Below are 57671 nucleotides of genomic sequence, written 5' to 3'. Positions count from 1 at the left end.
TTGTTTTCACCTGTTGCTGGGTCACGGCTGAAACATACGCCGGTCGCACTGTCATCGCCAGAATTACCGAATACCATCGCCTGGACATTAACAGCGGTACCCCAATCGGCTGGGATATTGTTCAATTTACGGTATGTGATGGCCTTTTTGCTCATCCAAGAACCGAATACGGCGCCGATACCCATTTCCAACTGTTTCCATGGATCTTGGGGGAATACTTTGCCGATTTTAACACCGATTTCTTTGAACTTTTCAACCAAGTCTTTCAAATCATCGGCCGTCAATTCTGTGTCCTGTTTATAACCCTTGTCTTCTTTCATGCGTTCCAGGGTGTGTTCAAACAGGTCAATGTCTGCGCCCATAACAACTTCGCTGAACATCATGATAAAGCGACGATATGAATCATATGCAAAACGTTCGTTGCCAGAAATTTTTGCCAATGCTTTTACCGTTTCGTCGTTCAACCCCAAATTCAAAACAGTGTCCATCATGCCCGGCATAGATACGCGTGCACCAGAACGAACAGATACCAACAATGGATTTTCCAGGTCTGCAAACTTTTTACCCATAATGGATTCAACGTGTGCAATACCGGTGCGCACCTGGTCCATTAAATCAGACGGATATGTCTGGTTGTTCGCATAATAATATGTACAAACATCGGTTGTCACCGTAAAGCCCGCAGGAACAGGCAATCCAACCAAGTTCATTTCTGCTAAATTTGCACCCTTGCCACCCAGCAGATTTTTCATATCTGCCTGACCTTCGGCGGCGCCATTACCAAAGGTATATACCCATTTATTACTCATGGTTTCTCCTTGCGTTTAATTAAAAAATGCCAAAGGATTGTGGGGCATGAACCACACAAAAGCAAGAAAAAAATCGGGTATATTCCCGATTTTTTTTACATTGTGCATGCACACGCAATCGAAAACAGTTTCGATGTGTCTGAATCAGAACGTGAATTTATAATTATCGGTGTGCGCGCACCAACAATCACACCACCAAATATCCAATCACCAAATTGTACCATCGCCTTAATCGTATTATTGCCCGCTTCGATATTATCAAATAATAATATATCGGCATCGCCATGAATTGAACCGGTATAGCCCTTGGCCGCGGCGGCGGATTTAGACACCGCAATATCAAATGATATCGGACCCGATATAATGCAATTGGCGATTTCACCACGCTCGTTCATTTGACGCAAGGCGTCTGCATCAACGGTTGCCGGCATTTTGGGATTTAATGTTTCAACCGCACACAGTGGTGCAACACGTGGCGTATCCACCCCCATATGGCGCGCAAAGGACACCGCGTTATTTATCAATTCTGTCTTTTTCGCCAGGTCTGGATACATAACCATTGCAATGTCGGTTAAGAACAGTCTGCGATTGCGTGACGGAGAATACAAGACCGATACATGCGACAAAATTCCGTCACCACGAATACCCGTTTCGCGGTTAAGTACCGAACGCAAAATATCGGCGGTGTGGATTAGGCCCTTCATCAAAATATCGGCGCGACCATCACGAACCAATTTAACCGCAGCATTTGCCGCCGACAATTCATCATTGCAATGCACAATTTCAAAATCAGATATATCCAGATTGTGTTTGGATGCGATATTTTTTATTTCAGTTTCATCGCCGCATAAAACGGCATCTACAAATCCCATTTTATGCGCAACGCACACAGACGACAACGCGTTTGGGTCGGTGGCGTACGCCAATGCAACCCTGCGCGGTGACGCGGGGCGCATAGATTCCAACAATGTTTTAAATTCGGGTGTCATGAATATATTCCTGGGGCTGGGGCGGGTGTAAAAATCCCCGCGTGGGGGATATTACACCACTATTAATTTATTTACATTCGTGGGCCACGCATGGGGTTCATTTTTTGTTTCGTGTTTGATGAGGCCATACCCATGCGGCCAACAATAACTTTGTCCCCCATTTGGATTTCATCAGATATTATTTCTGTTTCGGTTGCGGTACTTAACCCCTTGGAAAAAGGAATCATAATAACGTTACCATCACGCAATACGGCCAGGTGCGACACAGGCGTTGCACCATTGATTGTTTCTGCGTCCAGAAAGTTTGCAAAACTGCGAACCAAGAATGCGGAATTTGCCGCACGCCATACGTTTTCTTTTTCTGAAATAATGATTGTCACAAATGCGGTCATACCTGGCATCAGACGCAGGTCAGAATTATCGACATCAATCACAACCGTATAAACAACAACATTTGATGTTGTCGTTGGCGACAGGCGGATTTGACGCACCACGCCATCGAATGTTTCGGTTGGATATGCATCAACGGTAAAGGTGACGGGTTGACCTTCTTGGATGACACCAATGTCCGCTTCGGATACGGCGGTTTCAATTTGCATCTTGGTTAAATCTTCGGCGATTTCAAATAAATCAGGCGTCTGGAATGATGCAGCAACGGTTTGGCCAACGTCAACCTTGCGCGAGATGACAGTGCCATCAACCGGCGATACAATGGTCGCATATCCAAGATTTGTTACGGCGCGATCGTATGTGGATTGGGCACGTTTAACGGACTGTTCGGCCTGTTCGTATTGGGTTTGGGACTGTTCCATTTCGGCGCGCGCGATGAAACCTTCGTCATACAGGGTTTTGTTGCGTTCGTATTCACTTTTTGCGAAATTGCGTTGGGAAATAGCACTGTCCAAAGATGCGCGCGATTCATCGACGGACGCCTGTAAAACAGACGGTTCAATGGTCAGCAAAATGTCGCCTTTTTTAACCTTGGTATTAAAATCGACATACAGATTGTCAATTGTACCCGACACCTGGGACCCGACGTTGACGGTGTTTACAGGTTGAATTTCACCGGTCGCAGTCACCACCTGGCGCAGGTCGCCACGCGTGATATTTAATGTGATAAATTCACCAGGTTTCTTAGACGTGCCGCCAAATATCAACCATGCGCCAATTGCAATGGCCGCCAGCAATAAAATCCACCACTTTTTACGCCACAACCATCCAAACACGCGACGGGTAAATGATTTTTTTGGTTGCGCCACTGTGGGTGTCTTAGTTTTCTTCATTTTCAACATCCTTGTCTAATTCCGTTTTGATTTCGCCAACCGCCAATGCCACCGCGGCACGCTTGGTAAACAAATCATATTTGGCGGCGTTGTTTTGTTTTTCAGCACTGACCAATTCAGATTGCGCCGTTTGCCAATCCAGCATTGTGGCACGTCCAACCTTGTACATGCCGGCGGTGACGCGTTCTGATTCGGTTGCAGATTTTAGTAATGTTTCGGTCTGTTTTAACACGGTCTGGGCCGTTTTGTAATTTTGATACGCCGTGAATATATCCAACGTGGCATTATCGTTCGTCTGGCGTTCGATTTCAACCGCACGGTCATAGTTTGCAGATGCGGCACGCGCGTTATACAGATTGGCAAAACCTGCGAACAATGGCATTGATGCACGGACGCCAATACTGCCACTGATTTTATCGTTGCCGGCGTTGAACGCTTCGGATGGTGTATCGTTCCATGACAATGAACCCGATGCAGATATTGACGGCAGATTGCTAAGAAATACACTGTTGCGGCGATGCCATGCGGCATCTTTGTTCGCGGTTGCGCGCAATAAATCAGGGCGCGTTTTTTGCGCCTGGGCAAATAATTCATCCAATGATTTTGTTTCCTGGGGCGTGCCAATTGTCGACGGCAGGTCCGCAATTTCAATATCCTGGTCGGCGGGGAATGACAGTTTGGCCAGTAATGTCCCCTTGGCAATTTCGCGATTATTTTTTGCGCGTTCCAGGTCTAGGTCACGACTGGCCAATGTGGTATCAGCCTTTAACACGTCGGCCTTGGCGACCGAGCCGGCCCGAAATTTTTTATTTGCGGTATCACGTGCGGTCTGGGCAACAGTACGCAACATTTCGGCCGATTTAACGTCCGCATTTGCGTTCAGTAATGCATAGTACGAACCAATTATGCCATATACATAGTTTTGTACGCTTTCATCATAATCAAATCCCGCCGCGCGCCATGCATAGATAGACTGTTTAACATCTGAAAAACGTTTACCAAAATCAAACAGTAAATAAGACGCAGAAACGGATGCACCATACGACCAATCGCCCCACTGTTCATTACGATATGGCAGTGACGCATTGCCCGATAAATTCACAGACGGCAAATAATCGGCATATCCCGCATTTTTAGAAAAACGTGCTGATTCGTATGCTAAATATGCGGCGGCCGTCTGGGGATTGCGACACAGGCCCAATTCAATCACCTGGGGCAGGTTTAATTTCCCGGCCGGAACATCCATGCGCGTCATGCAATCGTCCGTGGTGGCAAACGCACAAAAAGGCATCATAAATAATGTAAAAAATGACAGTTTTCTCATAAAAATTCTCTCTCGGTCCGATAATATTTCAGATTATACAATTTTTCTGTTGAATTACAATTTTTTTTTGCGTAAGATGGGCACACAAAGTTCAGGCCTGGTGGCAGAGTGGTTATGCAGAGGACTGCAAATCCTTGGATGCCGGTTCGATTCCGACCCAGGCCTCCACTGAAAAAAAAGCACCCCTTTTGGGGTGTTTTTTATGGCATGTCCGTTGATTTTATTCGGAATAATGACAATCCGAAGCCCAACGAAATTGACCCGAAGTATCTTTGTATGGATAATAATGATTCGCGGGGATATAACAATCCGTTTTGTCATACGCAACTGCCTTGGCAAGTGGGCCATAATCCATTCCGGGATACACGTTAATATCCAACGATGTAGACGGGTCATAAAACACTTCGCCCGGACAACCCGTGCACGAATATTGGTTACTTGTCCCCGGTTCGGCACTGGCATAATACCCCGTGTTACAGGTATATCCATCTGAATCACACGTCGCATACTGCGGACAGGCAAAACATCCGACATATGATTTGCTGGTATCCCAATTACCAAAATAACCACTGGGACACTCAAATGTTGAACCGTTTCCGCCATTACATATAGCATACGGAGGACATGATTTACATGCCTTGCCAGCACTGGCATCGCCATAGTATGTTGATTTGCAGCGGCAAGAACTAACCGCGGTTGCACCCGCCGAACTGGTCGAACCGGTTGGACAAGACACACAACTGCTGGGTATATATGTAGCATTACCATAATAACCCGCCGCACATTTATACGTGCATTTTGATTGGGTCGTACTGCCAGCGGGCGACGTTGCGATTATATTGGTTGCATTTGCAGCCACACATCGTGTACAACCACTGGTGGCATTACTGGGACTGCCATACCAGTTCGCCGCACAACGATAATCTGTTCCTGTATGATTACTTTGACACAAATTACAGTCGCGCGTATTTGTGTATATCGTACCAGTTTGAATCCCCACGCCGTTGGCTGTACCCCATTGGGTATTTGTTCCCGATGGGCACGAGACAACGCCACACTTGGCACCAAATGTTGCGCGCCATCCCACGCCACTTGTGCTTTGTGTATTTGTTTTCCCTAGGGTGACTGTAAATCCAGAATTTGTTAATTCTATGTACTCTTTTGCACCCTCTGAGTTCACACAATCGGCAAAAACAATTAATTTATACACAGCTGTGGACTTGTGAAAGACCTTGTAACATACAGGACTGCCCGATAGGTTTGAGCTGCCACCACAATACATATTGGCAAAATACGCTAAATCGTCAGCGTAACTTGCGCCACCATACGCGCTGCTGACATTTGTTTTGGCCAATTCGGTATTATAAGCCGTACCACATGTGATGGTGGAATGACTGATGTATGTCGAATTAACAACAGCACCAGTTGCCGCCATCACATCACCCACACAGCACATCATTGCCATAACCAAACCGACGTTTAGATTCGGCAATAAAATGGGGGATAAATTATGCGGAATTCTGGGAATAAATTTTGGGGATTAATGCCGAAAGCAATCGTCCCTTTGGATTCGGCATTGTTTTTCTTGCTCTACGCCATGTATTATACCGCATTGCGCGTTTTTTGGCAATATGTTTTTACCCCAGTTTATTATCTGAACCCATAATGTCGCGAATTTCATCGGTACATATCTGGGTCATTGTCGTTATCGCAGATGATAAAAATTCACGCGGATTAAAGTTTTGGGGATGCGTCGCCAATGCGCGACGCGTCGCCGCAACAAAGCCCAGGCGCAAATCACTGTCTACGTTAATTTTACAGATGTTCATTTGTGTCGCACGACGCAGTTGCGCAACATCAATGCCACGCGCGCCAGATAATTTACCACCAAATTCGTTGATTTGCATCACCAAATTTTGCGGGATGTTTGACGCACCATGTAACACCAATGGAAATCCCGGCAGGCGCGTTGCCACATCTGCCAAAATATCAAATCGTAATTCTTCGTCATCGCGACGACGCTTGTACGCGCCGTGACTGGTTCCAATCGCGATTGCCAGGGAATCAATGGACGTGGCACGGACAAAACGTTCAACATCCGACGGGTTTGTATAACTGGAATTTTCAGAGAATGTATTTTCGTCTTCGATTCCAGCCAGGACGCCCAGTTCCGCTTCGACTGTAACGTCGTGTTTGTGTGCAATTTCTACGACACGCTTGGTTATTTCAACGTTTTGGTCAAATGGTAATTTACTGGCATCAATCATGACAGATGAAAAACCCAATTTAATCGCGCGCACGCACGATTCCACAGAAGAACCATGATCCAGGTGTAATGCAACACCGTCATCAGGCGACAAATTTGCACCCATAATCATGCCGGTTAACATATCTGGGCCCATATACTTTAATGCGGATTCAGATACCGCCAGGATAACCGGACTGCGCATCATGCGCGACGCCTTTAAAATCGCCATCAATGTTTCCATATTGTAAAAATTAAACGCAGGCACAGCATATTTGCGCGCAATCGCGTCTGCAAACATTTCATGGGTATTCACCAAGCCAAGTTCAGTATACTTCATATTTTTATCCCTTTGATATGGATTATAGCACATTTATGCGCCCGCGGTTGATTTTTTTTAATGGGTTTTAATTGACAACGGGGGCATTTGTGCCAAAATTACTACGAATCGGGGGACGGACAGAGATAACCGTTTTATAGACAAGGAAAATAAAATGAAAAAGACTTTGTTTGCATTGTTCGGGTTGCTGGTGTTGGCAGGCTGTTCGTCGTATTATGATTATTACAAGGGTGGCGTACGCTATACCCAGGATGGGGACGATTGTGTGTTCTATGCCGCGGAACGTGGTCGTCGCTATTCCGAAGATATTCGTTCACTGGATTTAGATAAAAAGATTGTTTATCGCAATACAAAATGTCGCGATTTATACCTGCGTGATAATTTTGGCGCCGCACAGCGCACAGAACGCCAGGTAATAGCACCGGCCGCAAATAAACCAACAACATGCGGTTGCCCAAAGAAATGCGGCAAGAAAAAATATGTTTTTGTAAAATAAAAAATCCCCGCCAATCGGCGGGATTTTATTTTTTATACGTCTTTAAGAATCGAACACCAAACAGATAATATTTTGTTTCATTGCAATCCTTGAAAAAAATCCGCTTGAAGCATTTAAACAATAAAAATTTATATGTTGTTGTTTCTATGTTTTGGCTGCGCGCAATAACATGTTGCAAATTATATTGCGCAATAAACTGGTTCAGGTATTCCTGGGCATAATCATATTGCATTTTTCGCAAAGGCGTTTCTGGTCTGTTCAACAATGAATTTTCATTAAACACATAATGATAATTTGCCCCTGGGACTGTTATCACATAATTCGACAACATTATTGCATTTGGGGTAAACAACATATCTTCAAAGATACGCCCAACTGTAAATTTTAATTTATGTTTTTTCAAAAAATCACGGCGAAAAAGATAACGCCAGACGACACAATTCCTTAGCGCATTTGTTTGCAAGAACTTTTCGGTTGGCGAATACAGCGCAACACGGGTTTTATACCTGATGCTATACAGGTTTGAATTCTGTGAAATAACATCACACGCCAGAATATCAGGCATACAGTCACCGCACGCAGACATCATTTTTTCATAAAAATCAATGTCCAAATAATCATCTGAATCAACAAAGTGCACCCAATCACCCGTCGCAAATTTTAACCCAGTATTCCGTGCGACAGAAACACCAGAATTATCCTGCTTAATAATTTTTATGCGGTTATCCGCGGATGCATATTTTTGATAAATTGCACTGGACCTGTCGGTGCAGCCATCATCAACAATCAGAATTTCAAGATTGCGATATGTTTGGCTGGTCAAACTGCCCAGACATTGTGACAGAAATTTTTCTACGTTATACACCGGTACGATTACCGAAATTTTATCCATGTTTTATCCCCTTTGATTAATGCCAACAAAAAACCGTCTATAAAAGACGGTCGGGCATTTTCAAGGTCATAAAGCAAAATGACTCTGTGGGTTTTGGGACGCGCCCTGTTGTATAACCACAGATACCCGACCCAGGGGTCAGGTGATGATTTTTACGCACAACATTTGTACGCATTGCTTTACGGGTCTTGAAAACCCCGAACCTTACATCCATAAAGTTCGATGTTATTATGGAATATAAAAAACAAAAACACAATTGCTTTGATAAATAAAAGTTTATCTAACAAAACTGGTCGTATGGGTGGGTTATTGCAAAATTTGCTTTGCGGATTCTAGTAATCCGATTGCTAAATCCAGATCATTATTGCCGTCTGTTGGCGCGGGCGCGACAACCACATTGGAGGTAACGGCCGATGCACCAGCCAGTAATTCGTCCGCACATGTCGGCAGATTCCCGTCACGCATCAATTTTTTTACCCCCGCGATTGTTAATCCGTGTTTATGCAACAGGTCGCGGATGACAATTAATTTTTCAACCGTTTCGGCACGATAATACCGACGACCGCCCGCCCCCGTTGTTGGGCGAATGGCGACGGGAAATTGCTTTTCCCAATAGCGCAGGGTGTGCGCCGGCACGTTTAAACGTTTGGACACTTCATTTATCGATGAAAAGTATTCATTTGTATTTTCCATGCCGACACCCCCAATTATTCAGATACAACCGCTTCATCCGTTTCCGCAGATTCTTCGTCGGATGCACGTTCAATTGAAATGGCCGATACAACCTTTTCATTATCGGCGGTGCGGAACAAGGTTACACCCGCGGTTGAGCGACCTGCAATGCGAACATCAGACACCGGTGTACGGATGATTTTTCCACCGTCGGTTACCATGATAATATCTTGGTCATCAATGACCGGGAACGAACCTGCAACGGCGGTATTCTTGCCCCCCAGTTTGATGTTTGTAAATCCGCCACCACCACGATGTGTCAGACGATATTCATATGAACTGGTGCGTTTGCCGAATCCGTTTTCAGAAATTGTTAAAATAAATTCTTCGCGGGATGCCATTTCGGCCATTTTCGCATCGTCCAGAACGATTGTTGTTTCTTCTTCGTCGGTGGACGCTTCTTCTTCGATGCCGGTGGCGGCGCGACGGGCGGCGCGCGACTGCTTAATATACGCTGCGCGAACGGCCGAATCAGATTCGCCACGATTCAACATCGCCATGCCGATAATACGGTCGTCTGCGCCCAATGTGATACCGCGAACACCGGTTGAATTACGGCCGGCGAACACACGGATTTCAGGCACAGGGAATCGAATCGCACGGCCACGATATGTTGCCAAGAATACATCCTGGGCATCATTACATGGCAGCACGGAAATCAGACTGTCACCTTCGTCCAGTTTCATCGCAATTTTACCATTCGCGCGGATTGAATCAAAATCAGACATGCGATTGCGACGCACTGTACCAGACGCGGTTGCAAACATCAGGTAATGTTCAACCCCAGATTCAGCGACGCGGGCAACATCTTCTTCGGGGACGGGCAAAATCGCGGTAATCGTTTCGCCATTTTCCAGTGGCAACAGGTTGACCAGTGGACGTCCCTTGGCGGCGGCGGCCGCTTCGGGTAATTTATAGGTTTTTAATTTATAGCACATACCACGCGAACTAAAGAACAACAATGGTGTGTGGGTGTTTGCAACGAACACCTGGACCACATAGTCGTCGTCTTTGGTGGCCATGGCATTGCGACCCTTGCCCCCGCGTTTTTGGGCGCGGTATGTATCCAGCGCAACGCGTTTGATGTAGCCAGTATTCGAAACAGTAATAACCATATCTTCACGCGCAATTAAATCTTCGATATCAATGTCGATTTCTGCGTCAGAAATTTCTGTACGACGTGGGGACGCCCAATTATCGCGCACAGATGTGGTTTCATCGCGAATGATTTGGATGATGCGTTCGTGACTGCCTAAAATTTCCAACAGGTCGCGAATTGTCGCACCCAATGTCGTCAAATCATTATGGATTTTGTCGCGTTCCAATCCGGTCAAACGATGCAGTTGCAATTCCAAGATTGCACGGGCCTGGTCTTCGGACATATAGAACATGCCGTCTTTGTATTCTGTATTCGGGTCGTCAATCAATTGAATATATGATTCAATGTCCGACGCACGCCAACCACGGGAAATCAATGCTTCGCGGGCGACGTCGGGGTTTGGACTGGATTTAATCAATTCGATAACTTCGTCCAGATTGCCAACCGCAACAGACAGCCCCAGTAATGTGTGGGCACGATTGCGCGCCTTGTTCAAATCAAAGATTGTGCGACGGCGGATAACCTCGGCCCGGAATTCAATAAAGGCATCCAGAACACCACGAACATTGAACAACATTGGACGACCACGGTTCAACGCCATCATGTTAACGGGGAAACTGGTCTGCATTTCTGTGTACTGGAACAGATGATTCAAGACCACATCTGCAATTGCGTCGCGCTTTAATTCAATAACGATACGCAGACCTTCTTTGGATGATTCGTCGCGAATTTCCGAGATTCCTTCGATACGTTTATCCTTAATCAATTCGGCGATTTTGATAATCATTTGCGCCTTGTTGACCTGGTACGGGATTTCATCCACAATAATCGCCTGGTGATCGCGGAAATCTTCGATGTGTGTTTTTGAACGGATGATAATTGAACCGCGGCCGGTTGTGTGCGCCTTGTACGCGCCGGCACGCCCCATAATCATCGCACCCGTTGGAAAGTCAGGCCCGGGGATAATCGTAAACAATTCATCATCGGACAAATCGCGATTATCCAATATCGCCAAAATACCATTACAAATTTCACCCAGGTTGTATGTCGGCACATTTGTCGCCATACCAACCGCAATACCCGAACCACCGTTTACCAGGAAATTTGGAAACTTGGTCGGCAAGACAACCGGTTCTTGCAAACTGCCATCAAAGTTCGGCTGCCAGTCAACAGTATCTTTGTCCATGTCATCCATTAACGACGCACCCAGTTTTGACAGGCGCGCTTCGGTATAACGCATGGCAGCCGCCTTGTCCCCGTCGCGCGAACCAAAGTTACCCTGGCCCTGGACCAGCATTTCGCCCATGGAAAAATCCTGACCCATGCGAACCATGGCTTCGTAAATAGAACTGTCACCGTGTGGGTGATATTTACCCATAACATCACCGACAATACGCGCAGATTTAACCGTTGGCTTCGTCGCCGGCGCAACATCGTTCATAACGTACAGTATTCGGCGGTGTACAGGCTTGCACCCGTCGCGAACGTCCGGCAATGCACGATCAACGATAACCGACATCGCATAGTCCAAAAAACTGGTCCGCATTTCGTGTTCCAAAGACGACTGGGGAACACGCGTTTCAATTACTTCGTTAATGTTTTCTGACATACTTACCTTTCCTATGTTTATAACACACAAAACATAGCAGATTTTTGGGCTTTTGGTCAAGAAATAAAGCCCAAAAATTCAATTGACAAAACCAGTATTCGTGATAGCATAAATTACATGGGACAAATCAAAGATATTTTAACTGAAACGCGCAATTGGGCACAGGAAATGCGTGACACATCCGGCCACGATTGCATTGCACGCGCACAATTTACGTGCCAAATATGGAATCTGAACCAGATGATTAAATTAATCAATGGTATTGAACGCATGTGTCATAACGTACACAACAAACAAAGATAAACAGGATTTATGATGGATAATATGTTTTTGCCGTTTTATAAACTGTTTGTAGCGTTGTTTATATATTATTTAACAATGGAAGCGTTGGCAAAGTTCGGTTTAATAAAATCTAAATAAAAAGGTTGCGTTTTTATAAAACGTGTGATTAAATAGGGGCACAAACGGATTTTTTCGGGTGTACGGATGATGCTGCTCGGGTACACTTGAAGCATAAAAGTAAAAGAAATAAACCAAGGGTTTGAAGTCATGGCAACAAAACGTACATATCAACCATCGAAAACACGCCGTGTTCGCACACACGGATTTCGTGCACGTATGGCAACCGCCGGTGGTCGCGATGTTCTGAATCGTCGTCGCGCAGCGGGCCGTAAAAGATTGGCCGCCACAGCGGCAAATTAAAAAAACCGCCGATTGGCGGTTTTTTTATTCCAACGGACGGCGTGTAATCGCAACAAACATTATCTTCTGATACACATCCAAATCAATAGCGCCCAGTTTTACAAGATAGTATTCCGACGCAGTACAAATCGCCAAAATATCACACATATGATAGGACGGGATTCCTAACTCTTGTCTGATTCGTTCTATCTTTTGCCCAGTGTAATAGGATAACATTCCTGGGTCTTGTTCAATCTGTTCTTGGTTGTATTCAACGTGCATCATTGCGCCCCATAAATAAAAAGGTTAAAAAAGAACCGCAATTGATAATCAAAAGCGGTTGGAGGTTAAAGACTATCCAAGAATAGTGTTGCTTATTTATGTATATCACAACCCTCCAACCACTTAGGTTGGAGATGGTTATTGTCATCTCTGACATCTTGGAGAGGTCTTTATACCCCACACTGGAAATTCCCCAGCGCACGGTAATTATATATCGATAAAAATAAAAACACAAATGCTTTGTGCCACACTAATAAAAATCCCCCGGGCGGGGGATTTTTTTAATCCAATGTACGCAGGCTGATTTTATCTTCGTCCACGATAACCAATTTACCTATATTGATATTAAACCGGCGTGCGGAATTAAACGCATCACGCATACCGAATAATTCTGGGCAATAAATTGGGAACACACCACGCGCCAGGCACAACTGGTTCGCAACAACAGATTCATTACATACCGCAATAACCGGGATGTCGGGTTTGCGGCACGAAATCTGGGTTGTGGCAATGGTGTCACGCGCGAACACAACAATTGCAGACGCACGGTTCAAATACGCCATGGACGCAACCGAACGTGACCAATCGTTTTCAGGAATATTTTCAACACGCGACCAATCATAAGGATTGGCAATCGCGTCTGCGTCTGCGTGCGCCAGAATATTGTACATCGTTTCAATTACGTTCACCGGATTAATTCCAATGGTTGTTTCTTCGGATGTCATGGTTGAATCTGCGCGCAGGTATGCAGTGTTCGCGACGTCTGTGATTTCGGCACGGGTTGGAAATTCACTGTTTACCATAGAACCCAACATCTGGGTTGCAACAATCACAGGTTTGTTCATTTTGCGACATTCGCGGATGATATGACGGGAAATTGCGGGAACTTCGGCATATGGCACTTCGACCGCCAGGTCGCCACGCGCAATCATAATGCCATCGGCGGCGGCGGCGATATCTGTGATGCGTTCAACCGCGTTTGGACGTTCGATTTTCGCGATGATTTTAATTGGGTGTGCGCTGCGCGCGGTGATGAAATCACGAACTTCGGCAACGTCTTCGGGCTTTTGCACGAATGAAATCGCAACATAGTCTGGATTCTTGGTGATTGCGTATTCCAGGTCTGCGCGATCCTTGGCCGTCAGGACAGATGTGTTGACTTCGGTATCGGGCAAATTAAAGCCGCGACGCGACCAAATTTCAGTACCGCGAATAACCGTTGCATCAACGCGTTCAGGTGACGCAAAATCAACACGCATTTCAATTTTACCATCGTTTAACAAAATTCTGTCACCAACGTTTAACGACCCCAAAACATCGGCATCGGGCAACTGGACACGCGTTGCATTACCCGGGGTTGGGTCGGTGTCAAATGTGAATTTCTGGCCGATGGTTAGTGGATATTTATCTTCGGTTTCAAAGTTACCAATGCGGTGTTTTGGCCCCTGTAAATCAATCATAATCGCAACAGGTGTATTTAATTCATTTGAAATTTCACGTATCATATCGATTTTATGCCCCTGGACGTCGCCGGTATCATGACTAAAATTCAGGCGGCACATGTTAACACCCGCCGAAATCATACGCGTCAGGGTTTCTTTGTCTTCGCACTTTGGGCCAATCGATGCAGTGATTTTTGTATATTTATTCATTATGTTTCCTTAGATATATCTTAAATTTGTTTTCTTGATTTTTACGATTTATGATATATCATAATTGCCATAAATAAACAAGGGGAAAACAGAAATGAAACAGGCAAATCATGGCGCAATTGATAACCAACAATTGTTAAGCATTATCGAACGTATCGAAAAATTAAATGAAGATACCGCCGCAATCGCAGCAGATATCAAAGAAATTTATTCCGAGGCTAAATCCGCCGGGTTCGACCCAAAATACATTCGCCAGATGATACGCCTGCGCAAGTTGGACCCAGATGAACTGGATGAAGCGGACGAATTAACACAGATGTACCGCAACGCACTGGGTATATAATGAAAGGCTTTACAAAAACAGTCGAAGATTTTAACTGCGCCCATTGTGGCGCAGTTGTACATGGTAATGGATATACAAACCATTGCCCAAAGTGTCTGTGGTCGCGTCATGTGGATAATAATCCGGGCGACCGCGCCGCGACATGTGGCGGTATGATGACGCCAATCGCCGTCGAATCCGACGGGGATAAATTTATCATTACACATAAATGCGAAATTTGCGGCAAAGTCAAACGTCAACGAACATCCGACGATGACAACATGGACGCAATTATCGAAATATCAAAAAATAATTCGTTTATTTTTGGGAAATAAAAAATCCCGCCATTCGGCGGGATCTTTTATTTGCGCCATTTTGGTTTCCAACGACGCGCACGTTCCATTACAAAGAATATCGCCGGCGTCAGGGTGAATGTAAATACAAGACTTGCAAACATACCACCAATCATAACCGCACCCATTGCGACCTTCATACCGTCGATTGACCATAACTGGGGAACCATACCGGCGATAACTGCGATTGATGTCATCAAAACCATGTTCTTTTTATCCATCAATTCAGTCCACAGGGCGGCGTGCATATCTTCACCCGCAGCCACACGATTGATTGTGGGTTCTAATACCAAAATGTTATTGTTAACCACCAAGCCCACCAACATAACAAACGCCAACATCGCACCAACGTTCATTGTCGCACCAGACAAGAACATCAAGATAAATACGCCTGTAAAACTGGTCAAGATTGATGTTGCAATCGTCAGCGGATGCGCAAGCGAATTCAAAATTGCCGCCAACAACATAAATGTCAGAATCGTTGCCAACAAGAAAGCCTGGCCGATTTCACCGGTGGTTTCGCCCTGGATTTCAGACATGCCACCAAATTCGGCAAAATATCCGTATTCCCAATCAATCTTGTTTAATTCAGATTGAATCTTGGCCTGGACTGGGCCCATGGTTGATTTACCGATATTGATGTCAATTTCGGTCAGGCGGTTTTTATCCAGACGACGAATGTCAGGTGTCGCACGCGCCATTTTTACATCACCCAGGTCGGATAATGCAACCATGCCCTTTTGCGAATTTACATAGACGTTATCAAACAAAGATGCGTTCTTGAACGGGCGGGCAAATTCCAGGATGATTGGATATTCTTCGCCATTTTCTTTGTATTTATAATCATCGTTCCCGTACAGCGCGGTACGCAATGTTGTGCCCGCGTATGCATTTTGCACACCCCAGAAATTCATTTTTTCTTGGTCTGGGATGAACTGGGTTTCCATGGCCGGCAACTGTTGTGCGCGGACGGCGGATTGAACCTCGGGTATCTGGTTGATTGTGTCAATAATTTGGGCGGCGTATGCTTCGCGTTTGGCATCGTCCGGTCCAAATACGTTTAACACCAGGTCAGATGACACACCGGCCGATGACGCTTCGCCGGCACGAATCTGAATTTCAGCATCTGCGACATCTGCGATTGCAGGCAATATTTTTTGGGCCAACATTTTGTCCGATATATCGCGATCGGATACATCGACCAATTCAACGATAATATCGATGTTTTGTAAGCCCTGGTCGCCGATTTTTACGGTTGTAGCGGCAACTTCGGGAAATTCGGTCAGACGCTGTTCAATTTGCATTGCAATCGATTCAGATTTTTCAAACGTTGAACCCATTGGGGCGCGCGCTGTGATTGTAATTTCATTCGCGTCCGTCGATGGCGAGAATTCATTACCAACAAATTTCATCAGCATTGTCGATGCAATAAATATCACAACCGCCATACCAATAACGCGCCATGGGTGACGTCCCTGAAATTCAAACCAACGACGCATCCAACCGGTGCTGGTTGGTTTTGGATATTCGGTCTGTTTTTTCTTGGCTGATTTATTGTTTTTATCCGTCAGGCGCAAGAATTTTGCAATCATCATTGGCGTCAATGTGAACGAGAACATCAACGACAATACCGTCAGATACACAACTGTCATACCAAATTGCACCATGAATTGTCCAACGATTCCACCCATAAATGCCAGTGGCAAGAACACCACAACGTTTGTGCCAACACCCGCCAAAACAGATACGGCAACTTTCTTGGTTCCGTCAATTGCGGCGTCTTCGGGATTTTTGCCAGCACGTAATTCTTGCAGGGCAGATTCAATCAAAATAATTGCGTTCGACACCAATGTCCCCAGTGCAGACGAATATGCCAACAACGTCAATGCGTTAATGGTAAAATTACTGTTATCCATAAAGAAGAAGCCCGCAACCAATGACGCTGGAATAACGACGCCTGCGATAACTGTGGAACGCCAGTTGCGCGTAAATGCCAACAATACCAATACAGTTAACAGAACCCCCAGGATAATACCGTTGATGGTGCTGTCTGTTTCATCAGATACCGCGATAGACGAATCCGCCGCAATCAACATTTCAGCATTTGGAAAACGCGCAGACATATCCGCCTGGAATTCAGGCATGCGTTCACGCAGTGCATTTGAAATATTAATGGCGTTACCGTCAGATGCCTTGACCACCGACGCAATCACAACGGATTCACCGTTATAGCGCGCGCCATTTTCAATGTCGCGGGCGGCATCTGTAATCTGGGCAACGTCAGATAATTTGAAGTTGTCGCCTTCGACCGTGGTCAAACGCAAATTAGCAATTTCATCAACAGATGCAAATTCGCCAATAAAACGCACGTTTGATGAATTTGACGACGTTTCAATTTTACCGCCTGGGACATTCAGATTATGCGCCCCCAGTGCAGATACGATATCCATCACCGTAACACCGTGCGCCGCCATTGAATCAGGATTCATCGCAATGCGAATTGCGCGTTCGCGACCACCAAACACAGAAACACTGGCAACGCCTTTAATCCCTGTAATTTTTGTGGACAGAACATCGTCAACATATTCTTCGACATCGCGGGCATCCGCACCACGGATTACAATATCAACCACGGATTCTTGCAGTGGATTTAATTTTTCCACCATTGGTTGTTCCATGTCATCTGGGAATTCTGTTATCAAAGAATCTAATTTATTTTTGATTTCAGATGATTTGTCGTTAACGTTTACACCCAGATTAAATTCTGCCATTACCATGGCACTGTTTTCATAAATGTATGAAGACACCTTTTTCAATTCGGAAACTTCACTGATGGCATCTTCGGCACGTTTGACAACCTGGGATTCCAGTTCGGCGGGTGATGCCCCTGGATAAATAAATGTCGATGTCACCAATGGAAAATCCAACGCAGGTGTGCGTTCAATATTCATATTTGGAAATGATACCAGTCCCAATACAACCCATACTAAGACAAACATTAATGTGGTAATTGGTCTGCGAACAAAAAACTTTAACATATCTTATACCCCCCTGCCCTAATTTTTCATTTGAACTTTATCGCCGGCACGAACAGATGACAAAATAACAATGTCACCGTCACGCAGGCCCGATGCAATATATGCGTTTTCAGAATCCTGACGGGCAACGTTTACATTGCGCGCCGTCGCCACACCATTTTCAATTACAAAAACAGAACCATCGGTAATAGCATATAATGGAACAAAGTGCCCCGTTGTCGTAAATTCCGCCATTTGTAATCCATCAGATACACCCGTTGTGCGAACAATATACATACCCGTGTCATAGTCAATACTGGACGACACAGATGTAATTTTACCAGCCCCAATTTTTTGACCGGCACGCAGTTTCTGGGCGCGGGCGGCCGACACGTATGCACGGTTGTTTTTGACCGCCAACGGTTCATATAATGTGCCAGGTACGCTTGACATTTCAATTGCCAAAACAGGTGCGCCCTTGTCCGCAGCAACACGCGATGCATTAAATACAAAACGCGCATTTTCAGACGCAACCGCCGCAAAGCGGAATATAACCCAACCCGCCAATATCGCAACCAATGAAATGTATGCGATTTTTTTGAATTTTTTTGTTGCCATTGTTCTTTGTATTTTTTCCATTTTATTCACCTAACTTTTTCACCGTTTCCGCAGACATTAAAATATTGTACTTCATTTGCAATACAGATGCGTCCAGTTGATATAAACCCGCCGACACATCCGCCAATTCAACCGCAGATGTTTGACCGGCCGCAAAGCGATTCTGGGACAATTCATATGTCTTTGCCGCCAGGTCGCGTGCTTTTTCCAGGGACGCCAGATTATCGCGCAACATATCATAACGATTTATCGCGTTGTTGTATTCTTCGGTTGTGACTTTTTTGGCCTGGGCCAGGTCTTCGCGCGCCGCGGCGGCATTCATCGCTTCGACTGTTGCGTTGGCACGATTTAAACCACCATTGAAAATCGGCATTTGCAAGGCCAATCCCCAATACGCAGACTGCCCACCCCGTTTATCGAACAGATGACCGATATCGCCTGCCATTGAAGAATATGTATAAGACGCCGTTGCCGCCAATGTCGGATAATTGTTTGCACGTTTGGAACGCGCCGCGCGTTCGTACATGTTTACCTGTTCGTCCAAAATTTCCCACTGGGGCGTTGACGTCAATTCGCCGGCGTCCAGTGCCGAAAATTCATTCGGGAAATTGTCTGTCAAAACTAATTCTTCGTTCACATCAATTCCCGCCATAATTTTTAACATACGGTGGGCAGTATCACGATTGAATTTTGTCTGCGCCAGGTTTACTTCCTTGGAAATAATATCTGATTCAATTTTTAATAGATTGCTGCGGTTGGCACGACCAGCGGATGTCAATTTGCTTTTCGCGGTGCGCGCGTTTTTCAAATCCGTTTCAGACAAGCGCACCATTTCGTCGGTCATTTTCGCCGTCCAATACAGGTCAGTCGCAGCATAGCGAACCGAACGACGGGTTAATTCCCGCGAAGATTCAGCCATTTTAATCGCAGACTTAACAGACTTTACCGCATTGCCGATTTTGCCAAATGTATAAATAGGCTGGGTAAATGTCAGGCCCGCCTGGAAAATATTATCAGGAATTTCGATAAATACAGACTGGTTTTCCAGGGATTCGGAAATTAAGCCCCCCATTTCAGGTGGTAATTCAATCCCCATGGATTCTGATGGATTTTCAATATTCACCATGTTCATATATGACGCCGTTCCATCAATTGAAAACCAACGTGATGCATTGGCTGCATCCAGGGATGCTTCGGCCTTGGATACATTGGCCTGGGCTTTTTTCAAATCGTGTGATTCATGTTCGATTTTCGCAATCGCATCATTCAAGGACAAGTCCAAAGAATACGCCGGCGAAACACAAATGCCGGCGCATAAACATGCGACCATCGATATGGTTTTACATTTATTCATTATCTAACTCCACCTTTTTGATAATATCGTGCATTGTACGCAGCGCATCGGTCAGACGTGCCTCATCATCGCGTGAAATATTCGCAAAAACACGTTCAACACCCGCACGAAACAAATTCATCGCAACAACCGCCAATTCTGCACCACGTTCAGACACACAATACCATGTGTTACGACGGTCGGCGTCATCAATCGTACGAATGACCAGGCCATCAGCCTCTAAGCGTCTGAATGCGGCACATAAATTTGGCGCGGACACATGTTCGCGGCGGGCGATGTCTTTTAATTTTGCACGCCCACCATTGTGCAAACGCACCAAAATTGACATCAACTGACGCGGATAGCCGGTTGTATCAACACGATCAAGACGCAGTTTGTCTGCGATTTTATCCAACGTCCAAATATTTTCTTCCATTAAACGAACAAATTCCTTGCGCGCCATTTTTATCCCCTGTATAATAGGTTTGATTTGCAATTTTGTTAAAAATCTTAATTATTATATGTTTTAATGATTAAATTGCAAGTGTTTTGTGAAAAAAATCTAAAAAATATTTTCATTTGATATAATTTTAATTATGTGCAACATTTGTTCGGCCGAGATTTATGGAAGGGTATCATGAAGCAAGACAAAGCATATTATTACAAACTGTATTTTAATCAAATTTTGCCGCAAATCACAGAAATCACAACACAATCAAAATATGGATATCATGGACTGAGCCACACAAATCAAGTCGCACTGTTTGGTATTGATTTGGCATACAGTATTAACCAGGATGTTTTGCCAGTAATTCTGGCGGCGGGGTTGCACGACTGTGCGCGCACCAATGACGAATGGTGCACAGAACATGGGCCGCGGGCGGTCCTGGTGGGGCGGGATTTTTTATCAAAAAACTATAAAAATTTATCGGAATCAACAATTCGACAAATTTTATATGCGGTTGGAAATCATACAATTGGACGCGTCGCACCCGATGGGGTGTCTGCGTGTTTATGGGACGCGGACAGAATACGCCTGTCGTGGGAATATGGATTCAGACCAGAATTCTTTAATACCACGCGGGGCCATGACATAGCAGGACTGGGCATTGATGGACAACGCAAATATATCGAAGAACAGGATGCATTTTTAATCAAAAATCGAATCAAATCGTACGAACAAATTCAATTTGAACGCGAACAGGATAAAATCCAAAACACAATGGGTACTGTGTTTTCGTGCAGACAATAATAAAAAACCGCCAAGTGGCGGTTCTTTTATTTTGTTATTTCATCGCAGATTAAATTTACCGCATTATTTTCAACCCGTGATTTTGCCGCCATTTTGTCCAAACGCGATGGGTTATCAAATAATTCTGATAATGTGGACGCCAACCAACGGGGGGTGAATTTAGATTGCTCAACGGCAAAGCCACCACCGGTCTTGGCAAAGGATGCGGCGTTGGCGGCCTGGTCTGGGTTAATATTTAATGGCACAAATATCGCGGGACGACCAATTGTCTGAATTTCAACAACAGTGCTGGCCCCGCTGCGACCGATTATCAAATCAGCACCCGCAATCGCAGATGACATATCATGAATAAACGACAGTACATTTGCGCGAATTTTATTTTCTGCGTAAAAACGCTGTAATTTTTCAACGTTTTCAGGACGCGTTTGATGCGTGATAAAAATCTTTTTATTTTTCATTGATGCCATGGCCGCAGGTACAACTTCGTCTAAAATCTGCGCCCCCAGTGAACCACCCGTCACCAATAATTTTCCGTCATGCGTTAATGGTGCACCCGCCAAATTTATAAAATCACGACGAACGGGCAGCCCCGTATACACAACACGCGTTGTGGAATTTGGAATACCGGATACGGTTGGAAAACTGGTCATCAATGTTTTGACCCAGCGCATCGCAAATTTATTTGCGCGCCCGATTGCTGCATTTTGTTCATGCAAAAATGTTGGAACACGCCATACGTGCGCTGCAAAGACCGCCGGCACAGACGCATAACCACCGAACGCCACAACACGATCAGGACGAAAAATCATAAAACGCATGGTCAACGCAAACGCAGACACAGCAATCTTGGACAATGCCCAGATTTGTTTCAGGCGACTTTTTGCGCCAACGCCAGACGCCCAAACATGCGCAAAGCGCGCGCCAGACGGCGCACCACGACGCACCATATCACGCACACGACCATCACATGAAATTGTTATCCTATGACCACGCGCAGACAAACATTCGGCAACGCTTAGTGCCGGATACACATGTCCGCCCGTACCGCCCGTTGCAATCCATACTTTCATAATATACCCCCGTATTACTGTTTCCATTTATCTTCGCGGACAATTGCCAAAATCATACCAAACAACAGGCAATAGGCCAACAGCGAACTGCCCCCATATGATATGAATGGTAATGTCATACCCTTGGGCGCGAACAGATTTAATGTTGTTAACATATTAAAACAGATTTGTGTTCCAAACAGCGCCGCTGTACCGCCTGTCGCGTATAATACAAACAAATCACGCGCATTGGTCGCATTGGTTATTAAACGGCGAAAAACAAAGAATAACAGCAACAACAATCCACATGCCATGATTGCCCCAAGATCTTCGGCAATGGCGGCAAAGATAAAGTCCGTGTGTACGTCGGGCAAATACTGTTTAACAAATGCGTCATCACCCGACCCAAGCAGCCCACCATGGCGAATAGAATCAACGGAATTATCAACCTGGTACGTGTCGCCGGTGCCGGTAAAGAACGCAATTATACGACGATGCACGTGCCCCAGGGTAAAAAAGGCAACTGTTAACATCAACGCACCAATACACGCAAACACAGGAATTAATACCAGTGGCAGGCCCGCAATAAACACCATTGCGCAAAAAACCAACAAATACAAAACCGCCGTACCAAAGTCAGGATGATTAAATACAATTAAAACAGTCAATCCAAACAACGCCAAGTAATATACCCAACTGAGCCAGGTATCAAACCGCCATGCGTCGCGATTAAAAAATATGTTTGCGCCATAGCGTTCCTTCATACGTGATAGAAAATACGCCGTCATTATGATAAAGCCGGGTTTCATAATATCTGCCGGCATGATATTAAAAAATCCAAACGATACAAAACGTGCGGAATTGTTAATGATATGTGGCGCAACAACCGTTAATGGCAACAACGCCAAACCAAACAGTAAATTTGCCGCAGATACGCGCAGTACCCATTTTGTACTTAAAAAACTGGATGAAAATAAGAATACCAAGCCGACGCAATAAAATGGGATTGCCTTGACCAAATAAAAGTACCACGGCATGCCGATGCGTTCGGCCGCAACCGACCCAGCCGACACAACAAATATCGCAGACAGCGCAATCAGTAATAAAACACACCCCAGCAGGCGTCTGTCTATTTCAAAGTACCAACTGGTTAATTTACTGTCATCGTTTCGCGTCAGTTTGAACATCACCACCCCATCACATATTTTATGCGAATTTCAACAAAACCAACGCAAGTCCTGAAAACAATATCGATATAATGAAAAATCGTTCAACTATCTTGGTTTCTGGCCAGCCCAGTTCTTCGAAATGATGATGCAGGGGGGCGCGCAAAAACACACGACGACCCGTACCGGTTATTTTGCGTGTTGTTTTAAAATACATAGTCTGGATAAATGACGACAACAGTATTAACACCATCATACCCGCCGCAATGCCCATGATAATTTCAGACTTTAACAGCATCGCAACCGTACCCATAAAACCACCCAGTGCCAACGATCCAACATCGCCCATAAATATTGACGCCGGTTTTGAATTATACCATAAAAATCCCAAAATCGCACCAAATGCCGCCCCCAGTACTGCGTACAGGCCACTGGCCATTGGTAAAAACATAACTGTATCCATAAATCCAATACGGGTCGCACCGTACAGTGCAACAACCAACACAACCAGAACCGGTATGTACAATTTTGCCAACATACCATCCAGGCCGTCTGTGATATTTGTCGCGTTTGCACCACCACAAATCACAAAATACGCAAACACATAATACAACAACCCTATTGGCAAAATTATACCCGCGCCAATCGCCAATGAATATTCTGGGATATATGGTGGCATTGTTTTATTGATTAAATATGCCAGGATTACGACAAACACACCTTCGACCAGCAGGCGCGTCAACGGCGACAGACCGTTTGAAGCCTTGCGCGATTGGGATGTAACCTTTTTATAATCATCAACAAAGCCCAACGCACCAAACATTACCAATGCAGACAACGCAATCCAACCTGTTGGATTCGACAGTGGCATAAACATCAAGGACGCAACCAATATAGCAACAACAACCAAGATTCCGCCCATTGTTGGTGTGCCAGCCTTTTGCCGGTGGGTTTCGGGGACATTTTCACTGATTGGTTGACCCTTTTTCTGGGCGGCGCGCATGGCACGAATAAAGCCACGCCCAAACAACAGTATTATCATAAACGATATAAAAAATCCGCCTGCAAATTGTGTCCAGCCACTGGCAAAAAATGAAAATCCATGATTCAAAAAATAGTCTGTCAGCATAAAAAATCCTTTCCTTATGCCAATATTCTATCACAAAAGATTGGATAAACAAATGTTATTGTAGGAATTACTTACATTCTATGCCAACGCCATCGTCAACAAACATTGTCCAAGTGTTGCTGTGATGCCACAAAACAATATTATGCGAACCCAAGACACCATCGTATTTCGCACCGGATGCCGACACCACCAGATTCAAATCAACCGGCACATCATTCACAACCGCACGCAATACCGCACCATCTGCATCAAATACCATACTAGAAATACTATAATCGCCACAGCGAATATCGGAATTTTTATCACCACACGCACACAGAGATACCGCTAATATAATTGACAAGATTATTTTCTTCATACCTTCCTCTTTTTTTTACTTTGTCTTAGAAAACGCCACCAACAACCGCGTTGGATTTTGCCGATGTTTTGCGTGGCGCGGGGTTTGGCGATTGACCGGGTTTGAACACTTCTTGAATAATCATGCCGTCGGGGTCGGCGGTGGCGGCCGCGCCACTGCGACGATTTACGCGCATAAACGTCATGCCGTCAGGGACGGGAAAAGGCTGGTTCTTTTCATTGGCCAAGGCAACACGCATAAAGTCCGCAAAAACACGCGCCGCCATGTGTGAACCTGCACCGCGCCCCAATGGCCGTGGCGTATCAAATCCCAAGTACACACCCGCAATTAAATTTTTTGAAAAACCAATAAACCACACATCTTTGACATCGTTGGATGTGCCAGTTTTGCCCGCGATTGTGTGACCGGGTACGCGTGCCTGTTTACCTGTGCCGCGTTCAACCGCACCTTGCAGTATGGATACCATTTGATACAGACTTTGTGGGTCAGACAATGGTTCTGTGTCAGACACAACCGTTGGTGGCAATAACTCAGACGACCATTCAACAATTTCGGTTGGCGTACCATCAATCAGACGACCATATCTGTCTTCGATATAATCCACCAGTTTGGGCTTTATTACACGGCCACCGTTGATAAATGCAGAATACCCCAGCACCAATTTTTCCAATGTCGTTTCACCCGACCCCAATGCCATGGACAGGTTTATATTTTTCATATCAGGTGGATAGACACCAAAACGTTGTGCAGCCTCAATCGCATTTTTTGTGCCAATTTGTTCAACCAATCGCACGGTTGGAACATTGCGTGACGTTTCCAACGACAGGCGCAGCGGCACATCGCCCAGGAATTTCTTATCGTAATTTTCAGGTTTCCACAACGTGTCGTCTTCGCGCCAGCCAACAATCGGCGCATCCAGTATCATTGTCTGGGGGGTGTAACCACGTTCCAATGCCGCCAAATACACAAATGGTTTTATAGTCGAACCAATTTGACGATATGCCTGGGTTGCACGGTTGAATGAACTTTCGCTAAATGAACGCCCGCCCGTCATTGCAACAATGCGCCCCGTGTGCGGATTCATTGCAATTATTGCACCCTGTAATTTTTCGTCACGACCTGTGTTATACGCATCAAGTTCTTTGTTCAATGCGGCGGCGGCGGCGCGTTGCAATTCGGGCACAATTGTTGTTTTTATATATAAACCCTGGTTATACAACGTTTCACGCCCCAACGTGCCCAGCAATTGACGGCGGACATCTTCGGCAAAGTACTGAAAGTCCGCTTCCATCTGGGCGGTAAATCCACTGTTGATATTTAATTCTTCGGCAGCGGCGGCGGCCGCTTCGGATTGGGAAACAAATCCTTCTTCGACCATGCGACGCAGAACATAATTGCGACGTTCAACCGCACGGGTGCGATTATTTGGTGCCTTGGGCAGGGATGCCAAAAACGCACATTCCGCCAATGTTAATTCAGATACAGGTTTATTAAAATACATCAATGCCGCCGAACCAACACCGTATGCGCGTGCGCCCAAGAATATCTGGTTCATGTAAAGCGTTAAGATATGCTGTTTGGAAAAACTGCGTTCCAGGCGCAGGGCAAGTATAGCCTCTTTGATTTTACGCGATATGGTGCGTTCGGATGTAAGAAAGAAATTCTTGGCAACCTGTTGTGTAATTGTTGACGCACCAGACAATGTTGTGTCACGCCCCATCGCACGCAATGCATTGTTTGCCAATGCACGGACGATACCCTGGACATCAATACCGGGGTGCGTCCAGAAATTTTGATCTTCGGCAGCGATAAAGGCATTGACCAGCATTGGTGGCATATCTGCATAATCAATGAATACGCGACGTTCTTCGGCGTATTCCTGTAACAGCGAACCATCAGACGCATACAGGCGTGTTGCAACCGGTGGGGCATACGTTGCCAGTTTTTTATAATCAGGTAAATCATTGCCGTATATTAGTATCAGCACGGCCAATGACGCGATACCCGCGACAAATGCCCAAAAGAAAATGTTTAATAATATACGCAAAAATTTCTTGAATTTCATAACAGGTAAATTCTAAGATAAAATGACACGCTTTGCAATTATTTAGTTTTGGATGTTTTTGATTTGCGTTTTGGGCTATCTTTTTTCCCCAGAATTTCCATTTGCATTTGCAAAATTAAATTTTCTTTGTCCTGGATACGTTGCAACAGTTGTTGGTTTTCCAATTTTATTTTATCCAATGATTGACGACTGACGACCAGTTGGGTTGCCATTTTCTGGTTGCGTTTGCGATTTAGAAAAAACGCAAATACCGCACCACATATCGCGCCGGCAGATGCACTGATTAAATCAAAAAGTGTTTCCATTATCATCATGGAAACACCTTAACACTGGTGTATAAAAAATTCATTGGGTTTATTTTCGCATGCCTGTTTTTTTATCAATCCAAACCTGCTCGTCTGCGATTTCCATCATCGGCATGTCGGATTTGCTGTCTGAATATGCACGAACAACATGCGGAATAATTTTGTTTTCACGCGCCCATTCATCCATGGCCAAAACCTTGTTTTTACCCCAGCACAAAAAATCATATTTCCATGGTTTCTTTTTATCCATCTTGGAACAAAATACCGCGTCAAATTTCATATCGCGCACCAGTGGTGGCAACAGGTAATCAGGACTGGCCGAAATCATTAATACTTTGCGGCCGGCATCACGTTCGGCCTGGACGCGTTCCTTGGCCCAACCAAAGCGTTCACGTTTATGCTGTTTAATAAATCCGGGGGCAAATTTTTTCACCATTTGTGGCGTCATAAAACGGCGGATGTTTTCACGCCACCAAACACCGTCTGGGCGTACCCAACGCGCAATCCCACAAATCCCCATCAATGGCAAAAATAACCATGGACGAATACTGCGACGAAAACAATAGCGCGCAAAAGCAACGTTGGAATCCAGACCAGATAAAGTTCCATCAAAATCAAATAAAACAACTTCTGTTTTTTTCAGCATATAAATTTACCCTTTATTTTGTTATTCGTCGTCGATTATAAACAATCATTTGTTTTTATGCAAGGTATTGTCGTTAAAACAATATTTTCCACTTGCGTGCGATTCGGCATTTGTTCTATGATTGAAACGGAAGGAAAGGAAATCATGCGTCATTTTACAATCAGTGTATTGTCAATGTTTGTTATATTGCCCGCTGTGGCGTCTGCGCGGTTACCGGTTGTGAACATCGCGTCGGGTGCGGTTTCTGCGCGGGATGCGTTTGGCGAAGACGTTGCAAAACCAACAAAAAAACAGGCTGCATCAACACGCAAAAAAACCGTTGTTGCACGTACTGCGAAAAAACAAACGTCGGTTGATATGGGCGAACAATTGGTCGCTGCAAATGATGTACTGATGCCACGGCGGCCCAGCAATGACCTGTGGGCAAAAAGCGATGGCGTAACATCAAATGAATTTGCGTTGCGTATGCCAATGGCAAGTGAATTTTCTGTAATCCGTTCCGACAGTTTATTACCCGAAGAAAGCATTGATAAAAAAATTGCGGTGGCGGAAACAAAAACAGAATTCAAACCCGTCGCCGAACCGATGGCACAAATTGACAACCAGATTGCAAGGCTGAACGAATTACAAAAACGCGCCGATGACAGTGTACGCAATGTGTCAAACCGTGTTATTGCCGCACCGATTGCAGAAACAAAAACAACCCAACCGGTACAAATCGCAAAGGCAGAGCCATCAATCAAACCCGAAAATGTATCACTGCGCCGTATGGTTGTTCCGATGACTGATGACGTGGTTGTACGTAGTGTGGAAAAGAATACTTCGCCACGAATCGTTGCGGTGCGCGATGATATGACAAAAATGACCCCCGCGCAACTGCGCCAGGCGTTCAGGAAAACATTCCTGTCGGAAAACAAACATTTGTCGACATACGCAGTCGATGACCGTTTTGACGTGGCCAGCGATATGTCGTCGTCCATCGAAGGATTCACCGCCCAGCGCGACATTTCCGAAGGTGGTGGCATTCGCCCACTGGAAATCAAAATCAAATTCCGTAACGAAGATTCGGCATTGTCACGTGAAAACTATAATCTGTTGACCGAATACGCCGGCATTGTTGTCAGCAAGCCAACACGTGCAATTCAATTGGCGATTCCAGAACACATGACCAAGACCAAGGATGGACGTAAACTGGCGGCACGCAGATTGGCAATTGTCGAACAGGTTTTGACAGATAATGGTGTGTCACAGCAAAGAATCGTTCCAGTTTTATCAAATCGCGATGAGTCTGGATTTGTTCTGCGTATTATTTCCAGCGATCAATATGAAACGCTGACCCAGCAAAAGCGCGATATATTTGGCGACACAGTTGGCAGCAAAACATATAAAAGTATGTCGTGGTAAAAATTATCAATAAAATATTAGAGTTTCTGTTTCCGCCGGCGTGTCCATTATGTGATACGCCGGTATCAACACATGGCGAACTGTGTGCGACATGTTGGACGTCAATAAACTGGATTGACAATCCAAAATGCGCACGATGCGGATATCCGTTTCCGGCCGATTTAGATCTGGGCGGCATGCCACTGTGCCCGGTATGCGCAGCGGGAAAATCTGAACTGGATTGGATACGTTCGGCATGTGTATATGATAACGCATCCAAGGTGGCAATGCTGCCATTCAAACATGCAGGCAAAATACAATATGCGCGATTTATGTCACGCGCCATGATTTGGGCATTGCGCGATATTGATATGGACGCAGATATAATTATGCCTGTGCCACTGGCGCGTCGCCGTCTGTTCAAGCGTGGGTATAACCAGGCGACATTACTGGCACGGCCAATCGCACATGCATATGGGTTAAAGATGGATTTGGATTCAGTACGACGCAAATATCGCGACGACATGGGACACAAGAATGCACGCGAACGTGCAGAAAATATTCGTGGTGTGTTTTCTGTGGTGCAACCAGACAAAATCCGTGGCAAAAAGATTTTATTGGTTGATGACGTTATGACCAGTGGCGCAACATTTTCAGAAATGCGTCGCGTGTTAATCCGCGCGGGCGCGACGGCCGTTTATGGTGTTACATTTTGTCGCGTTGTGCGCGCGATTTAGGAATAAGACTTATATTTCTGACCCAAGGCGGGTAATTTTAAAGCACGGTTTATTTCCTGCCATATTACCTTGGCAGAACATTGATTGAACAAATTTAAAACCTGTTCCGTATGTGGCGACAAAACTTTATTCGCCACAGAAATTGTAAAATAACATATTTCTTCTTCGTCGATGCTTATCACATACTCATATTCATTATCTATTACATCAGATGTCAGGGTTAAATAGCGCCCATCTGGCATAGCAACACTGTATTCGCGCATCTGGCCCGTCGGGTCAATATAAGACGATACCCAGTTGTTGCTGATGGCATTGCGAATACGCTGCAACAGATTTGGCGAAATATATGCATTTGTTTTCATTGTATGTACCTTGTACAACACATTATCACAAACATGCCATTTGTCAACACTGCATTGAGACGAATTGATTTTTATGTATTTTTTGATTAAATTGCCGATGTCCATATATGTATAACTGTACGGAGATTATAGATATGAATATGAAAATTTTATTCACAATGATGGCAACAATGTTGCCGATTTACCGGCGGAATTACAAAACCTGGACACAGGTTCGTGGATACCGGTTGTGCATAAGTAAAAAATCCCCCGAACGGGGGATTTTTTATTCGTTTGCAGATGATTGCATACTCTTCCACTCGGTTTCCAGCCAGGTGCGGATTGCAACATTGCCAGAATCGTCTGTACCAATCGCTTCTTGCAAGCATTGTTCACGGATGGCCGCGGAATTGGTGCTGGTACGTGCATCAAAGTTCGCTTCCACAGTTGCACCCGTACCATTCAGGATTTCGTTCAATGTCACAATGTTGCGACATGTGTTTGTGGTGTAATCCTGGGTATTGACACATTCTGTGCTGTCCGCTTTGTCGATAACCGCCTTGAACTGGGATGTAGATGGATTACATACCATTTCTTCGTAGCACGATGGTACGTTGGCAACCTGGGAACAATATGTGCGGATACGCGATGCCGTCCATACAGAATTCTTGCCAGGGCCATGTGTATTCAATTGCGCATCATAACATTCGTACAGTTCGCTGATACACGCGTCAAAGTTTGTGCTGGCCTGGATTGCATTCGCCAAGATGGTTTCGCGTTCTTCGTTCGCAAATTCCAGACGTTTTTGTTGCAGGGCCTGTTGGGCGGCAACCTTTTGATAGCCAATGTTTTGGGCCGTGGTGCGCAACTGTTCACCATAGGCGTCACAGTCTGCGTTCGCATCCAGGGCGTATTTCTGCATAATACTGCGACGCGCATCCGCAACCGGACCACGCAGATTTGAATACGGATCACCAGATGTAGAGGTATAGCCAAAGCATGTCGCAGAATTTGATGCGGAATATCCGCTGTTGGCCTTGACAAAATTCAATTCGTATGTGCCAGAATTGTTTACAGAAATAACACTGTTGTAATTATATGGACATTGGCCCGCGCCGTTGGAACATTTTGTGCCAGATGGTGGGGTGCCGCACGCCTCGTAAATGCCGTTAAAGCACGAATCCAGAACACGCGCACAAACATTATTGTGTGCATATTCAAACAATTCATAACCCCATGTTTCAGCCAGGCTGCCCTTTTGCGTTTCGGCGGAATCCAATGCGCCACCAAAGCCACCCAGACCACTGACCACAGATGACAGATTGTTAAACGCACCCAACAGACCATCTTCGTCGTCGTCAAGGATTGTTATGGTCTGTTCCTTGGCATCGGCCCATGCCTGCAGGGATGCCAGGATGTCAGAACCAGTGCCATCCAGATTTTGTATATCAAAACCAAATGTATTACCTTCGCCACCGGGCGTGCAATAACTTGGGGCTGTCTTTGGACCACATTTTCCGTCGTAAATACCATGTTTTGCACACCAGTCACCAAATTCTGTATCGGTGGCGGTGCCATACTTGCTGGCATCGCGCCATGAAACACAATTCATAACCTTTTCGGCGTCGGTTAACTGAAACGCTTCGGATACATCTTTGCCCTTGTTCGCGATTAACAGTGCCAATTCACCCGAAACCTTAATCAATTCTTCGTTCGCGGTTTCCAGGGCGGTTTCCGCTTCGGCAAATGCTTTGACACGGCCAGCGCAGGCACAGCGACGTTGGGCCGCATTACGCGCCGTACAAATTTCATCCATACAGGTATAGTATGATTCCATACAATTGTTAAATGCGTCCGATGAAATCAAACCAGTCGTTGAATCGATAATATTCGAATAGTTACCCGTGTACAGTTTGCTGTTCAAATATGAATATGCGGTTGATGTGGTTGTTTTTGAACCGCGGATTGCACTGCCCTGTAATGATACGCGTGAATTATTTACAGCATCTGTTGTCGCGGTACGCGCACGAACCGTACGGGTATTACGGGCATTTGCACGGGTTGTCGCCGCCGTTTGACGTGACACAACATTGCGTGACGCAACCCCATTTGCGCGATTTGCAGTTGTGCGTGATGCGACCGCACGGGATTGCACCGTACTGCGCGGATTTGCAGTGCGCGCAACCGTTGTACGTGACGCGGTTGCATTGCCACGTGGACTGGCACGCCCCGAACGCGCGTTGGTCGCACGTCCAGATTGACCAGAATATACCGTATCCATTGGCGCAATTGGATCTGCAAAAACCGAACGAATTGACAACATCGTAGAACATACAAAAAATGCACCGGCCAATAAAAAGACCGTACTGACCGCATTCTTGACGGAATTTGCAACTGTTTGACTTTTCATAAAAACTCTCCTTGTGTTCTGGATGTCCCAGAAACCCAACCTTTCTGTACATAAACACCACGCATAATGCATGTATGTTTATTTCGATTATAACAATTTTTTTTGGGTCTGTAAATAGTTTAGTCGCGCATTTCACGCCATATTTTAAGATTTTTATCAAATGGATATTATGGCCGACGTGTGGCATAATTTTTTGTATGAAATCTGTACTGATTCTTGGCTTAATTTTGATTCCATGTGCGACAATTGCAAACCCTATGTTTGAAAACGGCACACGCAACAGCATAGGCGTTTACATAGGCCAAAGCACAGGACACGGCGATTTAGGGCATTTGGTGTGGCCATGGGATTGGGAATTTAATCCTATGACAATTGCAATGGTTCAATACAGCCAGCCGATTAATTTCCTGCGTTTGCCGGGACGAATAAATGTTCACCTGCTGCAAAATTTTGCATACAGGCACAATGACGGCGCATCGTTTGGCGCAATTGGAATATCGTGGGATTTAGCACTGGCATCAATTTGCGGGTGGTATTTTGGTGTGGGAATTGGCCCATACATGCGCGACAGTGGCGATAAATACGTGGAAAGCAGACTGGTATTCGGGGAACGCGTGTTCATCGGCAAAAACATTGGCGAACGTATTCGTGCCGAGTTTTTTACCCAACACTTTTCAAACGGCGATTTTACTAACCTGAACCGCGGATTTAATTTTCTGGGGCTGGGTATAAATTACAGTTTTTAACATACAAAAAAACCGCCACGTGGCGGTTTGCTTAATCGTATGGATTGTCGGATTTTTCGTATTCAATCACAATTGGCAGATGTTCCCAATGCAACGCGGTTGCAATGCCACGGCGCAAATACCGCGTATAGGATTCGGGGATATCCGACGCACCACCAACATTGATTGTAATACGCATTGGATGACGACCGGTTTGACGGGCAAATTTGATTTTCATCGGACGTTTCAGGCGCGACAAGGGTGGCTGGCGGTCGGCGACCAGTTTTTCAACGATGCGGTTTACCAGGCTGGTTGGGGCCTGGGCCGATGAAATATCCCACTGTTCATAAATACGGCGGAACATATTCTGGACCCCCGTGCCAGTTTCAGCCGACACCGCCAGAATCATGGGCTTGATAATCTGGTGAAATGAATTTGAAAACTGATGCTTTAATTTCAGCAATTTTTCATCACGGATTTCAGGTTCAACCAAATCCCATTTGTTCAGGGCAACACATAAAATTTTACCCGCATTATAAACACGCGCCGCAATCCCCAGGGCCTGGTTTTCAATATTGCGCGTGGCGTCAACCATCAGGATTACAACGTCTGCTTTGTCAATCGCATCCAGGGATTTTAACGCAGACAGCGTTTCGACATCGTCGGTGACGCCCGCCTTGCGACGTAGGCCGGCAGTATCCATTAACACAATATCACGACCATAGAATTTTGTTGGGATTTTTACTGTATCGCGTGTAATTCCGGGTGCATCCATTACGATTTGTCGCCGTTCCCCCAGTACACGATTTACAAAAGTCGATTTACCAACATTGGGTTGCCCCAGAATAGCAATTTTAATGCGGTTATCAGATTGTTTTTCAGGCACAGGGGCGTCCGCCGCAGAACCCGCAATTTTATCCAAGAATGCATAAATATCTTCGAACCCGCGTTTATGTTCGGCCGACACCAAAACAGGTTCACCAAACCCCAGTTTATAGAAATCGTGGATATTGTTCAGACGCTTTTCCGATTCGCTTTTGTTCACAAGCAACAGTACCGGCGCACGTGTTTTGCGACGCACCAGTTTGGCCCAATCCAAGTCTTCGTTAGTCAGCCCCACGCGACCATCAACTACAAACAAAACCGCGTCTGATGTTGCCACCGCATCAATTGCCATGTTGGTCGAATCCAGCGCAATACCAGAATTCGCGCGTTCCAGGCCCGCCGTGTCATACAGCGTGTATGGACGGTCGCGAAAAACGCCCGAAATTGTGTCACGCGTAACACCCGGACGGTCGTGTACCAGCGCATCACGCGTTCCAGTCAGTGCATTAAAAAGTGTCGATTTGCCCGTGTTTGGGCGGCCCGCTATGGTTATCTTTAACATTGTTTTTTTCCGTTGATTTTTTGTAATTATAAAGCAAAAATATAAATAATCAAATGGGGGCGTAAATATGAAAAAGAAATTTAAAAACGCGTTTAAACGTATTCGTAATTTAATTGTTAATCCAAAACGCTATTTCACGAAAATTGTCGCCGACGGTAATATGGAAGAAGCGATGCTAAAAGCGTTTCTGTATGGGCTGTTGGGTGGATGTTTGGTTTTGTTAATCCGTCTGTTGGGGGGCGCAACAATTACAATTGGTGCAATATTTACGGCGATTATTATCGTGCCAGTATTGGCGGTGGCATTGCTGTTTGTGATGGGGGGGCTGATGATGCTGGTGTCAGAAATCACAGGCGGTGAACGCGACTGGGAAATTGCGATTAAGGGCCTGGCGTCGGTATTCTTTATTTACCCTGTGATATTGGTATTGAATGCAATGGCGTTTAATTGCACATCAATTTGGGTTATTAGTATGTTGGTCGATATTTATGTGTTGTTCTTGTTTTACAATATATCGTTGTACTGTATGCGCGGAAAACGCGGTAATGTTTTGTTGGTTATTGGGGTGCTGGCTTTGTTTATGTTAACAGTGTATGCGACCGATTATCGTATTGGGTGGTTTATGCTGAAAAACACCAGTGCAACACTGGCATGTTTGTTATAACACACATATAGAACCGCAAGCGAGAGAGAATATGAGAAAAAAATCCGCACAAGATGCGATTATTTCGCTGAAAAATATTAATAAAAGTTTCCCACTGGAACTGGGGGGCGAACAACAGGTTTTGTTCGATATAAACTTTACGGTTAAAAGTGGTGAATTTGTCGCAATTATGGGACCGTCGGGGTCGGGCAAATCAACATGCATGAACATAATTGGCGCGTTGGACACACCGTCATCGGGGGTCTATGAATTATATGGGCGCGATGTGACAGGATTAACACCGGACGAATTGGCGACCGTGCGAAACGAACATATCGGGTTTGTATTTCAACAGTTTAATTTGTTGCCAAAACGCAGTGTGCTGGACAATGTGATGTTGCCACTGATGTACCGCGGATTGCCAATGGACGAACGCGTGCGTCGGGCGCGCGAAATGCTGAGACGCGTGGGATTAGAAAATTTTGAATCTTATCTGCCAACGCAATTATCAGGCGGAATGAAGCAAAGGGTCGCAATTGCACGTGCGTTGGCAGGCGAACCAAAGTTAATTCTGGCGGACGAACCGACAGGGGCGTTGGACAGTAAAATGGGAAATGAAATCTTGCAATTCTTTAAAGAACTGAACAAAGATTTAGGTATCACAATTGTAATGATTACGCATGAATTTGATATTGCAAAATATGCCGACCGGCTGATTCATATTCGTGATGGAAAAATAAACTATGACGGGCCAGTCCCGAAAAATGATAATAATTTATAAATATATGGGGCACAATTATGACCATTAATGATATTTTAAAAGAATCGTGGCTGTCCATCAGTGGAAATAAAATTCGGTCGTTTCTGACGGTGTTGGGGATTATCATCGGTGTTATGGCGGTGGTAATTATGGTGGCAGTCGGCGAAACAGTGCAAAAGGAAATTACAGACCAGTTTTCATCGCTGGGGACAAATACAATTATGATTCGTGCAGGCGCGGCACAAAGCGCAGGTGTACGAACTGGAAACCGGCAGACGCTGACCATCCAAGACGCAGAATTTATCGCAAAATTGCCAGATGTTATGGCAATATCACCGGTACAGCCAGGTTCGGCCCAGGTTATTTATGGAAACAAAAACTGGGGCACATCTATGATGGGGGTGTACCCGGACTATACAATCGTTCAAAACATAGAAATGGAACATGGAACATTCTTTGACATGTCGGCCGTTCGTAATGCATCAACGTATGCCGTTATTGGGCCAGAAACCGCCGAAGAATTAGGATTGCCAGAAAACCCTGTTGGCGAAGTTATTCGTGTTCAAAATACACCGTTCGTTGTTATTGGCGTCACACGCGCCAAAGGTGATTCTGCGATGGGCAGCCAGGACGATATGATTATCGTACCAATCACCACACTGAAAAAACGTGTCCAGGGTTCAAGATTCCCAAATTCGGTTAATATGATTGCACTGAAATTGTTTGCGGATTCTGACAATAATATGGCAATTGAACAGATGACCGCCCTGTTGCGACAAAGACACAGATTGAAAGACGATGTGGTTGATGACTTTCAAATCATGGATATGAAACAGATTATGGAAACAATGACAACCGTTACAGGCTATATGAAATTGTTGCTGATTGCGATTGCGGCGGTGTCACTGTTGGTTGGGGCAATTGGTATTATGAATATGATGTTGGTATCGGTTGCAGAACGCACACGTGAAATCGGCATTCGCAAGGCAATCGGCGCGCGCGAACGTATGATTATCATTCAGTTTTTATCTGAATCTGTTCTGATTTCGTTTATTGGTTCTATGATTGGTTTGGTTATCGGTGTGGGATTAAGCCAGGGGGTCGGACGTTTTATACTGGGGTATAATGTGCCATTCAGTATTTGGCCGGTTGTATTATCTGTGTCGGTCGCAGTTATTGTCGGATTGTCGTCGGGTGTTATGCCCGCAATGAAGGCCGCAAAATTAAACCCAATTGACAGTTTACGATACGAGTAAAGCAACGTATCTATGCCTTGAAAACTGGGAATTTATGATTTATACTGACAATCATGAAGATTTTAAACCGGTATTTTTTGCGACAACTGATTGCAATTTTCATTATGCTGTTGCTGATTTTAACAGGATTGGCATGGATGATGCAGATTATGTCCATGATGAAATTCTTGCTGAAATACGGTATTGATGTGGGCAGTTTTTTAGGCCTGACGGCGTTGATGATACCATTTATCGCATCGATTATTGTGCCGTTTGTTTGCTTTATCGCGGTTATATTTGTGTACAACAAAATGATTGCAGATAACGAAGTTACCGTTATGGCGGCAACCGGTATGTCACCAAAACAAATTGCACGACCGGCATTGGTGTTGGGAATGGTGCTGATGCTGTTGAACCTGATGCTGAATGTATGGGTCGTGCCACGAACCCAGGCAATGTTTTATGACATGCAATGGAATCTGAAATACGGTATGGCGCATATGAAATTACAGGAAAGCGCGTTTACAGAAATTTCAGATGGTTTGGTTGTTTATGTCGACCGTGTTAATGGGCACGATTTGGCCCAGGTTATGCTGTCAGATATGCGGGATGCAGATGCGCCGTCTATGATTTTTGCAGAAAAAGGAAAACTGGTATCAACTGTGCGTGGATTATCATTGGTGATGACAAATGGTTCATTACAGGCATCTGGCGAAACCATGGTAACAGGAACATTTGAAACATTTGATATGGATTTAAACCTGGACGACAGGGGTGGAAACAACACGTTCCGCGTACGCAGAATCCCAACCCGCGATTTGATAAAAATTGTATTTGATGCAGAAACAGAAAAACAACACAAAACCATTCTGACGGAAATGTGCAACCGTTTTTTAAGCCCGCTGATGAATTTAGTACTGGCGGCACTGTGTGCGGTGATATTGTTGCGTTCTTCGTTACTGCGACGCCGTGCCAGTTTTGCCCCCATGGTTGCAGTTGGGGCAATGGCAGGGACGATGGCGTTGTATATGTCGCTGTCTAATATGGTGGCCAGTTTGACCGGGTTTGGGATATTGACAATCGGTCTGGTAATATTTTTGGGTGTAATTTTGGCGATATTGGCAAAAAAATGAAGAAATGGATTTATTCTTGTTTTGCATTTATGTTTATGTCGACCGTGGCCGACGCGATGTCGGTTAATATGGACGAACCACGCACCATTGTCGCCGATAAAATCGAATATGATGTAAAATCTGATACAATCAAGACGGTTGGCAATACTGAAATTGTTAACCAGTCGGGACAACGTATGACCCTGATGGATTCGTATATAACACAACAGGGGGGTGAATTATCAGGCGATAATATAAAACTGTGGCTGGGGAATCATGTATATGTAGAATCTGATAATATAACACGGCGGGGGGATTTAACAATTGCACGTCGTGCCACATTTACGGCATGTGATGATTGTGATGCGTATGGGGATGCGTGGGAAATTTCAACATATAAAATCATTCACGACATGGAATCGCGCATGCTGAAATTTTACAGTCCTGTGTTGCGCACATATGATATTCCGGTGTTATGGTGGCCGTACTTTGAAATGCCCGATCCAGGCGTGAAGTATAAAACAGGATTTTTAATGCCTGATTTTGAATCCACAAACAAAATGGGGACGCAGATTAATGTGCCACTGTACATATCGTTGTCTGACACACATGATATGACGGTAACATTTTCATACCTGACCCAGGAAAACCCGCTGTTTCAGATTGAACACAGATTAAATGCAGACCATTCTGAATATCGCACCAGGGGGTCATTTACACACAACCGTGATGGCGAAAGTCGTTGGCATATATTCAACGACGATGTAATTGAACTGGGCGAGTATGCGCGGGCAACAATATTTTTGGAACGCGCATCTGATAAAACATATTTGCAGAAATATGGATTCTATGAAGATCAACCGTATTTGGATTCAGGGGCAAAAATTGAACTGTTTGGGCAAAGCAGTTATGTCGTTGCTGACGCGCATATATTCCAGGAACTGCGTGATAGTACCGGTCGTTGGTCTGCACCCGATGGAAATATTTTGCCAAATATTCGCGCAGTTCATCAGACCGCACCACTGTTCGGTGAAACATACGCAACGTTTGGGGCAGATATTCTGGGGATATCTGGGGATGGAACATCGGCACAACGTATGATTGGGGACGCACGTTTGACAACACCGTGGACACTGTGGGGTGGCAACCGATTAACCGCCAGTGTATCTGCACGATATGATGTTTATCATTTCAATAATACTGAAATGATTGGCGGGGATATTTATTCAGGATTTAAAAACAGATTTTTACCCAGTGGGTATCTGGAATGGGGATTGCCACTGTTTAAGCCAACAAATAATTGGACACAGATAATCGAACCACGCGCGCGTATAACTGTGATGCGTGATATGGATGCGGAAACATTTGCATTAAACAACGATTCGGCGGGGACGATTTTGACGGATTCAACACTGTTTTCAGACAATCGATTCGCAGGATTAGATTTGTGGGAAAATGGAACATACGCAGACTATGGCGTGCGGTGGGCGGCATTTAACGATGACGGACACAATGTTGAAATTTTCCTGGGGCAATCATATGATTTTACAAAACGTCCTGATACAGATTTAGATACAGGTTTTCGCAAAGGGTTGTCAGACTATGTTGGGCGTGTCAGTTATAATAATATGAAGTGGCTGAACCTGGCGTCGCGTTTCAGACTGAACCAGGATACATTGGCACTGCGACATGTTGAAACATCGGCAAATATTGGGACAGCACGCAACTTTTTAAACGTTGGACATATTTGGTCGCAACATTTAAATACAGAACTGGGTGAAAATGTCGATATTAACGAGGCTATTATTGGCGCAGGCATTCAATTGACAAACAGATGGTCAATGCGGTGGAATGCAATTTATAATATCGAAATGGAACAGTTCCAACGCCATACAGGTGGATTTTTCTATAACCATCCGTGTTATTATCTGTCGGTGGAATATCGTCGCGATAACGCGATTAAAGAAGACTATGTCGGAACGACAACGTTCCAGTTCAGATTCGGTATGGCAATTAATGGTCAGCAATATTAAGGAAAGGAAATCATAATGAATTTAGCAAAATGTTTTGGTGCGTTATTGTCTGTGTTTTTTATAATGCCGGCATTTGGGGCAACGGTTGTGGCGTCTGTTAATGGCACGCCAATCACGGATACGGATATAACTGCACGTACTAAATTAATGGCGCGCCAGGGTCAGACATCAACCGATAATCGTCGCGTCGCGCTGCAAAGTATTATTGATGACAGTGTCAAATTAGCATATGCGCAAAACTTTAATGCAGTGCCAGATGATAAAACAGTGGATGCAGAACTGAAAAAAATGAATCTGGGTGATGATTTAAGCGCAACAGAACGTGAAATGGCACGTAATGCATTGCGGTCGGAAATCGCATGGCAGATTATCGTCGCACGGACCGTTATGCCAACAATTGACGTATCAGCCGAAGATATTGCAAATGAACGGGCAAACCTGGCACGGGAACATGGATTGCCAATTGAAATGACGATTGTGCGTCTGACTGATATTCCAGCGGATATTGCACAAAAATTAACAAAACCAAAATCATGTGACGCAGCGGTTAAAATGGCCGAATCATTTGGTGGCGCGCCACAGAAATTTACTGCACTGCAATATGAACTGGCCCCGGAATTGCGTGAACGGGTTGCAAATTTACCCAATATGACATGGTCCACGCGCGCAGATGATGGAACGGTTTTGTTGGTATGCGCAACAAAAAAAACAGATGAATATAAAAACCTGGACGATGTTATTAAACAGAATACTTTGTATAAACAGGCAATGTTTATGGCAGATCAACAGTTAAAACAACTGCGTCGCAAAGCGGTCGTAGTTATCAACGATGAACGGTATAAGTTATGAAAAAAATCCTTTTTAACCTGACGGATGGGGAACTGGAAAAATTTATAGTCGATATGGGGCAACCGCGTTTTCGTGCAAAGCAAATTCGTGAATGGCTGAATCGTGGTGCGCCAGATTTTATGTCTATGAAAAACATACCGGAAAATTTGCGGCGGGAACTGGATGCGGTGGCGCAGACATTGCCGGTTAAAATTGTGACTAAGTTAGAATCAGCCGATGGTGAAACGACTAAGTTTTTGTTGGAACTAAACGACGGCGAACAAATTGAGTGCGTATTGATGCGTACAACATATGGCAACAGTGTATGTGTCAGTTCCCAGGCCGGATGCGCAATGGGATGCAAGTTCTGTGCCAGTACACTGTTGGGGTTAAAACGTAATTTAACCGCAAATGAAATATTTGCCCAGATTTTGGTTGCGCAATGGGAACTGCGCGCGGATAAATTCGCCGACAAACCAATTCGGCCAAATGGTGATGCAAACAATGGCGATGTGTCGCACATCGTTATTATGGGAACAGGTGAACCATTACAAAACACAGAAAACGTTATCGATTTTATCGAACGTGCAAATCGCGATATGGGGATTGGGTGGCGACGTATTACGGTTTCAACATGTGGAATTGTGCCGGGAATTGACCGCTTGATTGAATGGGGGCGACCGATTAACCTGGCGATTTCTTTACACGCACCGACGGATGAATTGCGGTCACAGATTATGCCGATTAATAATCGATATAAATTAAGCGAGGTTCTGGATGCGGCATGGCGATTTACCGACAATCATAATCGTCAGTTGATGATTGAATATATCCTGTTGGGGCGGCGCGATGAAAATGGTGAAACGGTTTTATACAACGCGACACCTGAATACGCGGAAAAATTGTCTGAATTATTAAAGGGCAAAAACTGTATGGTGAATTTAATCCCATGGAATGCGGTTGATGAACGCGACTTTGCGTCGCCATCGGGTAATGCGGTACATCGTTTCCAAGATATACTGATAAAAAACGGTATTCACACGCGCATCAGACGTGAACGTGGAACAGATATTGGTTCGGCGTGCGGGCAGTTGCGATTAAATAATGCCAAGCGTTAAGTACAACAAAAAAACCGCCGTATGGCGGTTCTGTTTTTTTTTAGATTTTATCCCACTGGCAAATAACCGCCGCATGAACGGTATCACCAACGCAAATTTTATGACGCGTGGTCAGGCCATCAATCGCGACATCAACACGAATTTCGGGTGTGTCGGGACTGATTTCCTTTTTAAAATTAATATCGATTTTGCGCAGTTTGTGTTGCGTGCGATATTGATAACCAACACTTTCGGTTGCCCATACTGCATAGACCGCGTTGTTAATATGCTGGTTCACGTCAATGTCATCAAAGCGACATTTCATAACGTGCGTTTTGTTTGTGTCAAAATCTGGGAATTTTTCAAATGCACATCCGTATGCACGATGTGGCACAACCACATCCGGCGACAGGTGATTTGCCAACGGCAACGGACGACGCGTTGCCATATCAATCAAAATCCACTGGGATGTTGCACGCACCATCAGACGACCGTCTGCGCCGTGGATTTCAAAATCACGCGTGGCACGCAGGGCGTCTTGGCATGATGGCCATGTGGAAAAGGTCAATTCTTCGCCTTCGGTTGGTAATTCGATGATATCAACCAGATAGTACATCACAACCCAACCAACATTGTTTTCCAGGCAATATGTGCGACCGCACCCCAAAACTTCGGCGTGACGGTCGGCAATTGATTGTAATTCGTTCATCAAAATTAATGGACGAACGTTACTAAAACGATCACACTGATATGCCTGCAATGTGCGTTTTTCAATCAATTTTTCAGACATAAAATCCCCCCAATGATTTTACTGTTTCTGTTCGGCCACAACAAAGTCCAACGCGTCGCCCGTTTGAATATCATTCGCGCGCGCCGCAGATTTTATCAGACCGTGTAATACATCCGGTGTGTTGGATGGAATTGTTAACATTTCCAGTTTCGCACCGTTGCCGATTTTACGTTCACTGCGCAGGCCACGAATATTTTTCAACAGTTCCAGCGCAATGTCCATGGTTGACACATCGGTGTCATATTCAGCCGTAACATCAGGATATGACGTCAGGTGCAGTGTTTTGCCACCTTCGGTTGGTTGATAGATTTTCTGCCACAACTCTTCGGTCAGGAATGGGATAAATGGCGCATACAGGCCAATTATCGCACGCAGGACAGTGTACAATGTCCACTGGGCCGACAGTTTGGATTCGGCACTGTATTTTTCCGGTGTCCAGAAGCGGTCCTTGATGAATTCCAAATACTGGTCACAGAAGATGTCCCAGAAAAACGTATCAATCGCTGCACGCGAATTATAATTATCATATTTATCCAGGTGTTTGCGGGTTTCTGCAATCGCCCGGTTCAATTCAGATAATACCCAACGATCTTCGATAAAGCGGTCAGACACAGGAATCTGTGGCGCAGTTGCCGGTTCAAAATCAGACAGGTTCATCAAAACGTATTTTGACGCGTTCCATAATTTGGTCAGAAGTTTTGAACCACGCTTAACCTCGTCATCGGAATAGCGGATGTCTGTACCAATTGGGGCGGTCGAAATCCAATAGCGTAATGCATCCACACCAAATTTATCAACCGCAGTTAATGGGTCGGTGCCGTTGCCCTTGGTCTTGGACATTTTTTGCCCCTTGGAATCGCGAACCAGGCCATGGAAATTCACAGTCCGGAATGGTACATCGCCCATAACGTACATGCCCATCATAATCATACGCGCAACCCAGAAAAAGATAATGTCTGCGCCGGTGTATAACAGGTCGGTTGGATAATATTTTTTCAATTCCAATGTGTCATCGGGCCAGCCTAATGTTGAAAATGGCCACAGACCAGATGAAAACCATGTGTCCAGAACGTCTGGGTCACGGGTTAATGTTTTGCCGCCAGATTGCGCGATGGCGTCTGCCTCGGTTTCGGCGACATAGACGTTACCCGCTTCGTCGTACCAGGCCGGGATATGATGCCCCCACCACAGTTGACGTGAAATTGTCCATGGGCGAATACCACGCATCCATGACATAAACAGGTTATAACGATGTTCCGGCAGGAATTTAATCCGGCCGCTTTCGACGGCATCAATCGCAGGGATTGCCAATTTTTCGGCGTCAACAAACCACTGGTCCGTCAGGTATGGTTCAACCGGCACACCGCCGCGTTCGGAATATGGCGTTGGGATAATCTTGTCTTCGATTTTTACCAACAGACCCGCCGCCTGAATATCTTCGACAACGGCGGCACGGGCCGCGTATCTGTCCATGCCACGATATTTTTCCGGTACAACCGGATTGTCGTTCAATTTCGCATCAGGTGTTAAAATACACACCGGTGTCAAGTTATGACGGACGCCAACTTCCCAGTCGTCAAAGTCATGGGCCGGGGTAATCTTTACCGCGCCGGTCCCCTTGTCTGGGTCGGCATGTTCGTCCCCTATAATTGGAATTTCAATATCCGTTAATGGAATAATCGCACGTGCCCCAATCAAGTGTTTTAACTTTTCATTTTCGGGGTGGACGGCAATTGCCTGGTCGCCGAATAATGTTTCAGGGCGCGTTGTCGCAATTTCAATTACACCGCCGCCGACCAATGGATAATTAAAGTAATAGAATTTGCCATGCTCGTCACGGGTTTCAACCTCTAAATCCGAAACGGATGTTTGCTGTTTCGGACACCAGTTAACCAGGCGCTTTTCACGATAGATTAAGCCTTCGTTATACATTTTAACGAACAGTTTTGTGACCGCGTTCGACAAACCTTCGTCCATGGTAAAGCGTTCACGCGACCAGGCGGGTGTAACACCCAGGACGTGCAACTGGTTCATAATCTGGCCGCCTTTGTCAGCCTTCCAGGTCCAGGCGGCGTTTAATTTTTCATCCAGTGATAATGCGTGTGGATTAATGCCACGCTTGGACAAATCGCGTTCAACCAATAACTGGGTTGCGATTGACGCGTGGTCAGTCCCAGGTTGCCACAAAACATCAAAACCACACATACGTTTGTAACGGCAAACAATGTCCGTCAGAACGTTATCCAACGCATGCCCCATATGCAGATTACCCGTCACGTTTGGTGGCGGCATCATAATACAAAATGATGGTTTGTTGGATGTAACATCGTTGTTCCAAAATGTGTTATTGTCCCAAAATTCTTGGATTTTGGTTTCGATTTCACGTGGATTTATATTTTTGCCCAATTCTATGTTCATTTTTATCGTCCTGAGTTATAAAAAATAATCTGGTTCAAATCGTACCAGATTAAATTCAAATTTCAAGATATTAGACAATTATTAAAAATCCCGCCATGTGGCGGGGATTTCTTATAACTGTGCGCGAACTTCTTCGACTTCGTAGCATTCGACGCGGTCGCCTTCTTTCAGGTCATTGTACTTGTCAAAAGACATACCGAATTCAACGCCACCAGATACTTCTTTGACTTCGTTCTTTTCACGACGCAGTTGTCCAATTTTGCCGTCATAAATAACGACATTGTTGCGCAACAGACGTACGAACGCGTCTTTTTTAATCGTACCTTCGGTCATGCGACAGCCTGCAACGCGGATGCCCTTGCCCACGGTGAACAGGGCGATAACATCTGCATAGCCGATAAATGTTTCGTGTTTTTCAGGTGCTAATTTACCCGACAGGATTTCTTTGATTTCGTCTGTGATGCGGTATACAACACTGTGATAGCGAATATCAACACCGTTGTTGCGCGCCATATCACGAACCGCAGAATCTGCACGGACATTAAACGCAATAATTACTGCGCCCGATGCCGTTGCCAGGCGGATGTCACCTTCGGTAATCTGGCCAACGCCAGACGACAAGATTTCAACACCAACCTTGTCTGTGGTGATTTCTTTGACCATGTCCGAAATCGCTTCGACAGAACCCTGAACGTCCGCACGCAGGATAATGGGCAGGATTAACTTCTTAGACTCATCACGTTTGGCAAACAATTCTTCTAGGGATGAACGTTTGACTGCGTTTGCTTTGTCCTTGGCCTGTTGCGTGCGATATGCGGCAACTTCGCGGGTTTGGGATTCGTTTTCCATAACGCGCAGTTCATCACCAGCACCTGGGACAGAATTTAATCCTAAAACAACCGCAGGCTGGCCCGGCTTAACCGATTTTACACGTTCGCCGGCCGAATTAATCAGACCACGTACGCGGCCAAATGTTTCGCCAACGACGAACACATCGCCAATTTTTAATGTTCCTTGGCGCATCAAAATTGTCGCGACCGCGCCCAGACCTTTTTCCATTTTTGCTTCGACAACATATGCGACCGCAGACATATCGGCATCCGCCGTCAGTTCCATCATTTCGGCCTGTAATAAAATCGCTTCTTCTAATTTATCAAGGCCGATTTTCTTGGTTGCGGAAATTTCCACACATTGGACATCGCCACCCATTTCTTCGACCTGGACTTCCTGTTGCAACAGGTCGGTTTTGACGCGCATGGCGTTTGCCTCAGGCAGGTCAATTTTATTAATCGCAACAATAAATGGTACGTTCGCGGCACGGATGTGATTAATGGCTTCGATTGTCTGTGGCATAATAGAATCGTTTGCCGCAACAACCAATACAACAATATCCGCCATTTGAGCACCACGCGCACGCATAGCGGTAAATGTTTCGTGTCCTGGTGTATCCAGGAATGTAATCATCTGGCCTGATTTTGTTTTAACTTCATAGGATGACACGTGCTGGGTAATACCGCCCGCTTCGCCGGCGGCAACGTTCGCATTACGGAACGCATCCAACAGGGATGTTTTACCATGGTCAACGTGACCCACAACCGTCACAACCGGCGCGCGTGGCGTCATGCGTTCTGGGTTTGGTTCGCGTTCCAGGATTTCCGCGTATGGTTTGACAACAACGCGTTTAACGGTCGCACCAAATTCAGACGCAATCAATTCAGCAGTGTCGGCATCAATAGACTGATTCACAGAAACCATCATGCCCATTTCCATCAGTTTTTTGATAACATTGCCGGCCTTTTCTGCCATGGCCGCCGCCAGGTCTTTGACCGTGATGGTGTCGCCCAGGTTAACAACATGTTCAACCTTTTGTGGGGCGGCAAATACGGCGCGCGCCTTTTCACGGAAACGTTTCAGGGACGCTTCGGAACGGCGGCGGTTTGCACCACGGATTCCAATTTCATCGTCGTCATCATCGCCACCACCCATAACGATATCATTCAGGTGAATCTTGCCTGTTTTTTTGAAATCTTTTTTAGAGTTGTTAAATTTGCCCGGACGCGTGTCTTCGTCGTCCGCATTACGGCCACGACGCGACGCGCCGGCGGTGGCGTTGTTTGTGAACACCTTGGGCGTCGTGGGGGCGGATTTTGCACGTGGCGCGGCGGGCGCATCTTCGGCAACATCAGATGTATCCGCAACATTTGCATTTTCACGGGCGGCCAACTGTTCGCGAACCTGTTCGTATTCGCGATTTTCGCGTTCTATTTCCGCATCACGGGCGGCGCGGGCTGCGGCCTCTTCGGCGGCACGTTGTTTGCGTTCTTCTTCGCGTGCCTTGGCCGCAGCCAGGACGGCACGCAATTTTTCATCGGCCGCATTTTTTGATGCAACGGGCGCGACGGGTTCGTCACGCAATTCCTTGCTGCCGGGGGCAACAACGCGACGACGTCGTTCGACAAAAACTGCGTCACCCTTTTTGCTGCGCACTGCATCAGTTGTTACAGATTTTCCAAGTGTCAATGTTGCCATGTTTTAACAACTCCGTCTGTTTTTTATTCGTTATCTTTTGTTATGCCGTATGCCAGTTCACGTGCCTTCATAATCACGCGACCCGCCAAACGGGACGACATTGTATCTTCGCCCAGGATTTCAACCAATTCATCGGTCGCCAAATCCGCCAAATCATCCAATGATTTAATGCCAGATTCGCCCAATTTCATGATTGTTGGACGTTTGATAAAGTCAAATGTCAACAGGTCATCGGACATGCCTAATTTATGGCCTGCATCCATGTAATCATTTTCGATTTTTGCCAGGTAATCTTTGGCACGTTTCTGTAATTCAGCCGCCAATTCTTGGTTAAAGCCTTCGATGCTTTCCAGTTCGGATGCGTCAACGAATGCAATTTCTTCGATTGTGCGGAACCCTTCGGTAATCAGCAGTTGTGCAATCATTTCATCAACGTCCAAGCCACCGATAAACAATTCTGTCTTTTCTTTGAATTCCTTGGCACGGCGTTCTTGTTCTTCGGCTTCGTTCATAACGTCAATGTTCCAGCCGGTCAACTGGGACGCCAGGCGAACATTCTGGCCGCGACGACCAATTGCCAATGATTGTTGGTCTTCGTTTACAACAACGGCTGCGCTGCGTGTATCTTCGTCGACGATGATTTTTGCAACTTTGGCGGGTTGCATTGCGTTAACAATGAATACAGCAGGGTCTTCGGAATACAGAATAACATCAATCTTTTCGCCATGACATTCGTTGATAACAGGCTGGATACGTGTACCCTTAATTCCAACCGTCATACCAACCGCGTCAATTGATGGATCAGCCGTTTCAACCGCGATTTTCGCATGTGACCCCGGTGCACGCGCAACAGATTTGATTTTAATAATACCTTCGTAGATTTCGGGCACTTCTTGGACAAACAGTTTTTCCATAAACATTGGATGTGTACGTGTCAAGAAAATCTGGGGACCGGTATTTGAACGCGCAACGTCCATAATCAATGCACGAACACGGTCGCCAACGTTCAGGCGTTCGCCTGGGATTAATTCTGTGCCTTTGATATAACCTTCGGCCTTGCCATTAATATCAACATATACACTGCCAAATTCAATACGTTTAACAATACCACTGACGATGTCGCCGATGTTGTCTTTGAATTCTTCGAACTGGCGGCCCTTTTCTGCGTCGCGGACGCGGGTTGTCATAATCTGTTTCGCAGTCTGGAATGCCATACGGCCAAATTCAGGTTCAGGCAGCGCGTCTTCGACCACGTCACCAACAACAGGGTTCTTGGCATACTTTTTTGCCTGGGATACCGTCAGCATGGTGTTTGGATCATATTCTTCGCCCGCAGATTCCGGTGATTCAATAACATTGAACAAACGTTTTACATGTATCGCACCGTTCTTGCGATCAATATCGGCAACAATATTAAATTCTTCGCCATATTTGTGCTTTGCAATCTTGGCAACGGCAATTTCCAGTGATTCAAAAACAATTTCACGGTCAATTTGCTTTTCCTGGGCCAAAGATTCAATTGCCAACAATAAATCCTGACGGGGCATCGATACAAAAGACATTTGGTACACTCCTTTGCGTTATAACATGTCTTAGTGAAAGGGCGGGGTTTTCTTGACCCCGCCCTTAAATTATTATTTAAGAACACTGGTTATTATAAAGGCGAAATCTGAAAACGCAAGTAAAAATATAATCTTTTATAAAAATGTGGAATGTGAGATTTTTTTTATCTATAATCGGTTCACTATGATGAAAGCAATAAAATCTTTGTTTATGCCGGCGGCAAATAAAACAACAGCCGGCGCGTTGGCGGCCAAATTTGGTCTGGAATTGCGCGGGGACGCGAATGCACTGGTGCGGGGGGTCGCACCAATCGCAGATGCGCGCGCGGGACAGTTGGCGTTCTATTCAACTGAACAAAACAGTAATGCGTTTAAAATACTGCCAATCAGTGTGTTGGAAAACACGCGTGCGACCGTTATTCTGGTTCAGCCTGAAATGGCAAAACATGCACCAGATGGGGCAACACTGTTGATTACAGACAGTCCACGCGGAAATATTGTAAAAATCCTGGGGGAAATTTATCGCGAAAAGCCACGATTTGGCGTCAGCAAACATGCATTCATCGAACGTGGGGTATTCTTTCGTAAAAAAAGAACAACCTATGTCGGGCAATTTGCAACCATTGAACGGGGCGCGGTAATTGAACCGGGCGTCAAAATTTATCCAGGTGCGTATATTGGGCGCGGGGTTGTACTGGGGCGTGGGACGATTGTGCACAGTGGGGCGCATATTGAAAACGCAACAATTGGCGCAGATTGCGTGATTAACGCAAACGCCGTTATCGGCAAAGACGGTTTTGGTTACACACGTCAAAACGGTAAAAATATATTTATTCCACACGTGGGACGCGTGGTGATTGGCGAACGCGTTTCCGTTGGGGCAAATACTTGCATTGACCGGGGCGCAATGACAGATACGCGTGTCGGGGATGGCACAAAAATCGACAACCTGTGCCAGATTGCGCACGGGGTTGTTGTGGGATGCGAATGTTTCTTGGCCAGTGGGGTTGGAATTGCCGGTGGCGTGGTTGTGGGTGATCGCGTATTACTGGGGGGACATGTGGGCGTGGCAAACGGTGTCAAAATCGGAAACGATGCATCCGTTGGCGCAAACAGTGGTGTTTTCCGCAATATTCCAGATGGGGAATCGTATATGGGATATCCAGCGGGACCGGGGACTGAATTTATGCGTCATTATGCATGGCTAAGGAAACAGATGAAAAATTAAGCGCAGGGGGAATATAAAAATGATTGACGCAAAACAGATTGAAACAATAATTCCACATCGTGGAAACATGCGATTGGTTGATGAAATTCGTGAATACAGCGATACCAGTGCGGTTGGTGTGAAATATGTGCGCGATGATGAGTTCTGGTGTGATGGGCATTTCCCAGGCAATCCGATTATGCCCGGTGTGTTACAGGTTGAAGCGTTGGCCCAAACCGCATGCTTTGTTGCGTTCAGCAGATTATCAGACGCGGAACGTGAAAATATGTTGGGGTACTTTACCACAATGGAAAAGATTAAGTTTTCGCATATGGTGCGTCCAGGCGATAAACTGGAATTACATGTGGAATTGTTGCTGAGCAAGATGAGTTTGTATAAATTCCACGGTATCGCGTTGGTTGGTGGGAAAAAGGTCGCAGAATCGACATTTACCGCCGTCCTGCAAAAGGTAAAAGAAGAACAATAAAAAAGAACCGCCAAACGGCGGTTTTATTTTTTTGCCACTGGACACCATTTGGCGACGGGGCATGTTTCACACGCGGGGCGCAATGCCTTGCACACGTATCGACCGTGCAGAACCATCACATGGTTTACAATTGGGTGATATTTGCGCGGAATTATTTTTAATAATTTTGACTCGACTTTTTCGGGCGTGTTGTCCGCGTCATCGACCCAGCCATATCGGTGTGCGTTTCGAAACACATGTGTATCAACACCAATGTTTGGCGCCCCCCACAGAACATTACAGACGACATTTGCAGTTTTCTGGCCAATGCCGGGTAATTTCATCAATTCATCGCGGTTGTGATATTTATCCGGAAATGTGTCGGTCATATTTTCGGCGACCAGACGTTCCGCCAGCGCGATTATGTTTTTCGCCTTGTTATTAAAGAAAGAAATAACGCGGATATGTTCTTTTAACCCATCAATACCCAATGCCAACATTTTTTGTGGTGTTGGTGCAACGCGAAATAATTCGGGCGTAACCTCGTTCACCTTTTTATCCGTTGCCTGGGCCGATAAAATAACCGCCACCGCAAAGTTAAATTCATTTGTATGGTACAGTTCCGACCGTATTGTCATATCAACGGTCGGGGGTACTAATTCAAAATATCTTTGCGGGGTCAGTTTCATTTTTATGCTTTCTTTACGGAAATATTCAGGTTGTAGCCTTCGATTTCGGTTTCGTATTCACCGTCGCCCGCAACCATTTCAACAATCAGGGCTTCGTGCATGATGCGCTTTTTATGGTTTTCCAACGCGTTTGCCAGGGCCGGGTCCGCCGAATATGTCAAAACGATACGGTCAGATACGTCCAGACCGGCGGCCTTGCGCGTGTCTTGGATAAAGCGCAGGGCATCGTTCGCCAACCCTTCGGCGACCAGTTCAGAATTAACATCTGTGTCCAGGACAACAACGGCCGTATTATCCGGCAATGCGGCGCCCGTCACACCATCACGCATATTCAGGCGCATTTCAAATTCGTCCGCGTTCAATTCGTGTCCTGCGGCAATCAATTTGTCACCCGACAATTCGTATTCACCACGTTTTACCGCTGGAATAATTTCCTTTAACGCACCACCCAGGCGCGCGCCGATTTTTGGTGTAATCAGATACACAAACGAATCTGCGACATCGTCAAATGTTTCACGGAACACAACCGATTTTACGTTCAGTTCGTCCTGGATAATATCAGCGTATTCGGGCATATTCGCACCCGCAACCGTCAGTGAATTTAACGGCAGGCGGTTGCGCAACTTGTACGCTTCGCGCAGTTGTTTGCCGGTTGACACAATCATTTGTACACGGCGCATGTCATTTACAATCGCACTGTCAACAGATTCAGATTCAGGGAACGACGTCAAATGCACAGATTCGTCGCCCGTCAGATTCGTATAGATATATTCAGATACAAATGGCGCGAACGATGCCAAAACACGACAGAAACGTGTCAGCACTGTGTACAGCGTGTCAAATGCCGCCTGTTCTTCGTCCCAGAAACGCGCGCGACCACGACGGATATACCAATTGTTCAAGATATCCAAGAATCGAACAAATTCTTTGACGGCAACGTCTGGTTTATATTCGTTCAATGCATCGCGCACAATATCGGTCAGAATATTCAATTCTGCCAGGATATATTTATCCAACGGATTTGTCGGATTCGTCATTTCATGCGCGGTGATATTGCCGGCGTTCGCGTACAATGTAAAGAAATGATATGCGTTCCACAGTGGCGTTTGGATTGTCTTGGTTGATTCAACAAAGACCTTGCCTTCTTTATCCACGGGAACAGGTTCAGCCTTCATAAAATTAGAGCCCAAGATAAACAGACGTACTGCGTCCGCACCATACTGTTCAATCTGTTGTTCTGGGTTCACAAAGTTGCGCAGTGATTTCGAGAATTTCTTTTTATTTTCATCCACCACCATACCGTTGGCCGATACCGCCATGAACGCAGGTTTATCAAATAACGCCGTCGCCAACACCATCAACGCATAGAACCAACCACGGGTTTGATCTTGGCCTTCGATAATATAGTCGGCGGGGAATGTCGCATTGAATTTATCCACGTTTTCAAACGGATAATGCAGGGACGCCCACGGCATAGAACCAGATTCAACCCAGCAATCCAAAACATCTGGTATGCGTGTCCAACCGTCTTTGGTCAATTTATCCAATGTTGGACGGTGCAGGTCGTTGATTTCAACGCCAAAGAATTCTTCCAATTCTGCGATTGAACCAAATACCATATATTCGCCGTCGCGTTCCCAAATTGGCAATGGCATACCCCAGAAACGATTGCGCGATATTGACCATGGACGCGCATTTTCAATCCATGAACGGAAACGTTCGCCGGCCGATGTCCAGTTAACACGTGCATTATTTGCCAATAATTTGTCTTTGATTTTTGGTACGTCGATATACCAAGAATCAGTTGCGCGATAGATTAACTTTTCTTTGCAGCGATCGCCAAATGGGTACGAATGTTTATATTGTTCTTTCTTAACCAAGCGACCATTGTTTTTCAGCCAATCCATTATCGCAGGTGTTGCCGCAAAGATGTTTTTTCCGGCAAAATCAACAACCGTTTCATCAAAATTACCGTATGCGTCAACATTTAACAAAACTGGGAATTTTGGGTCGATATTTTTTGCCGCCCAAAAGTCGTCAGCCCCATATGCCGGCGCAATATGAACAATGCCTGTGCCGTCGCCGTCAGACACATAGTCCGCCGGGATGATTTGATACAGCAAATCAGATGTCCCTGCATAGTATGGAAACAGTGGCGTGTAATGCATGCCCGCCAGTTCTGCCCCCGTCACGCGACCAATTTCAGTTGCGTTAGCGAACTGTTTTTCATATGCGCGCAGGCGACTTTCTGCAATAACATAAACCGCACCATCGGCGTCACGCATGCGCAGGTATGTCATGTTTGGATTTACAGCCAGCGCACTGTTTGCCGGCAGTGTCCATGGCGTTGTTGTCCATGCAATCGCACGGTCGCCATTTTCCAGTTCGAACCAAACCGTCACCGCATCATCAACAATTTCACGATAGTCCTGGGACGCTTCGGAATTTGATACAACCGTACCGTTGACCCAGTCATATGGATTAACACTGTAATCTTTGTATAACAGGCCGCGGTTATATAATTCTTTTAATGTCCACAGCATGGATTCCATATAGTTTTTATCCATGGTTTTATAACCATAGCCATCACCAATATCAACCCAGCGACCCATGCGGGTGATAAAGTGATTCCATTCATTTGTATATGTCATAACGTCGGTGCGACACATATCACAAAATGCCGTGATGCCGTCGGTGGCAACGATATCTTTGGCGGCGCGATTTTGCTTTTTTTCAACAGAATTTTCCGCCGGCAGACCATGACAATCCCACCCCAATTCGCGCGACACATAACGGCCAGACATTGTCTGGAAACGCGCAACCATGTCTTTGACAACCGATACGCCCAAATGCCCCCAGTGTGGCATGCCATTTGCAAACGGTGGCCCATCATAAAATGAAAATGGACGACCAGACTTGGTTTTATCCAGTGATTTATGAAATGTGTTTTCAGATGCCCATTTGGACAGCATTTGTTTTTCGACCGCTGTAAAATCTGGACGTGGGTCTGTTTTTGTGTATGCCATGTTTTTTAGTCCTGTTTTTTATATTAAAAAAGGGCGCACATGCGCCCCAGCCACCGCAGAAGCGCAGTTGCCGTTTATTTAATAATAATTATTGTTGTTTGTTTCATCGCAATACAGATTACAATGGATTTATACAAAATGCAAGTTTATATAATAAAAATCCCCAGACGGGGATTTTTTTAGAAACCTTTTGGTGTTTCCATCTTGACCTTGGATACTTTTTTATCCAATGCCTTAATCACTTCGTCTGTGATGTCCAGATTCGCGACATCTGCACCTGTGCGTGCCATACGGCCATCAATTACCAGGGACAAATTCTTTTTGGCAATAATACCTTCGATAACCGGGTCTAGGTGCTTGGACTGCAATTCATTCAAGGCCTTTTGATACGACATTTCAATTGACTGGGCACGTTCCGTCAAATCACGTTGCAGTTTGGTAACCTTGTTTTGATAGTCAACAACGCGGCGCTGTAATGCTTCGCGGGATAAAACATCCTGGGACTTTTCAATTTCGGCCTTTTCTTTTTCTAATGCCTTTTGATCACGGGTCAATTCATCGCGCAATTCATTTTCATATTTTTCCTTTTGCGTGCGCAGGTCTTTTAGTGCGGTGGCATCTGTCTGGATTGCATCCATGCGAACAACCGCAATGCGCAGATTTGCACCGTTTGCGGCATCTTCGCTGACAACTGCGACCGCGTCAGATACAGATGCGCCCGAATTAGAATTCAGCGCCGACACCGCCCAAACGCCCAAAACCGCCACAGCAATCACAATTGCCGCAATAATGCCTGTTTTTTTATAGTTTTTTACAGATTGATTTTCTGATGTTTTCTTGACCATTTTTCCATCCTTTGATTTTGTTATACGTGTATAATAACAACAATTATTTGAAAGTAAAACAGAAAGTTGTCTGGTAATAAAAATCCCCCCGAACGGGGGATTTTTTATTTTTGGTTTGCGCCATATTTTTTCAAAATTTCCGTCTGGACCGCGGTCGGTTTGATTGATTTTTTAATACGGCCATATGTTTCAGACGTTGGTTCAACCGCAAAATCACGCACCAATTGTTGTTCACGATCAATGACAACAACCCCGGATATATTGTCACCGGCCGCAATACGTTTGGCGGCGTCGGTTAATTTTGCGCGCGCTTTGTCTTTGTTCGGTTTTGGTGCATCTTTCAGGCCAAACGTTTCCGCCATATGTGTGGCCAGGCGGGCATCCTTGGCATAAAAATGCAAGCGACCGATGAATTCTGTGACCTTTTTATTATGCTTGAATTTGTTATAGTGTGGCGACAATGTATCGAACATTATGCGAATAATATCCTGGTTTACATAGCCATCGCCCAGCACTTTGTTCAGTTCTGTCACAAATGGGGTGATGTCGCGTTCGGCGGCTATGATCTGTTTCATACGACGCGCAACTTGCAGGGCACTGCCATAATTTTGCATTGCGTTCCAACCGACTGCTTCTAATAACCCCTTGTCAGACAGGGCATCTACAATCTTTTGCCCGCCGGCACCAACAAATATCCCCATATTGCCGGTACGCAGATAATATTTATATTCCAGTGCATCACGCAATAAATCATCAACCGCGCGGGCGATGATTAAATCAACACGTTTGGGCGAATGATCAATCTTTGGGTAATTGCGCGCCACGGAATCGATGTAATCGTGGGCCTCGGTATTACAGGCGTCAAAAGACAGGATATAATTGCGTTGGGATGCAAATTCACGCAAACGCTTTACCACCGGGGCGGGTAATTTTGCAATATCCTGTTTAATCTGTTTGTGTGAAATGCCGGATGCAAAATCATGCATTGATGCAGAAAATGGATATTTTGTACCTGTTAATATGGCCTGGACACCTGCGGGTTCAAATCTGGACAGGGCCATCAGTGCACGCTTGTAATATTCGGCGTTAACCAGTTGCTGGTGATATTCTTCGCGCGCGTTGATATCATTGGCGATTGTCGCATCAAACGCCAAATATTGATTTTTAGGATCAATAAATTTGCTTATTTTTTCACGTGCGGATGCAATACTTTCATCTGGACGGAACGAAACACGCGCAACGCGTTCCGCAATATATTCTTCGGCCTGGGCCAATTCATTGGCCCTGTTTTGATAATCACGGGGTGTGCCGCGTGACTGGTCATAACTGTATGCATAGCGGCCACGGGTTGAGTCCGCATGAACAGTTATCAGTTCGCGTTCTTTGTATTCTTTGCCAGCGC

General features: G+C 45.4%; 51 protein-coding genes and 1 tRNA gene (2 of these 52 running past the window's edge). 19 read left to right on the top strand and 33 right to left on the bottom strand.

The features are described from left to right. From E7008_04280 to E7008_04265, 4 genes are all read right to left on the bottom strand, one after another. Positions 1–809: the start of a pyruvate, phosphate dikinase gene (locus E7008_04280; GenBank protein ID MBE6457130.1), read on the bottom strand. 1852 nt of this gene lie to the left of the window's left edge; the window shows 809 of its 2661 coding nt (coding positions 1–809); it begins with the start codon at positions 807–809; its stop codon lies beyond the left edge, outside the window. Positions 810–904: 95 nt separating this feature from the next. Beyond that, positions 905–1798, bottom strand: coding sequence for a bifunctional enoyl-CoA hydratase/phosphate acetyltransferase (locus tag E7008_04275; GenBank protein MBE6457129.1), 894 nt, complete (start codon positions 1796–1798; stop codon positions 905–907). A 71-nt stretch (positions 1799–1869) separates the two neighbouring features. Beyond that, complete coding sequence (locus E7008_04270) at positions 1870–3090, bottom strand: efflux RND transporter periplasmic adaptor subunit (protein ID MBE6457128.1); 1221 nt, start codon at positions 3088–3090, stop codon at positions 1870–1872. Further along, positions 3068–4405: a TolC family protein gene (locus E7008_04265; protein ID MBE6457127.1), complete on the bottom strand. Its 1338-nt coding sequence runs from the start codon at positions 4403–4405 to the stop codon at positions 3068–3070. The genes E7008_04270 and E7008_04265 overlap by 23 nt, the downstream gene beginning before the upstream one ends. Before the next feature lie 94 nt (positions 4406–4499). Between E7008_04265 and E7008_04260 the strand changes: the two genes are divergently transcribed. Then, positions 4500–4573: transfer RNA gene (locus E7008_04260), tRNA-Cys, on the top strand. Between the two features lie 52 nt (positions 4574–4625). Here the strand turns inward: E7008_04260 and E7008_04255 are convergent. Both E7008_04255 and E7008_04250 read right to left on the bottom strand, forming a co-directional pair. Beyond that, positions 4626–5870 (bottom strand): hypothetical protein, encoded by a 1245-nt coding sequence (locus E7008_04255; protein MBE6457126.1) that lies wholly within the window; start codon positions 5868–5870, stop codon positions 4626–4628. A gap of 172 nt (positions 5871–6042) precedes the next feature. Then, entirely contained in the window at positions 6043–6990 is a 948-nt protein-coding gene (locus E7008_04250; GenBank protein ID MBE6457125.1) for a ketose-bisphosphate aldolase, read from the bottom strand. 154 nt (positions 6991–7144) lie between these two features. Here E7008_04250 and E7008_04245 point away from each other — a divergent pair, with 154 nt between their 5' ends. Then, positions 7145–7486 carry a hypothetical protein gene (locus E7008_04245; GenBank protein MBE6457124.1) on the top strand — a complete coding sequence of 114 codons (342 nt, stop codon included), beginning with the start codon at positions 7145–7147 and terminating at the stop codon, positions 7484–7486. A 25-nt stretch (positions 7487–7511) separates the two neighbouring features. Here the strand turns inward: E7008_04245 and E7008_04240 are convergent, their stop codons facing one another. From E7008_04240 to gyrA, 3 genes are all read right to left on the bottom strand, one after another. After that, entirely contained in the window at positions 7512–8378 is an 867-nt protein-coding gene (locus tag E7008_04240; GenBank protein MBE6457123.1) for a glycosyltransferase, read from the bottom strand. A gap of 306 nt (positions 8379–8684) precedes the next feature. Next, positions 8685–9071: a MerR family transcriptional regulator gene (locus E7008_04235; protein MBE6457122.1), complete on the bottom strand. Its 387-nt coding sequence runs from the start codon at positions 9069–9071 to the stop codon at positions 8685–8687. A 14-nt stretch (positions 9072–9085) separates the two neighbouring features. Further along, on the bottom strand, positions 9086–11818 hold the full coding sequence (gyrA, locus tag E7008_04230; protein MBE6457121.1) for a DNA gyrase subunit A: 2733 nt from the start codon (positions 11816–11818) through the stop codon (positions 9086–9088). 117 nt (positions 11819–11935) lie between these two features. Between gyrA and E7008_04225 the strand changes: the two genes are divergently transcribed. Beyond that, on the top strand, positions 11936–12121 hold the full coding sequence (locus E7008_04225) for a hypothetical protein (protein ID MBE6457120.1): 186 nt from the start codon (positions 11936–11938) through the stop codon (positions 12119–12121). Between the two features lie 246 nt (positions 12122–12367). Then, positions 12368–12520, top strand: coding sequence for a 50S ribosomal protein L34 (locus E7008_04220; protein ID MBE6457119.1), 153 nt, complete (start codon positions 12368–12370; stop codon positions 12518–12520). A gap of 24 nt (positions 12521–12544) precedes the next feature. Here the strand turns inward: E7008_04220 and E7008_04215 are convergent, their stop codons facing one another. Both E7008_04215 and pyk read right to left on the bottom strand, forming a co-directional pair. After that, positions 12545–12784, bottom strand: a complete 240-nt coding sequence (locus E7008_04215) for a hypothetical protein (protein MBE6457118.1) — start codon at positions 12782–12784, stop codon at positions 12545–12547. Between the two features lie 278 nt (positions 12785–13062). Continuing rightward, entirely contained in the window at positions 13063–14433 is a 1371-nt protein-coding gene (gene pyk / locus E7008_04210) for a pyruvate kinase (GenBank protein ID MBE6457117.1), read from the bottom strand. 94 nt (positions 14434–14527) lie between these two features. On the opposite strand from pyk, the gene E7008_04205 reads away from it, so the two are divergent. Together E7008_04205 and E7008_04200 are read left to right on the top strand one after the other, a co-directional pair. Then, complete coding sequence (locus E7008_04205) at positions 14528–14776, top strand: DUF2312 domain-containing protein (protein ID MBE6457116.1); 249 nt, start codon at positions 14528–14530, stop codon at positions 14774–14776. After that, positions 14776–15090 (top strand): RNHCP domain-containing protein, encoded by a 315-nt coding sequence (locus E7008_04200; protein MBE6457115.1) that lies wholly within the window; start codon positions 14776–14778, stop codon positions 15088–15090. Before E7008_04205 ends, E7008_04200 begins: the two co-directional genes overlap by 1 nt. 26 nt (positions 15091–15116) lie before the next feature. On the opposite strand, the gene E7008_04195 is transcribed toward E7008_04200, so the two are convergent. From E7008_04195 to E7008_04180, 4 genes are read right to left on the bottom strand one after another with little or no spacing between them, the layout of a single operon-like run. Next, a complete protein-coding gene (locus E7008_04195) occupies positions 15117–18146 on the bottom strand; it encodes an efflux RND transporter permease subunit (GenBank protein ID MBE6457114.1) in 3030 nt (1009 codons plus the stop codon). Positions 18147–18164: 18 nt separating this feature from the next. Next, complete coding sequence (locus E7008_04190; GenBank protein MBE6457113.1) at positions 18165–18764, bottom strand: hypothetical protein; 600 nt, start codon at positions 18762–18764, stop codon at positions 18165–18167. A 1-nt stretch (position 18765) separates the two neighbouring features. Continuing rightward, positions 18766–20097 (bottom strand): TolC family protein, encoded by a 1332-nt coding sequence (locus tag E7008_04185; protein ID MBE6457112.1) that lies wholly within the window; start codon positions 20095–20097, stop codon positions 18766–18768. Next, positions 20090–20539: a MarR family transcriptional regulator gene (locus tag E7008_04180; GenBank protein MBE6457111.1), complete on the bottom strand. Its 450-nt coding sequence runs from the start codon at positions 20537–20539 to the stop codon at positions 20090–20092. Before E7008_04180 ends, E7008_04185 begins: the two co-directional genes overlap by 8 nt. A 174-nt stretch (positions 20540–20713) precedes the next feature. Between E7008_04180 and E7008_04175 the strand changes: the two genes are divergently transcribed. Beyond that, entirely contained in the window at positions 20714–21328 is a 615-nt protein-coding gene (locus E7008_04175) for a hypothetical protein (protein ID MBE6457110.1), read from the top strand. A gap of 26 nt (positions 21329–21354) precedes the next feature. Here E7008_04175 and E7008_04170 read toward each other — a convergent pair whose 3' ends face one another. The 7 genes from E7008_04170 to E7008_04140 form a co-directional block, all read right to left on the bottom strand. Then, the gene (locus E7008_04170) at positions 21355–22425 is read right to left on the bottom strand and encodes a UDP-N-acetylglucosamine--N-acetylmuramyl-(pentapeptide) pyrophosphoryl-undecaprenol N-acetylglucosamine transferase (GenBank protein ID MBE6457109.1); all 1071 of its coding nucleotides are present in this window, start codon (positions 22423–22425) and stop codon (positions 21355–21357) included. After that, on the bottom strand, positions 22413–23564 hold the full coding sequence (locus E7008_04165; GenBank protein ID MBE6457108.1) for a hypothetical protein: 1152 nt from the start codon (positions 23562–23564) through the stop codon (positions 22413–22415). The genes E7008_04170 and E7008_04165 overlap by 13 nt, the downstream gene beginning before the upstream one ends. Before the next feature lie 19 nt (positions 23565–23583). After that, on the bottom strand, positions 23584–24672 hold the full coding sequence (gene mraY / locus E7008_04160) for a phospho-N-acetylmuramoyl-pentapeptide-transferase (GenBank protein MBE6457107.1): 1089 nt from the start codon (positions 24670–24672) through the stop codon (positions 23584–23586). A gap of 67 nt (positions 24673–24739) precedes the next feature. Then, positions 24740–25030 carry a hypothetical protein gene (locus tag E7008_04155; protein ID MBE6457106.1) on the bottom strand — a complete coding sequence of 97 codons (291 nt, stop codon included), beginning with the start codon at positions 25028–25030 and terminating at the stop codon, positions 24740–24742. Between the two features lie 25 nt (positions 25031–25055). After that, complete coding sequence (locus tag E7008_04150; GenBank protein MBE6457105.1) at positions 25056–27095, bottom strand: PBP1A family penicillin-binding protein; 2040 nt, start codon at positions 27093–27095, stop codon at positions 25056–25058. A gap of 38 nt (positions 27096–27133) precedes the next feature. Further along, positions 27134–27409, bottom strand: a complete 276-nt coding sequence (locus E7008_04145; protein MBE6457104.1) for a hypothetical protein — start codon at positions 27407–27409, stop codon at positions 27134–27136. Positions 27410–27449: 40 nt separating this feature from the next. Continuing rightward, on the bottom strand, positions 27450–28046 hold the full coding sequence (locus E7008_04140) for a hypothetical protein (GenBank protein MBE6457103.1): 597 nt from the start codon (positions 28044–28046) through the stop codon (positions 27450–27452). Between the two features lie 144 nt (positions 28047–28190). On the opposite strand from E7008_04140, the gene E7008_04135 reads away from it, so the two are divergent. Further along, the gene (locus E7008_04135) at positions 28191–29450 is read left to right on the top strand and encodes a hypothetical protein (protein ID MBE6457102.1); all 1260 of its coding nucleotides are present in this window, start codon (positions 28191–28193) and stop codon (positions 29448–29450) included. Next, the gene (locus tag E7008_04130; GenBank protein ID MBE6457101.1) at positions 29444–30166 is read left to right on the top strand and encodes a ComF family protein; all 723 of its coding nucleotides are present in this window, start codon (positions 29444–29446) and stop codon (positions 30164–30166) included. The genes E7008_04135 and E7008_04130 overlap by 7 nt, the downstream gene beginning before the upstream one ends. Here the strand turns inward: E7008_04130 and E7008_04125 are convergent. Next, positions 30163–30528, bottom strand: coding sequence for a hypothetical protein (locus tag E7008_04125; GenBank protein MBE6457100.1), 366 nt, complete (start codon positions 30526–30528; stop codon positions 30163–30165). The genes E7008_04130 and E7008_04125 overlap by 4 nt on opposite strands. Positions 30529–30793: 265 nt before the next feature. Continuing rightward, complete coding sequence (locus E7008_04120) at positions 30794–32917, bottom strand: hypothetical protein (protein ID MBE6457099.1); 2124 nt, start codon at positions 32915–32917, stop codon at positions 30794–30796. 74 nt (positions 32918–32991) lie between these two features. Here E7008_04120 and E7008_04115 point away from each other — a divergent pair, with 74 nt between their 5' ends. After that, on the top strand, positions 32992–33663 hold the full coding sequence (locus E7008_04115; GenBank protein ID MBE6457098.1) for an acyloxyacyl hydrolase: 672 nt from the start codon (positions 32992–32994) through the stop codon (positions 33661–33663). Between the two features lie 31 nt (positions 33664–33694). On the opposite strand, the gene der is transcribed toward E7008_04115, so the two are convergent. Beyond that, the gene (gene der, locus E7008_04110) at positions 33695–35029 is read right to left on the bottom strand and encodes a ribosome biogenesis GTPase Der (GenBank protein ID MBE6457097.1); all 1335 of its coding nucleotides are present in this window, start codon (positions 35027–35029) and stop codon (positions 33695–33697) included. Between the two features lie 67 nt (positions 35030–35096). Here der and E7008_04105 point away from each other — a divergent pair, with 67 nt between their 5' ends. Genes E7008_04105 through rlmN form a run of 7 tightly spaced genes read left to right on the top strand, consistent with a single transcriptional unit; the run spans position 35097 to position 42758 of the window. Beyond that, positions 35097–35693, top strand: coding sequence for a hypothetical protein (locus tag E7008_04105; protein MBE6457096.1), 597 nt, complete (start codon positions 35097–35099; stop codon positions 35691–35693). 31 nt (positions 35694–35724) lie between these two features. After that, positions 35725–36453, top strand: coding sequence for an ABC transporter ATP-binding protein (locus tag E7008_04100; GenBank protein ID MBE6457095.1), 729 nt, complete (start codon positions 35725–35727; stop codon positions 36451–36453). Positions 36454–36470: 17 nt separating this feature from the next. Continuing rightward, complete coding sequence (locus tag E7008_04095; GenBank protein MBE6457094.1) at positions 36471–37688, top strand: FtsX-like permease family protein; 1218 nt, start codon at positions 36471–36473, stop codon at positions 37686–37688. A 53-nt stretch (positions 37689–37741) separates the two neighbouring features. Continuing rightward, on the top strand, positions 37742–38800 hold the full coding sequence (locus E7008_04090) for a YjgP/YjgQ family permease (protein ID MBE6457093.1): 1059 nt from the start codon (positions 37742–37744) through the stop codon (positions 38798–38800). Then, the gene (locus E7008_04085; protein ID MBE6457092.1) at positions 38797–40812 is read left to right on the top strand and encodes an LPS-assembly protein LptD; all 2016 of its coding nucleotides are present in this window, start codon (positions 38797–38799) and stop codon (positions 40810–40812) included. Before E7008_04090 ends, E7008_04085 begins: the two co-directional genes overlap by 4 nt. Before the next feature lie 15 nt (positions 40813–40827). Beyond that, complete coding sequence (locus E7008_04080) at positions 40828–41661, top strand: hypothetical protein (GenBank protein MBE6457091.1); 834 nt, start codon at positions 40828–40830, stop codon at positions 41659–41661. Next, entirely contained in the window at positions 41658–42758 is a 1101-nt protein-coding gene (rlmN, locus tag E7008_04075) for a 23S rRNA (adenine(2503)-C(2))-methyltransferase RlmN (GenBank protein MBE6457090.1), read from the top strand. The genes E7008_04080 and rlmN overlap by 4 nt, the downstream gene beginning before the upstream one ends. 40 nt (positions 42759–42798) lie before the next feature. Here rlmN and E7008_04070 read toward each other — a convergent pair whose 3' ends face one another. The 4 genes from E7008_04070 to nusA form a co-directional block, all read right to left on the bottom strand. Beyond that, positions 42799–43527, bottom strand: a complete 729-nt coding sequence (locus E7008_04070) for a hypothetical protein (protein MBE6457089.1) — start codon at positions 43525–43527, stop codon at positions 42799–42801. Between the two features lie 18 nt (positions 43528–43545). After that, positions 43546–45945 carry a valine--tRNA ligase gene (locus tag E7008_04065; GenBank protein ID MBE6457088.1) on the bottom strand — a complete coding sequence of 800 codons (2400 nt, stop codon included), beginning with the start codon at positions 45943–45945 and terminating at the stop codon, positions 43546–43548. A 111-nt stretch (positions 45946–46056) separates the two neighbouring features. Next, entirely contained in the window at positions 46057–48474 is a 2418-nt protein-coding gene (gene infB, locus E7008_04060; protein ID MBE6457087.1) for a translation initiation factor IF-2, read from the bottom strand. 23 nt (positions 48475–48497) lie between these two features. Next, positions 48498–50036, bottom strand: coding sequence for a transcription termination/antitermination protein NusA (gene nusA, locus E7008_04055; GenBank protein MBE6457086.1), 1539 nt, complete (start codon positions 50034–50036; stop codon positions 48498–48500). A 184-nt stretch (positions 50037–50220) separates the two neighbouring features. Here nusA and lpxD point away from each other — a divergent pair, with 184 nt between their 5' ends. Continuing rightward, entirely contained in the window at positions 50221–51264 is a 1044-nt protein-coding gene (gene lpxD / locus E7008_04050; GenBank protein ID MBE6457085.1) for a UDP-3-O-(3-hydroxymyristoyl)glucosamine N-acyltransferase, read from the top strand. A 19-nt stretch (positions 51265–51283) separates the two neighbouring features. Next, positions 51284–51730 carry a 3-hydroxyacyl-ACP dehydratase FabZ gene (gene fabZ / locus E7008_04045; GenBank protein ID MBE6457084.1) on the top strand — a complete coding sequence of 149 codons (447 nt, stop codon included), beginning with the start codon at positions 51284–51286 and terminating at the stop codon, positions 51728–51730. 23 nt (positions 51731–51753) lie between these two features. Here fabZ and E7008_04040 read toward each other — a convergent pair whose 3' ends face one another. From E7008_04040 to E7008_04025, 4 genes are all read right to left on the bottom strand, one after another. Then, positions 51754–52398: an endonuclease III gene (locus tag E7008_04040; GenBank protein MBE6457083.1), complete on the bottom strand. Its 645-nt coding sequence runs from the start codon at positions 52396–52398 to the stop codon at positions 51754–51756. Positions 52399–52400: 2 nt separating this feature from the next. Beyond that, entirely contained in the window at positions 52401–55424 is a 3024-nt protein-coding gene (locus E7008_04035) for an isoleucine--tRNA ligase (protein MBE6457082.1), read from the bottom strand. A 179-nt stretch (positions 55425–55603) separates the two neighbouring features. Then, positions 55604–56269 (bottom strand): OmpH family outer membrane protein, encoded by a 666-nt coding sequence (locus E7008_04030; GenBank protein ID MBE6457081.1) that lies wholly within the window; start codon positions 56267–56269, stop codon positions 55604–55606. 104 nt (positions 56270–56373) lie between these two features. Continuing rightward, on the bottom strand, positions 56374–57671 hold the 3' portion of the coding sequence (locus E7008_04025) for a hypothetical protein (protein MBE6457080.1). 40 nt of this gene lie beyond the right edge of the window; the window shows 1298 of its 1338 coding nt (coding positions 41–1338); its start codon lies beyond the right edge, outside the window — the gene reads right to left on this strand; its stop codon occupies positions 56374–56376.

This window comes from Alphaproteobacteria bacterium, assembly GCA_015062495.1.
Classification (GTDB): Bacteria; Pseudomonadota; Alphaproteobacteria; order Rs-D84; family Rs-D84; genus Enterousia.
This window is presented reverse-complemented; position numbering and strand designations above follow the sequence as displayed.

Coding starts and splice junctions, on each gene's coding strand:
- E7008_04105 (MBE6457096.1), top strand. CDS start 35,097: ATGAAAAAGAAATTTAAAAACGCGTTTAAACGTATTCGTAATTTAATT.
- E7008_04125 (MBE6457100.1), bottom strand. CDS start 30,528: ATGAAAACAAATGCATATATTTCGCCAAATCTGTTGCAGCGTATTCGC.
- E7008_04035 (MBE6457082.1), bottom strand. CDS start 55,424: ATGGCATACACAAAAACAGACCCACGTCCAGATTTTACAGCGGTCGAA.
- nusA (MBE6457086.1), bottom strand. CDS start 50,036: ATGTCTTTTGTATCGATGCCCCGTCAGGATTTATTGTTGGCAATTGAA.
- gyrA (MBE6457121.1), bottom strand. CDS start 11,818: ATGTCAGAAAACATTAACGAAGTAATTGAAACGCGTGTTCCCCAGTCG.
- E7008_04175 (MBE6457110.1), top strand. CDS start 20,714: ATGAAGCAAGACAAAGCATATTATTACAAACTGTATTTTAATCAAATT.
- E7008_04180 (MBE6457111.1), bottom strand. CDS start 20,539: ATGGCGCGCAAGGAATTTGTTCGTTTAATGGAAGAAAATATTTGGACG.
- E7008_04070 (MBE6457089.1), bottom strand. CDS start 43,527: ATGTCTGAAAAATTGATTGAAAAACGCACATTGCAGGCATATCAGTGT.
- E7008_04100 (MBE6457095.1), top strand. CDS start 35,725: ATGAGAAAAAAATCCGCACAAGATGCGATTATTTCGCTGAAAAATATT.
- infB (MBE6457087.1), bottom strand. CDS start 48,474: ATGGCAACATTGACACTTGGAAAATCTGTAACAACTGATGCAGTGCGC.
- E7008_04165 (MBE6457108.1), bottom strand. CDS start 23,564: ATGTTCAAACTGACGCGAAACGATGACAGTAAATTAACCAGTTGGTAC.
- E7008_04185 (MBE6457112.1), bottom strand. CDS start 20,097: ATGAATAAATGTAAAACCATATCGATGGTCGCATGTTTATGCGCCGGC.
- E7008_04225 (MBE6457120.1), top strand. CDS start 11,936: ATGGGACAAATCAAAGATATTTTAACTGAAACGCGCAATTGGGCACAG.
- E7008_04240 (MBE6457123.1), bottom strand. CDS start 8,378: ATGGATAAAATTTCGGTAATCGTACCGGTGTATAACGTAGAAAAATTT.
- E7008_04145 (MBE6457104.1), bottom strand. CDS start 27,409: ATGATGATAATGGAAACACTTTTTGATTTAATCAGTGCATCTGCCGGC.
- E7008_04205 (MBE6457116.1), top strand. CDS start 14,528: ATGAAACAGGCAAATCATGGCGCAATTGATAACCAACAATTGTTAAGC.
- E7008_04255 (MBE6457126.1), bottom strand. CDS start 5,870: ATGGCAATGATGTGCTGTGTGGGTGATGTGATGGCGGCAACTGGTGCT.
- E7008_04200 (MBE6457115.1), top strand. CDS start 14,776: ATGAAAGGCTTTACAAAAACAGTCGAAGATTTTAACTGCGCCCATTGT.
- E7008_04120 (MBE6457099.1), bottom strand. CDS start 32,917: ATGAAAAGTCAAACAGTTGCAAATTCCGTCAAGAATGCGGTCAGTACG.
- E7008_04040 (MBE6457083.1), bottom strand. CDS start 52,398: ATGAAACTGACCCCGCAAAGATATTTTGAATTAGTACCCCCGACCGTT.
- lpxD (MBE6457085.1), top strand. CDS start 50,221: ATGATGAAAGCAATAAAATCTTTGTTTATGCCGGCGGCAAATAAAACA.
- E7008_04115 (MBE6457098.1), top strand. CDS start 32,992: ATGTTTATTTCGATTATAACAATTTTTTTTGGGTCTGTAAATAGTTTA.
- E7008_04235 (MBE6457122.1), bottom strand. CDS start 9,071: ATGGAAAATACAAATGAATACTTTTCATCGATAAATGAAGTGTCCAAA.
- E7008_04090 (MBE6457093.1), top strand. CDS start 37,742: ATGAAGATTTTAAACCGGTATTTTTTGCGACAACTGATTGCAATTTTC.
- E7008_04155 (MBE6457106.1), bottom strand. CDS start 25,030: ATGAAGAAAATAATCTTGTCAATTATATTAGCGGTATCTCTGTGTGCG.
- rlmN (MBE6457090.1), top strand. CDS start 41,658: ATGAAAAAAATCCTTTTTAACCTGACGGATGGGGAACTGGAAAAATTT.
- E7008_04030 (MBE6457081.1), bottom strand. CDS start 56,269: ATGGTCAAGAAAACATCAGAAAATCAATCTGTAAAAAACTATAAAAAA.
- E7008_04245 (MBE6457124.1), top strand. CDS start 7,145: ATGAAAAAGACTTTGTTTGCATTGTTCGGGTTGCTGGTGTTGGCAGGC.
- E7008_04275 (MBE6457129.1), bottom strand. CDS start 1,798: ATGACACCCGAATTTAAAACATTGTTGGAATCTATGCGCCCCGCGTCA.
- der (MBE6457097.1), bottom strand. CDS start 35,029: ATGTTAAAGATAACCATAGCGGGCCGCCCAAACACGGGCAAATCGACA.
- E7008_04270 (MBE6457128.1), bottom strand. CDS start 3,090: ATGTTGAAAATGAAGAAAACTAAGACACCCACAGTGGCGCAACCAAAA.
- mraY (MBE6457107.1), bottom strand. CDS start 24,672: ATGCTGACAGACTATTTTTTGAATCATGGATTTTCATTTTTTGCCAGT.
- E7008_04085 (MBE6457092.1), top strand. CDS start 38,797: ATGAAGAAATGGATTTATTCTTGTTTTGCATTTATGTTTATGTCGACC.
- E7008_04140 (MBE6457103.1), bottom strand. CDS start 28,046: ATGCTGAAAAAAACAGAAGTTGTTTTATTTGATTTTGATGGAACTTTA.
- E7008_04095 (MBE6457094.1), top strand. CDS start 36,471: ATGACCATTAATGATATTTTAAAAGAATCGTGGCTGTCCATCAGTGGA.
- pyk (MBE6457117.1), bottom strand. CDS start 14,433: ATGAATAAATATACAAAAATCACTGCATCGATTGGCCCAAAGTGCGAA.
- fabZ (MBE6457084.1), top strand. CDS start 51,284: ATGATTGACGCAAAACAGATTGAAACAATAATTCCACATCGTGGAAAC.
- E7008_04190 (MBE6457113.1), bottom strand. CDS start 18,764: ATGGAAAAAATACAAAGAACAATGGCAACAAAAAAATTCAAAAAAATC.
- E7008_04220 (MBE6457119.1), top strand. CDS start 12,368: ATGGCAACAAAACGTACATATCAACCATCGAAAACACGCCGTGTTCGC.
- E7008_04080 (MBE6457091.1), top strand. CDS start 40,828: ATGAATTTAGCAAAATGTTTTGGTGCGTTATTGTCTGTGTTTTTTATA.
- E7008_04135 (MBE6457102.1), top strand. CDS start 28,191: ATGCGTCATTTTACAATCAGTGTATTGTCAATGTTTGTTATATTGCCC.
- E7008_04195 (MBE6457114.1), bottom strand. CDS start 18,146: ATGTTAAAGTTTTTTGTTCGCAGACCAATTACCACATTAATGTTTGTC.
- E7008_04265 (MBE6457127.1), bottom strand. CDS start 4,405: ATGAGAAAACTGTCATTTTTTACATTATTTATGATGCCTTTTTGTGCG.
- E7008_04170 (MBE6457109.1), bottom strand. CDS start 22,425: ATGGAAACAGTAATACGGGGGTATATTATGAAAGTATGGATTGCAACG.
- E7008_04150 (MBE6457105.1), bottom strand. CDS start 27,095: ATGAAATTCAAGAAATTTTTGCGTATATTATTAAACATTTTCTTTTGG.
- E7008_04065 (MBE6457088.1), bottom strand. CDS start 45,945: ATGAACATAGAATTGGGCAAAAATATAAATCCACGTGAAATCGAAACC.
- E7008_04215 (MBE6457118.1), bottom strand. CDS start 12,784: ATGATGCACGTTGAATACAACCAAGAACAGATTGAACAAGACCCAGGA.
- E7008_04250 (MBE6457125.1), bottom strand. CDS start 6,990: ATGAAGTATACTGAACTTGGCTTGGTGAATACCCATGAAATGTTTGCA.